The sequence below is a fragment of the Pseudomonas peradeniyensis genome (assembly GCF_014268935.2).
GTDB classification, from domain to species: Bacteria; Pseudomonadota; Gammaproteobacteria; order Pseudomonadales; family Pseudomonadaceae; genus Aquipseudomonas; species Aquipseudomonas peradeniyensis.
The window spans coordinates 1,137,918-1,186,972 of record NZ_JABWRJ020000003.1; the positions used below are offsets into that span (position 1 = coordinate 1,137,918).

Genomic DNA, 49,055 nt, shown 5'->3' on the forward strand with positions numbered 1-49,055 from the left:
GCCAGCCGCATGCCAAGGCCCACGCCTGCTCGTTGCTGGTCGATGAGCACGGCGAGATCGCCGCCCGCTACGACAAGCTGCACCTGTTCGATGTGGACGTGGCCGACAATCGTGGCCGCTACCGCGAGTCGGACGACTACGCCCACGGCAGCCAGGTGGTGGTGGCCGACACGCCCGTTGGCCGGCTGGGCCTGTCGGTGTGTTACGACCTGCGCTTCCCCGAGCTGTACAGCGCCTTGCGCGCCGCCGGGGCCGAACTGATCAGCGCACCGGCGGCGTTTACCGCGGTGACCGGCGCGGCGCATTGGGAAGTACTGATTCGCGCACGGGCCATCGAGACCCAGTGCTATGTATTGGCGGCCGCCCAGGGCGGCCTGCATCCGGGGCCGCGGGAAACCCACGGCCAGGCGGCGATCGTCGACCCCTGGGGGCGGATCGTCGTGCAACAGGCGCGGGGCGAAGCGGTATTGCTCGCCACGCGCGACAGTGAAGAACAGGCGTCCATCCGGGCGCGCATGCCGGTGGTCACGCACCGGCGCTTTTTCTCGCAGGACGCCTTGCGGCCTGCGCACACCTCGGAGTGACTATGAGCGAGATTTTATCCACCGTCAGCGAGCAGCTCCTGGCCCCGGGCGGCCTGACCCTCGACAGCCTGCAGACGGTGCTGGGCGAGCTGGCCGGCCCCGGCATCGATGCCGCCGACCTGTATTTCCAGGGCCAGATCTCGGAAACCTGGGCGCTGGAGGACGGCATCGTCAAAGAGGGCAGCTTCAACCTCGACCAGGGCGTGGGCGTGCGTGCCCAGTCCGGCGAGAAGACCGGCTTCGCCTACAGCAACGCGATCAACCTCGAAGCCCTGACCTCGGCGGCCCGCGCCGCCCGCTCGATCTCCCGGGCCGGGCAGGATGGCAAGGTGCAGGCGTTCCGCAGCCAGGATGTGACTGCGCTGTACGCGTCTGACAATCCACTGGATGTGCTGAGCCGCGCCGAGAAGGTCGACCTGCTCAAGCGCGTCGATGCCGCCACCCGCGCCCTCGACCCGCGCATCCAGCAGGTCAGTGTGAGCATGGCCGGGGTCTGGGAGCGGATCCTGGTCGCCGCCGCCGATGGCAGCCTGGCCGCCGATGTACGTCCGCTGGTGCGTTTCAACGTCAGCGTGATCGTCGAACAGAACGGCCGCCGCGAGCGCGGCGGGCAGGGTGGTGGCGGGCGTACCGACTACCGCTACTTCACCGAGGAGCGGGTGATGGGCTATGCCCGCGAGGCGCTGCGCCAGGCGCTGGTCAACCTCGAGGCCATTCCGGCGCCGGCCGGCACGCTGCCGGTGGTGCTTGGCCCGGGCTGGTCCGGCGTGCTGCTGCACGAGGCGGTCGGTCACGGCCTGGAAGGCGACTTCAACCGCAAGGGCAGTTCGGCGTTCAGTGGCCGTATCGGCGAGCAAGTGGCCTCTAAACTGTGCACCATCGTCGACGACGGCACCCTGGAGGGCCGTCGCGGCTCGCTCAGCATCGATGATGAAGGCACGCCAACCGAATGCACCACGCTGATCGAGAACGGCATCCTCAAGGGCTATATGCAGGACAAGCTCAACGCCCGCCTGATGGGCATGGCGGTGACCGGCAACGGCCGGCGTGAATCCTACGCCCACCTGCCGATGCCGCGCATGACCAACACCTACATGCGTGCCGGCGACAGCGACCCCGAGGAAATCATCCGCTCGGTGAAGAAGGGCATCTACTGCGCCAACCTCGGCGGTGGCCAGGTGGACATCACCAGCGGCAAGTTCGTGTTCTCCACCAGCGAGGCCTACCTGATCGAGGACGGCAAGATCACCGCGCCGGTGAAGGGCGCGACCTTGATCGGCAATGGTCCGGAGGCGATGCGGGGAGTGTCGATGGTCGGCAACGACCTGGCGCTGGACAGCGGCGTGGGTACGTGTGGCAAGGATGGGCAGTCGGTGCCGGTAGGGGTTGGCCAGCCGACCCTGAAGTTGGACGCGATCACTGTCGGTGGTACAGGGGCGTGAGGCCGGCAGGGACCGCTTTGCGGTCCTTTCACGGCGCAAGGCCGCTCCTACAGGTGTGCGCGTTCCCTGTGGGAGCGGCCTTGTGCCGCGATGGGCTGCGTAGCAGCCCCAGGATGTCGGGTTTAACGCAGGCCGCGCTGGACCTCGTCGAGGTCGCGGATGTACTTGAACACTTTACGCGCAGCCGCAGGCGGCTTGTTTCGCGCCTTCTCGTGCTGGGCATGACGGATCAGCGAGCGCAGGTGCTGGCGATCGGTGTCGGGGAACTCGTTGACGAAGCGTTCGAGGTCCTCGTCGTTGCCGTCGATCAGGCGGTCGCGCCAGCGCTCGAGGCCGTGGAAGCGCTCGTTGTACTGGCGGGTCGAGCTGTCGACCTGCTCGAGCACGGCATGGATGGCGTCCAGGTCCTGCACGCGCATCAGCTTGCCGACGAACGACATGTGGCGTTTGCGGGCGCCGTGGGCGGTGTGCTTGCTGGCCTCTTCCAGCGCCTTGCGCAGCTCGTCGGTCAACGGCAGGCGGGCCAGGGTATCGGCCTTGAGGGTGGTGAGGCGCTCACCGAGCTCGACCAGCGCATGCAGCTCGCGCTTGATCTGGGTTTTGCTTTTTTCGCCGTCGAAGGCGTCGTCGTAAGAATCAACCATGGGGGCAGTCCGCAGGAAATCGCCGCCATGATAACCAGTCGGGGGCCGCTTGTCCGGCCCGGTCGTAGAATGACCCAAGCCGTACGCAGAATTTTCAGTGGAGAGAACCATGAGTGCAGTCCAGAGCGTAGGCCCCAAGGACCTGCCGGCGTTGCAGGAACAGGTCGAGGCGATCGTTGCCGAGGCGCGCCGCCAGGGCGCCAGCGCCTGCGAAGTGGCGGTGTCGCTGGAGCAGGGCCTGTCCACCACGGTGCGCCAGCGCGAAGTCGAGACGGTCGAGTTCAACCGCGACCAGGGCTTCGGCATCACCCTCTACGTTGGCCAGCGCAAGGGTTCGGCCAGCACCTCGGCCAGCGGCCCTGAGGCGATCCGCGAGACCGTCGCGGCGGCCCTGGCAATCGCCAAGCACACCTCCGAGGACGAGTGTTCGGGGCTGGCCGATGCCGCCTTGATGGCCCGCGAGATCCCTGACCTGGACCTGTACCACGACTGGGACATCGAGCCGGAGAAGGCCATCGAGATGGCGCTGGCCTGCGAGGCGGCGGCGTTCGATGCCGACAAGCGCATCCTCAACGCCGACGGCACCACCCTCAATACCCACCAGGGCGTGCGGGTCTACGGCAACAGCCACGGCTTCATCGGCGGCTACGCGTCCACCCGGCACAGCCTGAGCTGCGTGATGATCGCCGAAGCCGAAGGACAGATGCAGCGCGACTACTGGTACGACGTCAATCGCCAGGGCAACCTGCTGGCCGACCCGCGCAGCATCGGCCAGCGCGCCGCACAACGCGCCGCCAGCCGCCTGGGCGCGCGTCCGGTGCCGACCTGCGAGGTGCCGGTGCTGTTCTCGGCGGAGCTTGCCGGCGGCCTGTTCGGCAGCTTCCTGTCGGCGATTTCCGGCGGCAACCTGTACCGCAAGTCGTCGTTCCTCGAAGGCACCATCGGCCAGCGCCTGTTCCCCACCTGGCTGACCCTCGACGAGCGGCCGCACATCCCGCGTGCGCTGGGCAGCGCGGCGTTCGACGGCGATGGCCTGGCCACCTACGCCAAGCCGTTCGTCGACAAGGGCGAGCTGGTGTCCTACATCCTCGGCACCTATTCCGGGCGCAAGCTGAGCCTGCCGAGCACCGCCAACGCCGGGGGCGTGCACAACCTGTTCGTCACCCACGGCGTGGAAGACCAGGCGGCACTGATTCGTCGCATGGGCCGCGGCCTGCTGGTGACCGAGCTGATGGGGCATGGCCTGAACATGGTGACCGGTGACTATTCCCGTGGCGCGGCGGGCTTCTGGGTCGAAAACGGCGAGATCCAGTTCCCGGTCCAGGAAGTGACCATCGCCGGCAATATGAAGGACATGTTCCAGCAGATCGTGGCGATCGGCAGCGATATCGAGACCCGCAGCAATATCCACAGTGGCTCGGTGCTGATCGAGCGGATGACGGTGGCGGGCAGCTGATCGGCGCTCTATTGGCTGGGGAGGGTGGGAGCGGGCTTGCCCCGCGATAATCTTACCTGCAATCGCGAGGCAAGCTCGCTCCCACGCTGCCCTGCTCATGTCTTGTAAAGGACCCGGCCATCGCGCCGGGTTTCTTTTGCCCATCGTCCAGCTTGAACTGATTCTATTTATCACATAATAATGAATATCATTATCCAGTAACCCGGCGATGATGTTCATGAAACCCGTCCTCCACGAACTGCCCTACCTGGAAAACTGGCGCTGGCTCAGCCGGCGCATCCGCTGCGCGCTCGAACCCGACGAGCCGCGCCTGATCGAGCATTACCTGGCCGAAGGCCGCTACCTGGTGTGCTGCACCGAAACCTCGCCCTGGACCGTGGCGCTGACCGCCTTCCGCCTGCTGCTGGATACCGCCAACGATCGCATGCTGCCGTGGCATTGGCGCTGCCTGTGCCTGGACCAGGCCTGGCGGCCCCTGCTCGACCTGCGCAACCTCGACCGCTGCGAACAGAACCAGCGCTGGCAGCCCTACGCGATGCAGCTCGCCAACAGCGTGCTGCTGCCGTCGATTTCTCCCGAAGAACTGATGCAAGGACTTGAAGATGAGTGATACCCGTATCGAGCGTGACAGCATGGGCGAACTGCAGGTGCCGGCCCAGGCCCTGTACGGTGCCCAGACCCAGCGCGCGGTCGACAACTTCCCGGTCAGCGGCAAGCCGATGCCGGCCCAGTTCATCCGTGCCCTGCTGCTGGCCAAGGCGGCGGCGGCCAAGGCCAACGTCGAGCTGTCCCAGCTGAGCGCGGGGCAGGGCGAGGCCATCGTCAAGGCGGTGGAGCAACTGCTGGCCGGGGATTTCATCCAGCACTTCCCGGTGGATGTGTTCCAGACCGGTTCCGGCACCAGCTCGAACATGAACGCCAACGAAGTCATCGCCACCCTGGCCAGCCGCGTGCTGGGCGAGCCGGTCAATGCCAACGACCACGTCAACTGTGGCCAGAGCAGCAACGACATTATCCCGACCACCATCCACGTCAGCGCCGCCCTGGCCCTGCACGAGCAGTTGCTGCCGGCCCTGCGTCACCTCACCCAGGTAATCGAGGCCAAGGCGCTCGAAGTGCACAAGCATGTGAAGACCGGCCGCACCCACCTGATGGATGCCATGCCGGTGCGCATGAGCCAGGTGCTCGGCGGCTGGGCAGCGCAGGTCAAGGGCGCCCAGGCGCATATCGAAGCCACCCTGCCGAGCCTGCAGGCCCTGGCCCAGGGCGGTACCGCCGTGGGTACCGGCATCAACGCCCACCCGCAGTTTGCCGCAGGCTTTGCCCGCCAGCTGAGTGGCCTGACCCAGGTCAAGTTCACCCCCGGCGAGAACCTGTTCGCCCTGATCGGCTCCCAAGACACCGCCGTGGCCCTGTCCGGCCAGCTCAAGACCGCCGCCGTGGCGCTGATGAAGATCGCCAACGACCTGCGCTGGATGAACTCCGGCCCGCTCGCCGGCCTCGGTGAAATCGAGCTGCAGGGCTTGCAGCCGGGCTCATCGATCATGCCGGGCAAGGTCAACCCGGTGATCCCGGAAGCCACCGCCATGGTCGCCGCCCAGGTGATAGGCAACGACGCCACCATCGCCGTGGCCGGGCAGTCGGGCAACTTCGAGCTCAACGTGATGCTGCCGGTGATCGCCCGCAACCTGCTGGAAAGCATCGAGCTGATGGCCAACGTCAGCCGCCTGCTGGCCGACAAGGCCATCGCCAGCTTCAAGGTCAACGAAACCAAGCTCAAGGAGGCGCTGTCGCGCAACCCGATCCTGGTCACCGCGTTGAACCCGATCATCGGCTACCTCAAGGCCGCCGAGATCGCCAAGACCGCCTACAAGCAGGGTCGCCCGATCATCGACGTGGCGCTGGAGCACACCGACCTGTCGCGTGACCAGCTCGAGGCGCTGCTGGATCCGGAAAAACTCACCGCCGGCGGCATCTGAGCCCGGGCCGCCCAGGAGACACGTCATGCAGCACTGGAAACGCACCACGCAAGACGCCAACCGCCTGTTCGAGCAGGGCGAGCTGGTCGATGCCCGGGAACACTACCTGCAAGCCCTGGCCCTGGCCCAGGTGCTGTTCGAGCGCTGGCATGACGTCGACGAGGCGGTGGCCGCACTGGTCATCGCCCATCACAACCTGGCCGACCTGCACCTGCGCCTGAACCAGCCGCAGGAAAGCGCCGACTACCTGTGCGCGGCGCACCAGCGGCTGCTCCAGGCCAGCCAGGATCAGCGCCTGCCCCAGGCCCTGCGCGACGCTGCGTTGCGCCACAGCGGGCGCACCTACACCGAGTTGCTGAGCTTCATCGCCGAATACGGCCAATACCCGCGTACCGAGCGCCTGCTCAACCGGCAGGCCCCGGTGGCCAGCGAGCTGGTCGCACATACGGATATCACTGATCGCACACCTGCCTACGGAATCCACTGACATGCCGCATACCTTGCCTGCGTTGCCCTATGCCTACGATGCGCTGGAACCGCACATCGACACCCAGACCATGGAGATTCACCACAGCAAGCATCACCAGACCTACATCAACAACCTCAACGCCGCCATCGAGGGCACCGAGTGGGCCGAGTGGCCGGTGGAGCAGCTGGTGGGCGCGGTCAAGCAACTGCCCGAGAAGCTGCAGGGCGCGGTGATCAACCAGGGCGGTGGGCATGCCAACCACACCCTGTTCTGGACCGTCATGTCGCCCAAGGGCGGCGGCCAGCCGGCAGGGCAGGTGGCCAAGGCCATCGATGCGCAGCTCGGCGGCTTCGAGGCGTTCAAGGAGGCCTTCACCAAGGCCGCGCTGACCCGTTTCGGCAGCGGCTGGGCCTGGTTGAGCGTGACCCCGCAGAACACGCTGGTAGTTGAGAGCAGCGGCAACCAGGACAGCCCGCTGATGCACGGCAACACGCCGATCCTCGGCCTGGACGTGTGGGAGCACGCCTACTACCTGAAGTACCAGAACCGTCGTCCGGAATACATTGGCGCCTTCTACAACGTGGTCGACTGGGCCGAAGTGGAACGTCGCTACCTTGAAGCCCTGAAGTGAGCCTGACCGGTATGCGTGCCGAGGTGATGTCTGTCAGCAGTGTGCGCCTGTTCCGCCTGGCGCTTGGGACCATGCTGTTGCTGGTTGGCACCGCGTTGCTGGTGGCACGCGGCATCGCCTGGCTGGACCTGGAGCCGCGCATGTTGCGTGCCCTTGAGGGCGGCGCGTTGTGCGCACTGGGGACGGCCTTGGGCGCGGTACCGGTGCTGGTGATTCGCAACATGCCGGTGGCCGTGGCCGACACCTTGCTCGGCTTCGGCGCCGGCGTGATGCTGGCGGCCACCGCGTTCTCGCTGATCATGCCCGGGCTGGATGCGGCCCAATCCATCGGTTTCAGCCCATGGGGCGCCGGCGGCCTGATCAGCAGCGGCCTGCTGTTCGGCGCGCTGTGCCTGTTCCTGGTCGATCTCAAGGTCTCCGGCGCCTCGCCGGAGGCCCTGGTCGGCAGTGATCATCAGCCAGTGATCGCGGCGCGGATCTGGTTGTTCGTCATCGCCATCATTGCCCACAACATCCCCGAAGGCATGGCCATCGGCGTGTCCGCCGGTGGCGGCATGCCCGATGCCGACAGCCTGGCCATGGGCATCGCGCTGCAGGATGTACCGGAGGGCCTGGTGATCGCGCTGGTGCTGGCCGGGGCCGGCATGCCGCGGTTCAAGGCGTTCCTGATCGGCGCGGCATCCGGACTGGTCGAGCCGCTGGCCGCGGTGATCTGCGCCTGGCTGGTGAACATCGCCGAACTGCTGTTGCCGCTGGGCCTGGCCTGTGCGGCGGGGGCGATGCTGCTGGTGGTGACCCAGGAGATCATTCCCGAATCGCGCAGCAACGGGCATCACCGCCTGGCGAGCCTGGGGCTGTGTGTCGGGTTCTGCCTGATGATGGTGATGGACACGGCGCTGTCGTGAGAGGAGTAGCGGATGGAGTCAGCTTCTCGTTGGGCGTTGCTCAGGCGAAGATGACTTCCACCCGCCCTTGAGGCCGTGAGCGCGGTGCGGCCTTGACCACGATCTGCACGTCTCGGCCAAGGCGTGCCAGGCAGTCGATCATCTTGCTTTCGCTGATGCCACGGAATTTTCCGCGAATCATTTCCGAGACTTTTGGCTGAGGCAGGCCAAGGATTTGCGCGGCTTGCATCTGGGTCAGATGACGGGCCTTGATGATGCTGCAGATCTTGCTCGCCAGGCGTGCCTTGACCAGCATCTCGTCTGCATCCGGGTAGTTGAGGTCTGCGTAGACATTGCCGCTGCCCTGTTCGATTTCGCTCATGTCTGGATTCCTTCTGAGTGGGCCTGTGCAAGCTTCAATCGCTTGCGCACCAGGGCGATGTCTGTTTCGGGCGTCCTGATGCCCGCTTTGGACTTCTTCTGGAAGCAATGCAAGACATACACCGCAGTGCCAAGGCGTACGGTATAGACCGCGCGATAGGTGTTGCCGTCATGGTCCTCCACGACCTCAAGCACGCCAGCGCCTGAAAACCCTCTGAGGACTTTAGCCTGTAGGTGCCTGCTTCCCGTCTGAGCCAGGTGCAGAGCAAAGCCGACGGTTTGCTGGACGTCCTCGGGGAGGCACAGCAGATCCTTTTTGCTGCTTGCGACCCAGTAAAGTGGCTTGGGTTGCCTGTCCGATTCCATGAAATCACCTGCTGAATTTATACCTATATAGGTATAAATTCAATCTGGTAAAGCTGCATCCGGACAATTGGAAGAGGATGTTGCAGGAGGAGAAAGCGTTACTCGCCTTCGTCGAAGAAGTTGTTGATCAGCTCGACCAGCGCATCCATGGCTTCAGCGTCCTGCTCGCCCTCGGTGTGCAGGTGCACTGGCGTGCCCTTGCCTGCGGCGAGCATCATCACCGCCATGATGCTCTTGCCGTCCACCAGCTTGTCCGGCGCGCGGCCGACCCGCACCTGGCAGGGGAAGCGACCGGCCACGCCGACGAACTTGGCGGCCGCCCGCGCATGCAGGCCCAGCTTGTTGATGATGGTGATTTCGCGGGCGGGCATCGTGGGGCGGATCCTGTGGGCTAGAGGTCGCGGTGGCGGACCTGGACGTTTTTCAGGGATTGCTGGAGCAGTTGGCCAAGCCGTTCGGTGATGTACACCGAGCGGTGGTGGCCGCCGGTACAGCCGATGGCGATGGTGACATAGGCGCGGTTGCTGGCGGCGAAGCGCGGCAGCCATTTGAGCAGGTAGCCGGAGATGTCCTGGAACATTTCCTCGACGTCCGGCTGGGCGGCCAGGTAGTCGATTACGGGCTGTTCGAGGCCAGAATGCTCGCGAAGTTCCGGCTTCCAGTAAGGATTGGGCAGGCAGCGCACGTCGAACACCACATCGGCGTCCACCGGCATGCCGCGCTTGAAGCCGAACGACTCGACCAGGAACGCGGTGCCTGGCTCGGGCTGGTTGAGCAGGCGCAGCTTGATCGAATCGCGTAGCTGGTAGAGGTTCAGGCTGGTGGTGTCGATCTTCAGGTCGGCGAGGTCGGCAATCGGCCCGAGCAGCTCGCTTTCCACGCGGATCGCCTCGGCCAGCGAGCGACTGTCGTTGGTCAGCGGGTGGCGGCGGCGGGTTTCCGAGAAGCGCTTGAGCAGGGTGTCTTCGTCGGCGTCCAGGTACAGCACGTCGCACTGGATATGCCGTGAGCGTGCTTCTTCCAGCAGTTCGGGGAAGCGCGACAGGTGGCTGGGCAGGTTGCGCGCATCGATGGACACCGCCACCTTCGGTTGCAGCAGCTCGGTGTTGATCAGCGCATTTTCAGCCAGCTGCGGCAACAACCCGGCGGGCAGGTTGTCGATGCAGTAGTAGCCGTTGTCTTCCAGCACGTCGAGGGCGGTACTCTTACCGGAGCCGGAGCGGCCGCTGACGATGATCAGGCGCATGTTCAGTGCTCGTTCTGTACGTCCAGGACGACCTGGTAAAGGGTCTCGCTGCTGTCGGCGGCACGCAGGCGATCGCGGACCTCCTTGCGATCGAGCATGCTGGCGATCTGGCGCAGCAGTTCAAGGTGGGCATCGGTGGCGGCTTCCGGGACCAGCAGGACGAACAGCAGGTCGACCGGGGCGCCATCGATGGCATCGTAATCGATGGGGGCATCCAGGTGCAGCAGGGCGCTCACTGGCGCGGTGCAGCCCACAAGCCGGCAGTGGGGAATGGCGATGCCATTGCCAAAACCGGTGGAGCCCAGTTTTTCCCGAGCGATGAGCTTGTCGAAGACGTCTTGCATCTCCAGCTCGGGTACTTGCTCGGCGATCAGGGTGGCGACCTTTTCCAGGGCGCGCTTCTTGCTGCCGCCCGGCACGTTCACGAGGGAACGGCCGGGGGTCAGAATGGTTTCAAGTCGGATCATGGATGAGGGGGATCAGCGGGCGGCTGCGCCTTGCAGCAGGCTTTGCTGTTTTTCCTTGTGTTTTTTCAGTTGGCGATCGAGTTTGTCGGCCAGGGCGTCGATCGCCGCGTACATGTCTTGATGTTCGGCGTTGGCGACGACTTCGCCACCGGGAATCTGGAGTGTGGCTTCCACCTTCTGCTGCAGCTTCTCGACCTTCATGATCACCGTCGCATTGGTGATCTTGTCGAAATGACCCTCCACGCGAGCGAGCTTCTCGAGCACGTAATCGCGCAGTGGTTGGGTGACTTCTACATGCTGTCCACTGATGTTGACTTGCATACAGCTTCTCCTTTGTTGCCCGTGCATAAAGAGGCAGGTATTGCACCTGCCACTGAAACGCTGTGGCACATCCCGGGGCTACATCAGTCGCTTGCGCTCGCTCGACGGGGCGATGCCCAACGATTCGCGGTACTTGGCGACGGTGCGACGGGCTACCTGGATGCCTTGTGCCTCCAGTAAACCAGCGATCTTGCTGTCACTCAATGGCTTTTTCTGATTTTCCGCCGCCACCAGTTTCTTGATGATCGCGCGGATCGCCGTGGACGAGCATTCGCCGCCTTCAGCGGTGCTCACGTGGCTGGAGAAAAAGTATTTCAGTTCGTAGATGCCGCGTGGGGTGTGCATGTATTTCTGCGTGGTCACCCGCGAGATGGTCGACTCGTGCATGCCCACCGCCTCGGCGATATCGTGCAGTACCAGCGGCTTCATGGCCTCGTCGCCATGGTCGAGGAAGCCGCGCTGGTGCTCGACGATCTGCGTCGCCACCTTCATCAGCGTTTCGTTGCGGCTCTGCAGGCTCTTGATGAACCAGCGCGCTTCCTGCAGCTGGTTGCGCATGAAGGTGTTGTCGGCGCTGGTGTCGGCGCGGCGGACGAAGCCGGCGTACTGCGGGTTGACCCGCAGGCGCGGTACCGCTTCCTGGTTGAGCTCGACCAGCCAGCGCTCGCTGTCCTTGCGCACGATGACGTCGGGCACGACGTACTCGGGCTCGCTGGACTCGATCTGCGAGCCGGGGCGCGGGTTGAGGGTCTGCACCAGTTCGATGACCTGGCGCAGCTCGTCTTCCTTGAGCTTCATGCGGCGCATCAGCTGGCTGTAGTCGCGGCTGCCGAGCAGATCGATGAAGTCGGTGACCAGGCGCTGGGCCTCGCTCATCCACGGCGTCGACGCCGGCAGCTGACGCAGTTGCAACAGCAGGCATTCACCGAGGGAGCGGGCGCCGATGCCGGCGGGTTCGAACTGTTGGATGCGGTGCAGCACCGCCTCGACCTCGTCCAGCTCGATGTCGAGCTCCGGATCGAAGCCTGCGCAGATCTCCTCGAGGGTGTCTTCCAGGTAGCCCTGGCCGTTGATGCTGTCGATCAGGGTGACGGCGATCAGGCGGTCGGTATCGGACATCGGCGCCAGGTTGAGCTGCCACAGCAGGTGGCTCTGCAGGCTCTCGCCGACCGAGGTGCGGGTGGTGAAGTCCCACTCGTCGTCATCGTTGCTCGGCAGGCTGCTGGCGCTGGTCTGGTAGATGTCTTCCCAGGCGGTGTCGACCGGCAGTTCGTTGGGGATGCGCTCGGCCCATTCGCCGTCTTCGAGGTTTTCCGCGGTGCTGCTGGTACTGGTTTCCTGGAAACTGTTGTCCTGGACTTCGGCGGCCGGCTTGTTCTCGGCGTTGTCCGCCATCGGGTCGCTGTTGTCGAAGTCCTCGCCGTCTTCCTGACGTTCGAGCATCGGATTGGACTCCAGCGCTTCCTGGATTTCCTGCTGGAGGTCCAGGGTGGAGAGCTGAAGCAGACGGATGGCCTGTTGCAACTGCGGGGTCATCGTCAGTTGCTGGCCCATTTTTAGGACGAGCGATGGTTTCATGGCTGGGGCTTGATACCTTGTTGCCGGCGCGCATGCGCCATCCACTACACGGAGGGCGCCTGGGCGCCGATTTTAAGCAAGTTGTATGCCTGAAATTGCAGCGTTTGCCTAGAGCACTGTAACAACTTAAGCCTCGAACAGGCGCTTGCGCCAGTGCTCCGGGCAGGCCGGGTCAGAGTCGGAACTCGTGCCCCAGGTACACTTCCTTGACCAGCTGGTTGGCCAGGATGGTCTCGGCGTCGCCTTCGGCGATCAGCTGGCCATCGTTGACGATGTAGGCGGTCTCGCAGATATCCAGGGTCTCGCGAACGTTGTGGTCGGTGATCAGTACGCCGATGCCCTTGTTCTTGAGGTGGTGGATGATCTGCTTGATGTCGCCGACGGAGATCGGGTCGACACCGGCAAAGGGTTCGTCCAGCAGGATGAACTTGGGCGCGGTGGCCAGGGCGCGGGCGATCTCGACGCGGCGGCGTTCGCCGCCGGAGAGGCTCATGCCGAGGTTGTCGCGGATGTGGCTGATGTGGAACTCCTGCAGCAGGCTTTCCAGTTCCTTGCGCCGGCCGTCGCGGTCGAGGTCCTTGCGGGTCTCGAGGATGGCCATGATGTTGTCGGCCACCGACAGCTTGCGGAAGATCGAGGCTTCCTGCGGCAGGTAGCCGATGCCGGCCTGGGCGCGCCCGTGCATGGGCTGGTGGCTGACGTCGAGGCTGTCGATCAGCACGCGACCCTGGTCGGCCTGGACCAGGCCGACGATCATGTAGAAGCAGGTGGTCTTGCCGGCGCCGTTGGGGCCGAGCAGGCCGACGATCTGGCCGCTGTCGATGGACAGGCTGACGTCGCGAACGACCTGCCTGCCCTTGTAGCTCTTGGCCAGGTGCTGGGCTTTGAGGGTTGCCATTTACTCGGCCTTTTTCTTCGGTTGAATGACCATGTCGATGCGCTGACGTGGTGCAGTCACGTTGCCACCGCGACCGGCGGTAGCCACCTGGGTCTTGGTGTTGTAGACGATCTTCTCGCCTTCGGTGGTGTTGCCTTCGTTCTCGACCTTGGCACGATCGGTGAGGATCACCATGTCTTTCTGCGCCTGGTACTGGATGGTCACGGCCCAGCCTTTCATCTTGTCGGGCTTGGCGGCGCTCTGCTGCTGCTCGAAGTAGGCCAGGTTGCCCACCGAGGTGACCACGTCGATGTCGCCGGAGGCGGCGCGGGTCATGGTCACGGTGTTGCCTTTGATCATCATCGAACCCTGGGTGATGATCACGTCGCCGGTATAGGTGGCAACGCCCTGCTTGTCGTCCAGGTGGGCGTTGTCCGCCTGGATGCGGATCGGCTGGTCACGGTCGTTCGGCAGGGCGAAGGCGCTCGCGCTTCCCAGTGCTACGCCCAGGCTGAGCAGAAGGGGGATGGTTTTAACGAGCCTCATACTGTCCTCTTACGTTAGAGAGCAGGTCCATCCTGCCTTCTTTCAAATACGCTTTCATTCCTTTGCCCGTAGTCGTGCCACCGGCGCCGTCGATTCTAACGGCTTGCTCGGTCTGCGCATATTGCTTCTGCGGGAACACGGTCATGCGTGTGCTGGTGATGATGGTTTCACGTTGCTTCTCGTCGGTGCGCGCCACGCGCACATCGTCGATCAGCTCGACCTCGGTGCCGTCCGGGTTGACCTCGGCGCGCTTGCTCTGCACGTGCCACGGATACTCGGTGCCGCGGTACATGTGCAGGTCGGGCGTGGTCACCAGGGTGACCTCGCTGGCCTTCAGGTGCTCGACCTTGGCGGCGGTCATCTCGTACTGCAGCTTGCCGTCGGGCAGGAACTGCACGCTGTGGGCGTTGATCGCGTAGTAGTCGATGGCGCTCTGGTCGACCTGGGCCTGCGGCTGGTCGAGGAAGCTCTCCGGGCTGATGTTCCAATAGCCTACCGCAACCAGCACGGCGGCGATCCCGCCTAGCAGCGCGACATTTCTGATCTTCTTGCTGAGCATGGGCAGCCTTACAGGTAATGGGCGTTGGCAGCGTCCAGGGTGCCCTGGGCCTGCATGATCAGTTCGCAGAACTCGCGGGCGGCGCCTTCGCCGCCGCGAGCCTGGGTGACGCCGTGGGCGTGCTGGCGAACGAATGCCGCGGCGTTGTGCACCGCCATGCCCAGGCCGACGCGGCGGATCACCGGCAGGTCGGGCAGGTCGTCGCCGAGGTAGGCGACTTGTTCATAGCTTAGATTGAGTTCGGCGAGCAGGCCGTCCAGCACCACCAGTTTGTCCTCGCGGCCCTGGAACAGGTGCGGGATGCCGAGGTTCTTCGCCCGGCGCTCGACCACCGGGGTCTTGCGCCCGCTGATGATCGCGGTGGTCACGCCCGCGGCCATGAGCATCTTGATGCCGTGGCCATCGAGGGTGTTGAAGGTCTTGAACTCGCTGCCGTCCTCGAGGAAGTACAGGCGGCCGTCGGTGAGCACGCCATCGACGTCAAACACCGCCAGCTTGATGGCCTTGGCGCGTTGCATCAGGTCCTGGTTCATTTACATCACTCCGGCGCGCAGCAGGTCGTGCATGTTCAGGGCGCCGGTCGGGCGGTCGTCCTGATCGACGACCACCAGCGCGCTGATCTTGTGGTCTTCCATGATCTTCAGTGCCTCGGCGGCGAGCATCTCGGCGCGGGCGGTCTTGCCGTGGACGGTCATGACCTCGTCGATGAGGGTCTTGTGCACGTCGATGTTGCGGTCCAGGCTGCGGCGCAGGTCACCGTCGGTGAACACGCCGGCGAGCTTGCCGTCGTCACCCAGGACCACGGTCATGCCCAGACCTTTGCGAGACATTTCAAGCAGCGCGTCCTTGAGCAGGGTGCCGCGTTTGACCTGGGGCAGTTCCTCGCCGGCATGCATGACGTTCTCGACCTTCAGCAGCAGGCGACGACCCAGCGCGCCACCGGGGTGGGAGAAGGCGAAATCCTCGGCGGTGAAGCCGCGGGCCTCGAGCAGGGCGATAGCCAGGGCATCGCCCAGCGCCAGCGCGGCAGTGGTGGAGGAGGTCGGCGCCAGGTTGAGCGGGCAGGCTTCCTGGGCGACGCTGGCGTCGAGGTTGACCTCGGCGGCCTGGGCCAGGGGCGAGCCCGGATTGCCGGTCAGGCTGATCATCTGGATGCCCAGGCGCTTGATCAGCGGCAGCAGGGTGACGATCTCGGCGGTGCTGCCGGAGTTGGACAGGGCAAGAATGACATCGTCCCGGGTGATCATGCCCATGTCGCCGTGGCTGGCCTCGGCCGGGTGCACGAAGAACGCCGGGGTGCCGGTGCTGGCCAAGGTGGCGGCGATCTTGTTGCCGATGTGTCCCGACTTGCCCATGCCCACCACCACGACCCGTCCCTTGCTGGCCAGGATCAGTTCGCAGGCCTTGACGAAGTCACCGTCGATGCGGGCCAGCAGGGCCTCCACGGCCTCGAGTTCGAGGCGCAGGGTGCGCTGGGCGGATTGGATCAGCTCGCTGGATTGGGTCATGTCGAAACGCAATGCCTGATGAAAAGGCGGCGATTATAGCCGCAATGTGTGAAAGGCTCATCCTTCGAATGTCATATGGATGCCGCGCCAGCCTGTCTGTGCCCTGAACGAGTGGGGGGACGCCCTTGGGGCGGGCCTATCAGCGGTGCTATAGTTCGCCGCTATTCGGCCCGCCAGGGACCTGTGTGCCTTCAAGATGAGGGCAGGCGTCCACATGACGAGGCTGCACTAGCAAGGAGTCTAGATGAGTGTGGATAGCGCCTACGCGGTCGAGTTGAAGGGCGTCACCTTCAAGCGCGGTTCGCGCAGCATTTTCAGCAATGTGGACATACGCATTCCCCGCGGCAAGGTCACCGGCATCATGGGGCCTTCGGGGTGCGGCAAGACCACCTTGCTGCGCCTGATGGGCGCGCAGTTGCGCCCGTCTGGTGGCGAGGTCTGGGTCAACGGGCAGAACCTGCCCGCGCTGTCGCGCAGCGACCTGTTCGATGCGCGCAAGCAGATGGGCGTGCTGTTCCAGAGCGGCGCGCTGTTCACCGACCTGGATGTGTTCGAGAACGTGGCCTTCCCGCTGCGGGTGCATACGCAGCTGTCGGACGAGATGATCCGTGACATCGTGCTGATGAAGCTGCAGGCCGTGGGCCTGCGCGGCGCCATCGACCTGATGCCCGACGAGCTGTCTGGCGGCATGAAGCGCCGCGTGGCATTGGCCCGGGCGATCGCCCTCGATCCGCAGATACTCATGTACGACGAACCGTTCGTCGGCCAGGACCCGATCGCCATGGGCGTGCTGGTGCGCCTGATCCGCCTGCTCAACGATGCCCTGGGCATCACCAGCATCGTGGTTTCCCACGATCTCGCGGAAACCGCGAGCATCGCCGACTACATCTATGTGGTCGGCGACGGCCAGGTGCTGGGGCAGGGCACGCCGGACGAACTGATGGGCTCGGATAATCCGCGCATCCGCCAGTTCATGAAAGGCGACCCGGACGGCCCGGTACCCTTCCACTTCCCTGCGCCTGACTACCGCGCCGATCTGCTGGGGACGCGTTGATGCGCAGAAAATCCTTACTCGAACGTATCCGTCTGTTCGGCCGTTCGGCCATCGATGTGCTGGCCGTGCTGGGACGCTCGTGCCTGTTCCTCGGCCATTCGCTGGGCGGGCGCAGCGGCATCGGTGGCTTCCAGCTGCTGATCCGGCAACTGTATTCGGTGGGCGTGCTGTCGCTGGCGATCATCGTCGTGTCCGGCGTGTTCATCGGCATGGTGCTGGCCCTGCAGGGCTACAGCATCCTCGCCAGGTACGGCTCGGAGCAGGCCGTGGGGCAGATGGTTGCCCTGACCCTGCTGCGCGAGCTGGGGCCGGTGGTCACCGGCTTGCTGTTCGCCGGCCGCGCGGGCTCCGCGCTGACCGCCGAGATCGGCAACATGAAGTCCACCGAGCAGTTGTCGAGCCTGGAGATGATCGGCGTCGACCCGCTCAAGTACATCGTCGCCCCTAGGCTGTGGGCCGGTTTCATCTCGCTGCCGCTGCTGGCGCTGATCTTCAGCGTGGTCGGCATCTGGGGCGGTTCGTGGGTCGCCGTGGACTGGCTGGGTGTCTATGAAGGTTCGTTCTGGGCCAACATGCAGAACAGCGTTTCGTTCAGCGACGACGTGATCAACGGGCTGATCAAGAGCCTGGTGTTCGCCTTCGTCGTCACCTGGATCGCCGTATTCCAGGGGTACGACTGTGAGCCCACTTCAGAAGGGATCAGCCGTGCCACCACCAAGACCGTGGTCTATGCCTCGTTGGCAGTCCTGGGTCTGGACTTTATTCTGACCGCCTTGATGTTTGGAGATTTCTGATGCAAAACCGCACCCTGGAAATCGGTGTCGGCCTGTTCCTCCTGGCCGGGATCCTGGCGCTGCTGCTGCTGGCCCTGCGTGTCAGCGGGCTGTCGGCCAGCCCGAGCAGCGACACGTACAAAGTTTATGCGTACTTCGACAATATCGCCGGTTTGACGGTCAGAGCTAAAGTGACCATGGCCGGTGTGACCATCGGCAAGGTCACGGCCATCGATCTGGACCGCGATTCCTACACCGGTCGGGTCACGCTGCAGCTGGACAAGCATGTCGACAACCTGCCGACCGACTCCACTGCCTCGATCCTGACCGCCGGCCTGCTGGGCGAGAAGTACATTGGTATCAGCGTGGGCGGCGAGGAAGCGGTACTCAAGGATGGCAGCACCATCCACGACACCCAGTCGGCGCTGGTGCTGGAAGACCTGATCGGCAAGTTCCTGCTCAACACGGTGGGCAAGGAACCGAAAGAAGCACAACCGGCTAATTAAGGAGTTTCCATGATTTCGATCCTGCGACGTGGCCTGCTGGTTCTGCTGGCGGCCTTCCCCTTGCTGGCCCTGGCGGCGCCGGGGCAATCCGCCCGTGATGTGATCCAGGGCACCACCACGCAGCTGCTCAGCGACCTGAAGGCCAACAAGGAGCAGTACAAGGCCAACCCCGAGGCGTTCTACAACGCGCTCAACAGCAACCTCGGCCCGGTGGTTGATGCCGACGGCATTTCCAAGAGCATCATGACCGTCAAGTACTCGCGCAAGGCGACGCCTGAGCAGATGCAGCGCTTCCAGGAGAACTTCAAGCGCAGCCTGATGCAGTTCTACGGCAACGCCCTGCTGGAGTACAACAACCAGGGCATCACCGTAGACCCGGCCAAGGCCGAAGATGGCGACCGCACCAGTGTCGGCATGAAGATCACCGGCACCAACGGCGCGGTCTATCCGGTGCAGTACACCATGCAGAAGCTCGATGGCGAGTGGAAGGTGCGCAACGTCATCGTCAACGGCATCAACATCGGCAAGCTGTTCCGCGACCAGTTCCAGGACGCCATGCAGCGCAACGGCAACAACCTGGACAAGACCATCGACGGCTGGGCCGGCGAAGTGGCCAAGGCCAAGGAAACGGCGGACAGCTCGCCGGATAAGGAAGTCAAATGAGCGACGCCGCCGTGAGCATGGCCGAGCCGGGCGTTCTCGCCCTGGCCGGCGTGCTGGACTACCGCAGCGGCCCGGCCCTGAGAACGCAGGGCAAGGCGCTGGTCGAGGCGTGCCGCGAACCGCGCCTGGTGCTCGATTGCTCCGCGGTGGTGAAGTCGAGCAGTGTCGGCCTGTCGTTGTTGCTGGGCTTCATGCGCGATGCCCAGGCGGCCGGCAAGACCTGGGAACTGCGCGGTATTCCCGAAGATATGCGGGAAATCGCCGGGGTCTATGACCTTGATGAAGTCCTGGCAGGCTGATGCCCTGCCGTTCGGGAAAGGCCCCTCGGTCAGCGCGCCCTCTCATGGGCTTCGCAGGCGAGGGGCTTTTTTGTATGATGGCCGACCCGCGCGCGTTGGGCGCCGATCGAGGTTGAGCATGCAGGCCGTAGAAGTCAAAAGCTTTCTGGAAGAGAAATTGCCGGGAACCCGGGTCGAAGTTGAAGGCGAAGGCTGCAACTTCCAGTTGAACGTGATCAGCGACGAGCTGGCCGGCCAGAGCCCGGTCAAGCGTCAGCAGGCGATCTATGCTCACCTCAATCCGTGGATCGCCAACGGCAGCATTCACGCGGTAACCATGAAATTCTTCAGCAGCGCAGCCTGGGCTGAGCGCACCTGAGCCAACTTGGCGGCGAGATACGTATGGACAAACTGATTATTACTGGCGGCGCGCGCCTCGACGGCGAGATCCGCATTTCCGGCGCGAAGAACTCGGCGCTGCCGATTCTCTCGGCCACCCTGCTGTGCGATGGTCCGGTCACGGTCGGCAACCTGCCGCACCTGCACGACATCACCACCATGATCGAGCTGTTCGGCCGCATGGGCATCGAGCCTGTGATCGACGAGAAGCTCTCGGTGGAAATCGATCCGCGCACCATCAAGACCCTGGTCGCTCCCTACGAGCTGGTCAAGACCATGCGCGCCTCGATCCTGGTGCTTGGCCCGATGGTGGCCCGCTTCGGTGAGGCCGAAGTCGCCCTGCCGGGCGGTTGCGCCATCGGTTCGCGTCCGGTCGACCTGCACATCCGCGGCCTGGAGGCCATGGGTGCGAAAATCGACGTCGAAGGCGGCTACATCAAGGCCAAGGCGCCCGAGGGCGGCCTGCGCGGCGCGCACTTCTTCTTCGACACCGTCAGCGTGACCGGCACCGAGAACATCATGATGGCCGCCGCCCTGGCCAAGGGCCGCAGCGTGCTGCAGAACGCCGCCCGTGAGCCGGAGGTGGTCGACCTGGCCAACTTCCTGATCGCCATGGGCGCGAAGATCCAGGGCGCCGGCACCGACACCATCACCATCGATGGCGTCGAGCGTCTGCAGCCGACCACCTATCGCGTCATGCCTGACCGCATCGAGACCGGCACCTACCTGGTCGCCGCTGCCGTGACCGGTGGCCGCGTCAAGGTCAAGGACACCGATCCGACCATCCTCGAAGCCGTCCTCGAGAAACTCAAGGAAGCCGGCGCCGACATCACCACCGGTGACGACTGGATCGAGCTGGACATGCACGGCAAGCGTCCGAAGGCCGTGAACCTGCGTACCGCCCCGTACCCGGCGTTCCCGACCGACATGCAGGCGCAGTTCATCTCGCTCAACGCCATTGCCGAAGGCACTGGCGCGGTGATCGAGACCATCTTCGAAAACCGCTTCATGCACGTCTACGAGATGCACCGCATGGGCGCGCAGATCCAGGTCGAGGGCAACACCGCCATCGTCACTGGCGTCAAGGCGCTCAAAGGTGCTCCGGTAATGGCCACCGACCTGCGCGCTTCCGCCAGCCTGGTGCTGTCGGCGCTGGTCGCCGAAGGCGACACCCTGATCGACCGCATCTACCACATCGACCGTGGCTACGAGTGCATCGAGGAAAAACTGCAGATGCTGGGCGCGAAGATCCGTCGCGTACCGGGCTAGCAGTCATCACGGCGCAGGGACGCGCCAGCCGAATCGTATGCGGTCGGGCTCACGGGCCCGGCCGGCAGTAGACGCTTAAGGACCGACGTTCCAATGTTGACCATCGCGCTATCCAAAGGCCGTATTCTCGACGATACCCTGCCACTGCTGGCCGAAGCCGGTATCGTGCCGACCGAGAATCCGGACAAGAGCCGCAAGCTGATCATCCCGACCACCCAGGATGATGTCCGCCTGCTCATCGTGCGTGCCACCGACGTGCCGACCTATGTCGAGCATGGCGCCGCCGACCTTGGTGTGGCCGGCAAGGACGTGCTGATGGAATACGGCGGCCAGGGCCTGTACGAGCCCCTGGACCTGCAGATCGCCCAATGCAAGCTGATGACCGCTGGCGTAACCGGCGCGGCCGAGCCCAAGGGTCGCCTGCGCGTGGCCACCAAGTTCGTCAACGTAGCCAAGCGCTACTACGCCGAGCAGGGCCGCCAGGTCGACATCATCAAGCTGTATGGCTCCATGGAGCTGGCGCCGCTGATCAATCTCGCCGACAAGATCATCGACGTGGTCGACACCGGCAACACCCTGCGCGCCAACGGTCTTGAACCCCAGGAACTGATCGCCACGATCAGCTCGCGCCTGGTGGTCAACAAGGCCTCCATGAAAATGCAGCACGCCCGTATCCAGAGCCTGATCGACACCCTGCGCAACGCCGTCGAATCGCGACACCGCGGCTGACCTCTGCGCGCGGCCTCCGCTGTCGCGCCCGTCTATCCGCGTCATAGCCAATTTTCTCAGGTGCCCGCGCGGATGGAGTGGTAGCTTTAGGGCGCCTGAACATCCGCTAATAACGAGGCCCTCGCCATGACCGTGTCCACTGCAATTGCCCGTCTCAACGCCGCTGACCAGGATTTCGCCCGACATCTGGATCATCTGCTGAGCTGGGAAAGCGTGTCCGATGACGCGGTCAACCAGCGCGTGCTCGACATCATCAAGGCCGTGCGCGAGCGTGGCGATGCGGCGCTGGTGGAATTCACCCAACGCTTCGACGGTGTCGATGCCAAGGGCATCAGCGATCTGATCCTTGACCGCGCGCGCCTGGAGCTGGCCCTGACCCGCATCACCCCGGTGCAGCGCGAAGCCCTGGAAAAAGCCGCCAACCGTGTGCGCATCTACCACGAACGGCAGAGGCAGGACTCCTGGCAGTACACCGAGGCCGACGGCACCGTGCTCGGCCAGAAGGTCACCCCGCTTGACCGCGCCGGCCTGTACGTGCCGGGTGGCAAGGCGTCGTACCCGTCGTCGGTGTTGATGAACGCGATTCCGGCCAAGGTGGCCGGTGTGGCCGAGGTGGTGATGGTGGTGCCGACCCCGCGCGGCGAGGTCAACGAGCTGGTGCTGGCCGCCGCCTGCATCGCCGGTGTCGACCGGGTGTTCACCATCGGTGGCGCCCAGGCAGTCGCGGCCCTGGCCTACGGCACCGAAAGCGTGCCGCAGGTGGACAAGATCGTCGGCCCGGGCAACATCTACGTGGCCACTGCCAAGCGCCATGTGTTCGGCCAGGTCGGCATCGACATGATTGCCGGCCCTTCGGAGATCCTGGTGGTGTGCGACGGCCAGACCGATCCGGACTGGATCGCCATGGACCTGTTCTCCCAGGCCGAGCACGACGAAGACGCCCAGGCCATCCTGGTCAGCCCGGACGCCGAGTTCCTCGATCGCGTGGCCGCCAGCATCGACAAGCTGCTGCCGACCATGGAGCGTGCCGAGATCATCGAGAAGTCGATCAATGGCCGTGGCGCGCTGATCCAGGTGCGTGACATGCAGCAGGCCATCGAGGTGGCCAACCGCATCGCTCCCGAGCACCTTGAACTGTCGGTGGCCGACCCGCAGGCCTGGTTGCCGCAGATCCGCCACGCCGGCGCGATCTTCATGGGCCGCCACACCAGCGAGGCGCTGGGCGACTACTGCGCCGGCCCCAACCACGTGCTGCCGACTTCCGGCACCGCGCGCTTCTCTTCGCCCTTGGGCGTGTATGACTTCCAAAAGCGTTCGTCGATCATCTTCTGCTCCGAGCAGGGCGCGTCCGAGCTGGGTCACACCGCTTCCGTGCTGGCCCGGGGCGAATCGCTGACCGCCCACGCGCGCAGCGCCGAATACCGCATCCTCAACGAGAAGGGGAACTGAGCATGAGTCGATTCTGGAGTCCCTTCGTCAAGGACCTGGTGCCTTACGTGCCGGGCGAGCAGCCGAAGCTGGCGCGACTGGTCAAGCTGAACACCAACGAGAATCCCTATGGCCCGTCGCCAAAGGCGCTGGAGGCCATGCGTGGCGAGCTCAACGACAACCTGCGCCTGTATCCGGACCCGAACGGTGACCGGCTCAAGCAGGCGGTGGCCGAGTATTACGGCGTGACGCCGGCGCAGGTGTTCGTCGGCAACGGCTCGGACGAGGTGCTGGCGCACATCTTCCACGGCCTGTTCCAGCATGACCGTGGGCCGCTGCTGTTCCCGGACGTGAGCTACAGCTTCTACCCGGTGTATTGCGGCCTGTACGGTATCGCGTTCGAGCAGGTGGCGCTGGATGAGCAGTTCCAGATCCGGGTTTCGGACTACAGCAAGCCCAATGCCGGGGTTATCTTCCCCAACCCCAATGCGCCGACCGGTTGCCTGTTGCCGCTCGAAGCGGTCGAGCAACTGCTGCAGGCCAACCGGGATTCGGTGGTGGTGGTTGACGAGGCCTACATCGATTTCGGTGGCGAGACGGCTATCAGCCTGGTCGATCGCTACGACAACCTGCTGGTGACCCAGACCTTGTCCAAGTCGCGTTCGCTGGCTGGGCTCAGGGTTGGCCTGGCGGTGGGGCATCCTGATCTGATCGAGGCGTTGGAGCGGATTAAGAACAGCTTCAACTCCTACCCATTGGATCGCATGGCGATTGTCGGGGCGGCGGCGGCGTTTGACGACCGTGAGTATTTCGATGATACCTGTCGCAAGGTTATCGATAGCCGAGAGGTGCTGGTTGCCGAGTTGGTGGCGCGGGGGTTCGAGGTGTTGCCTTCGGCGGCGAACTTCATCTTTGCCCGGCATCCCGGGGAGGATGCTGCGGGGATTGCGGCGCGGCTTCGGGAGCAGGGGGTGATTGTTCGGCACTTCAAGCAGGAGCGGATTGCGCAGTTTCTGCGGATTACCATTGGGACGCCGGAGATGAACCAGGCTTTGCTTGATGCTTTGAATTGATATCAGTGTTTTGACAGGGGGTGGATTGGAGTTGGCTGTTCTGACTTCTGATTCACCCCTTTTTGTTGTTGTTTGGTGGTTTTGGAAGTTGTATGCGCATTCATTTGTGATGTCGACGCTTATTCACCTTTCCGCCCTTACGGCGGGTCACTTTTTGTCAAACGCGACAAAAAGTAACCAAAAAACGCTGCGCTCCATTCATCCGGCCCTCCGCTTCGCTCCGGGTTCCCTCACTCCGGCCTTGCTCCCGGGAGGACCGCGCTGCAGGGCCCATCCTGGGCCCCAGCGCTTGACGGGCATCCATGCCCGTCACCTCCCTCCGCAAGACCTCCGTTCGGCCTCCTGAAGTCGCGAAGGTACGGGCGGCGCCTGGACTGGCGCAGCTGTCGCTAGTTGAAAGTCTAGTTGATCTCTCGATCGTATCGCGGGGCAAGCCCGCTCCCACGCAGATGATTCAGCTTGGTGCGAGAATAACGTGGGAGCGGGCTTGCCCCGCGAAAGGGCCGGAACGGCCAATATATAACTAACTGTCAAACAGCTAACTTCGAATTTCTTGCTCTTGCTCTTGCTTCTAAGCGCGCGATAGTCCAGGCGCCGCCAATTGCGACTTCAGGAGGCCGAGCGGAGTTCTTGCGGAGGGAGGTGACGGCCATGGATGGCCGTCAAGCGCTGCGCCCCAGGATGGGGCGTTCAGCGCGGTCCTCCCGGGAGCAAGAACGGAGCGAGGGAACCCCGAAGCGAAGCGTAGGGGCCGGATGAATGGAGCGAGGATTTTTTGGTTCCTTTTTGATCCTTCAAAAAGGGACCCGCCGTAAGGGCGGAAAGGTGACTATGCGTCACCATCGCCAATGAATGCGCATAAAAAAACCAAAACAATCATCCCCGACCCCGACCCCCTTGCCCAATCCCCCCCCCAACCGCTATCGTCCAACCCCAAGAAAATTCATCCGATGACTGGACGTACCCACCCCGTGACCCCGCTCATCAAACGCTCCCTGGTAGAACAAGCCGTAGACCAGCTCCGCGACCGCATCGCCAAGGGCACATGGTCGATAGGCCAGCGCCTGCCCACAGAACCAGAGCTGGCCAGCGACCTGGGCATCAGCCGCAACACCGTCCGCGAGGCCATGCGCGTCCTGGCCTTCAGCGGCCTGGTGGAAATCCGCCAGGGCGACGGCAGCTACCTGCGTACCGCCGTGGACCCCTTGCAGGCCGTGCAGGTCATGTCCCGCTGCGCAGTCGAGCACGCCCGCGAAACCCGCCATATCCTCGAAGCAGAAGCCATCGGCCTGGCCGCCATGCGCCGCACCGACGCCGACCTGCAGGCCCTGCGCGAGGCCCTGCAGCACAGCGCGGAGCACTTCCATGGCGATGTCGACGCCTACGTCGAATGCGACCTGGTGTTCCACCAGCGCCTGGTGGACGCCGCCCACAACCCCGCCCTGAGCGAGCTGTACCGCTATTTCTCCAGCGTGGTCCGCGCCGCCCTGCAGCACAACATGACCACCGTCCCCCGTTGCCAGGCCGTGTTCGACCTGCACGGGCAGATCCTCGACGCCCTCGAACAACGCGATCCGGAACGGGCCAAGCACCTGAGCCGGACCCTCATCGAATCCTGACAACGAGAAGGCCATGGCCGAACAACTGACCCGCAACACCGCTCCCCGCGAGGCGGAGCTCGACGAACTGCTGATCGACGCCGAAGCCGACGACGAGCAGGTCCAGCAACAGCCCGTGGTGCTGCGCAGGCCCTGGCTGTTGCTGTTGGGCCTGGTGCTGGTGGCGCTGAACCTGCGTCCGGCGCTGTCGAGCATGTCGCCGGTGCTCGGCCAGGTCTCCGAAGGGCTGGGGCTCAGCGCATCGCAAGCCGGGCTGCTGACCACCTTGCCGGTACTGTGCCTGGGGCTGTTCGCGCCGCTGGCGCCGATCCTGGCGCGACGTTTCGGCAGCGAGCGGGTGATCTTCGGCATTCTGCTGACCCTGGCGCTGGGCATCCTGGTGCGCAGTACCCTGGGTGCCACCGGGGTGTTCCTCGGCAGCCTGATGGCGGGGGCGAGCATCGGCATCATCGGCGTGCTGCTGCCAGGTATCGTCAAGCGCGACTTCCCCCAGCACGCCGGTACCCTGACCGGCGTCTACACCATGGCGCTGTGCCTGGGCGCCGCGATGGCCGCCGGGGCCACGGTGCCCTTGACCCGCCACTTCGATGACAGCTGGGCACTGGGGCTGGGCTTCTGGCTGCTGCCTGCCTTGCTGGCGATGCTGGTCTGGCTGCCCCAGTCCCGACAGGGCCATGGCGTGCACAAGGTGGCCTACCGCGTGCGCGGGCTCTGGCGCGACCCGTTGGCCTGGCAGGTGACGCTGTACATGGGCCTGCAGTCGTCGCTGGCCTACATCGTGTTCGGCTGGCTGCCTTCGATCCTGATCGGTCGCGGGCTGAGCCCGACCGAGGCGGGGCTGGTGCTGTCCGGTTCGGTCATCGTGCAACTGATCAGCTCCCTGAGCGCGCCCTGGCTGGCCACGCGTGGCAAGGACCAGCGCCTGGCCATCGTGGTGGTGATGCTGGTGACCTTGGGCGGACTGTTCGGTTGCCTGTATGCGCCGATCGAGGGGCTGTGGGGCTGGGCGATCCTGCTTGGGCTGGGGCAGGGCGGTACCTTCGCCCTGGCACTGACCCTGATCGTGCTGCGCTCCAAGGACGCCCATGTGGCGGCGAACCTGTCGAGCATGGCCCAGGGCGTGGGCTACACGCTGGCATCCATGGGGCCGTTCGCGGTGGGCCTGGTGCATGATCTGACCGGTGGCTGGAGCGCGGTGGGCTGGATCTTCGCGGTGCTGGGCGTCGGGGCGATCCTGTTCGGTCTCGGCGCCGGGCGCGCGCTGCATGTGCAGGTCAGCAGCGAGCACGTTTGAGGCACTGGCTTGATCCGTGATCGTCATTCACGACGCGAATGGGCATGGTGTTGCTGGCATCCAGGCAGTATCTTGCGGGTTTCGCACCTTGCGCAGGAACAGTCCATGAGCGATGCCAACAGCGCCCTGATCACCCGTTTCTACCAGGCCTTCCAGCGCCTGAATGCCGAGGCCATGGTGGCCTGCTACAGCGAAGACATCGTCTTCAGCGACCCGGTCTTCGGCACCCTGCGCGGGCGTGACGCGGGTGATATGTGGCGGATGCTCACCGCCCGCGCCAAGGACTTCACCCTGACTTTCGACGACGTGCGCAGCGATGGCGCGCACTGGGTGGCGACCTACCTGTTCAGCCAGACCGGGCGGGTGGTGGTCAACGATATCCAGGCGCGCTTCGTGATCCGCGACGGGCTGATCTGCCAGCATGACGATACCTTCGACCTGTGGCGCTGGGCACGTCAGGCACTGGGCATGCCGGGCGTTCTGCTGGGCTGGACGCCGATGTTGCAGAACAAGGTGCGCCAGCAGGCGTTCAAGGGGCTTCGCGCATTCCAGCAGGCTCGCTGAGGCGTTAAGCTGGCGGCCTTCTTCCGTTGCACCGAACCGAGCCGTGAGCGAAACAGCGCCTTCCCCCGACTGCAAACCCTGGTACGTCTATCTGGTGCGTGCCGCCAATGGCTCGTTGTACTGCGGTATCAGCGACGATCCGCAGCGGCGCTTCATCAAGCACCAGAAAGGGCAGGGCGCGCGCTATTTCAAGACCAGCCCGGCGCAGGCGCTGGTGTATGTGGAGCAGTGGCCGGACAAAGGCGAGGCCTTGCGCCAGGAGCGCTTGGTGAAGAAGCTGCGCAAGGCGGCGAAGGAGGCGTTGGTGGCGTCCTATGCGGTCAGCAAGGCTTGAACCGCGCGGGAGCGGGCTTGCCCTCAGGGCGCGGTTCGTCTGAGCGGGCGCCGTCGCTGGGCAAGCCCGCTCTCACGTATGCTTGAACTCAGTCCTTGCGCCGCTTCAACTGATCGATCAGCTGCGTCGGCAAGCCCTTGATCACCAGCGTCCCGGCTTCCTCGTCATACTCCACCTTCGACCCGAGCAAATGCGCCTCGAAGCTGATCGACAACCCCTCGGCGCGCCCGGTAAAGCGGCGGAACTGGTTGAGAGTACGCTTGTCGGCCGGAATCTCCGGCGACAGTCCGTAGTCGCTGTTGCGGATATGGTCGTAGAACGCCTCGGGGCGGTCCTCGTCGATCAGGCTGGAGAGCTCCTCCAGCGTCACCGGCTCGCCCAGCTTGGTCTGGGTGGTGGCGTAGTCGACCAGGGTCTGGGTCTTCTCCCGGGCGGACTCTTCCGGCAGGTCTTCTTTCTCCACGAAGTCGCTGAAGGCCTTGAGCAGGGTGCGGGTTTCGCCCGGGCCGTCGACGCCTTCCTGGCAGCCGATGAAGTCGCGGAAATAATCCGAGACCTTCTTGCCGTTCTTGCCCTTGATGAACGAGATGTACTGCTTGGAGTTCTGGTTGTTCTTCCACTCGGACAGGTTGACCCGCGCCGCCAGGTGCAGCTGGCCCAGGTCCAGGTGGCGCGACGGGGTGACGTCGAGTTCGGCGTTCACCGCCACGCCTTCGCTGTGGTGCAGCAGGGCGATGGCCAGGTACTCGGTCATACCTTGCTGGTAATGGGCGAACAGCACGTGGCCGCCGGTGGACAGGTTGGACTCTTCCATCAGCTTCTGCAGGTGCTCGACGGCGACACGGCTGAAGGCGGCGAAGTCCTTTTCCTCATCCAGGTACTGCTTGAGCCAGCCACTGAACGGGTAGGCGCCGGACTCGCCGTGGAAAAAGCCCCAGGCTTTGCCTTGCTTGGCGTTGTAGCTGTCGTTGAGGTCGGCCAGCAGGTTCTCGATGGCGTCGGAGGCTGCCAGTTCGCTGTCGCGCGCATGGAGCACGGCGGGGCTGCCATCGGGCTTCTTGTCGATCAGGTGAACGATGCAATGACGGATTGGCATGGAATTCTCGGTGGTCTGAGCGGTGAAAAGCCGCGCTGCAAAAGTCGCTCAGTTTACCTCAGGGTGGGGGTGATGCAGTGGCCAGATATTGGCACAAATGCCGGTTGTTCGTTTTTTGCACATTTTTTTGCGATTTTTCCGAAAACCCCCGAAAAACCTGCACAAAATCAATGTCGACAGCGGATATTTCTCGATTCCTGTGGTAGCTTTGCGCGGTCTTGCGCCCCTTGGGTGGCGCATTGCTGGCAGATCGCTTGCGCGGTGTCGAACCAAACGCCGATTTGCGTATCTACATACGCGATCGACGCGGCCTCTGGATTGTCCCGGGCTGGCCCGACCACCGACCAAGCATGCTGCACAACCTCTGATTTGATAGGGAAGGAACACCACCATGGCACTGACCAAAGACCAACTGATTGCCGACATCGCTGAATCCATCGACGCGCCGAAAACCACCGCGCGCGCTGCTCTGGAGCAACTGGGCCAGATCGTTGCCGACCAACTGGAAAACGGCGCCGAAATCACCCTGCCAGGCATCGGCAAGCTGAAAGTCTCCGAGCGTCCTGCCCGTACCGGCCGCAACCCTTCGACTGGCGCCGCCATCGAAATCGCTGCCAAGAAAGTCGTCAAGTTCGTTCCAGCCAAAGTGCTGACCGACTCGATCAACAAGTAATTGTTGATGCGTTGACGAAACCGCGCCCGGCTTGCCCGGGCGCGGTTTTTTCATGCCTGTGATTTGCGCGCGGCATGCCATTGCTGGCGTGCGCTGTCGTCGTGGAAGCTCCAGGCGACCATGCGGCTCTGCTTCTGCCCCTGGCCCATCTCGACGATGCGCAGGGCCTTCACCCCGGCCTTCTTCAAGGCCGCCTCGATGCCCGGCAGGTTGCTGGCCTTGGATGCCAGGCTGGTGAACCACAGCACCTGGGCCGCGTACTGCACGCTTTCAGCGACCAGTTGGCTGACAAAGCGGATCTCGCCACCTTCGCACCACAGTTCATTGTTCTGCCCGCCAAAGTTCAGTACTGGCAGCTTGCGCTTGGGGTCCTGCTTGCCGAGGTTCTTCCACTTGCGCTGGCTGCCACGGGTGGCTTCATCACGGGAGGCGTGGAACGGCGGGTTGCACAGGGTGACGTCGAAGCGTTCGTCGGCCTGCAGCAGGCCACTGAGAATATGCCTGGGCTGCGCTTGCTGGCGCAGGCTGATGGCCTTGTCGAGCTTGTTGGCCTGGACGATGGCCTTGGCCGAGGCCAGGGCCACGCCGTCGATGTCGGAGCCGGTGAAGCGCCAGCGGTAGTCGCTGTGGCCGAGCAGGGGGTAGATGCAGTTGGCGCCGACGCCGATATCCAGGGCGCGCACCGGGGCGCCACGGGGGATCTCGCCGCCGTTGTCCTCGGCCAGCAGGTCGGCCAGCACGTGGATGTAGTCGGCCCGGCCAGGGATTGGCGGGCACAGGTAGTCGGCCGGGATGTCCCAGTGCTGGATGCCGTACTGGGCCTTGAGCAGGGCGCGGTTGAACACACGCACGGCCTCGGGGTTGGCAAAGTCGATGCTGGGCTTGCCATAGGGATTTGTAATGGTGAAGCGGGCCAGGTCAGGGTGTGCCTTGATCAGCGCGGGAAAGTCGTAGCGGCCCTGGTGGCGGTTGCGTGGGTGCAGGGTAGGTTTCTGAGTCATGGTTTGGTCCCGGAAAGCACCGCGGGGCAAGCCCGCTCCCACGTTCTCTCCCCTGTAGTGAGGGATAGCGTGGGAGCGGGCTTGCCCCGCGATGGCTTCACTGAATATTACAGCGCAGCAATCCGCGCATGCTGCTCGGTGAAGTTGGCCAGGGCCTGCTCCGACTCGGCCAGCTTGGCGCGTTCCTTCTCGATCACCGCAGGCGGTGCCTTGTCGACGAAGGCGGCGTTGGACAGCTTGCCACCGACGCGCTGGACCTCGCCCTGCAGGCGCTGGATCTCCTTGCTCAGGCGCGCAAGCTCCGCGTCCTTGTCGATCAGGCCGGCCATCGGTACCAGCACCTGCAGGTCACCCACCAGCGCGGTGGCCGACAGCGGCGCTTCGTCCTGCTCGCCGAGCACGGTGAACGACTCGACCTTGGCCAGTTTCTTCAGCAGGGCTTCGTTTTCCTGCAGGCGGCGCTGGTCGTCGGCGTTGGCGTTCTTCAGGAACAGCGGCAGCGGCTTGCCCGGGCCGATGTTCATCTCGGCGCGGATGTTGCGCAGGCCCACCATCAGCTCCTTGAGCCACTCGATGTCGCCTTCGGCGGCGGCGTCGATGCGGCTTTCGTTCGCTTCAGGCCACGGCTGCAGCATGATGGTCTTGCCTTCGATGCCGGCCAGCGGCGCGATGCGCTGCCAGATCTCTTCGGTGATGAACGGCATGAACGGGTGCGCCAGGCGCAGGGCGACTTCCAGCACGCGCACCAGGGTGCGACGGGTGCCGCGGGCGCGCTCGACCGGGGCGTTCTCGTCCCACAGCACCGGCTTGGACAGCTCCAGGTACCAGTCGCAGTACTGGTTCCAGATGAACTCGTACAGCGCCTGGCTGGCCAGGTCGAAGCGGAACTGCTCGAGCTGGCGGGTAACCTCGGCTTCGGTGCGCTGCAGCTGCGAGATGATCCAGCGGTCGGCCAGCGACAGCTCGTAGGCCTCGCCGTTCTGGCCGCAGTCCTCGCCCTTGTCCAGCACGTAGCGGGCGGCGTTCCAGATCTTGTTGCAGAAGTTGCGGTAGCCTTCGACGCGGCCCATGTCGAACTTGATGTCACGACCGGTGGAGGCCAGCGAGCAGAAGGTGAAGCGCAGGGCGTCGGTGCCGTAGCTGGCGATGCCTTCAGGGAACTCGGCCTTGGTCTGCTTGGCGATCTTCTCGGCAAGTTTCGGCTGCATCATGCCGCTGGTGCGTTTTTCCAGCAGGGCGTCGAGGGTGATGCCGTCGACGATGTCCAGCGGGTCGAGGACGTTGCCCTTGGACTTGGACATCTTCTGGCCCTGGCCGTCGCGGACCAGACCGTGCACGTAGACGGTCTTGAACGGTACCTGCGGGGTGCCGTCCTCGTTCTTGATCAGGTGCATCGTCAGCATGATCATCCGGGCGACCCAGAAGAAGATGATGTCGAAGCCTGTGACCAGTACGTCGGTGGAGTGGAATTTCTTCAGGAACTCGGTCTGCTCCGGCCAGCCCAGGGTGGAGAAGGTCCACAGGCCCGAGCTGAACCAGGTGTCGAGCACGTCGTCGTCCTGGCGCAGTTTCACCTCGCTGCCCAGGTTGTGCTTGGCGCGCACTTCGGCCTCGTCGCGGCCAACGTAGACCTGGCCGGCCTCGTCATACCAGGCCGGGATGCGGTGGCCCCACCACAGCTGGCGGCTGATGCACCAGTCCTGGATGTCGCGCATCCAGGAGAAGTACATGTTCTCGTACTGCTTGGGCACGAACTGGATGCGGCCGTCTTCCACGGCGGCGATGGCAGGCTCGGCCAGCGGCTTGGTGGAGACATACCACTGGTCGGTCAGCCACGGCTCGATGACGGTGCCCGAACGGTCGCCCTTCGGTACCTTCAGGGCGTGGTCGTCGATGCTGACCAGCAGGCCCTGGGCGTCCAGGTCGGCGACCATCTGCTTGCGCGCGACGAAGCGGTCGAGGCCGGCGTACTGGGCCGGCAGCGAGGTGTCGATACCTTCGTTGACGCTGCCGTCGAGGTTGAACGCCTGCACGGCGGCCAGCACGGTGGCGTTCTTGTCGAAGATATTGAGCAGCGGCAGGTTGTGGCGCTTGCCGACTTCATAGTCGTTGAAGTCGTGGGCCGGGGTGATCTTCACGCAGCCGGTGCCGAACTCGGGGTCGCAGTAGTCGTCGGCGACGATCGGGATGCGACGGCCGACCAGCGGCAGTTCGACGAACTTGCCGATCAGCGCCTGGTAGCGCTCGTCGGTCGGGTTGACGGCGACAGCGACGTCACCGAGCAGGGTTTCCGGACGGGTGGTGGCGACCACCAGATGGTCCTTGCCTTCGGCGGTCTTGGCGCCGTCGGCCAGCGGGTAGCGCAGGTTCCACAGGTGGCCCTTCTCGTCGTGGTTCTCCACTTCGAGGTCGGAAATCGCCGTGTGCAGCTTGGTGTCCCAGTTGACCAGGCGCTTGCCGCGGTAGATCAGGCCGTCTTCGTGCAGGCGCACGAAGGCTTCCTTGACCGCTTCGGACAGGCCGTCGTCCATGGTGAAGCGCTCGCGGCTCCAGTCCACCGACGAGCCCAGGCGGCGGATCTGGCGGCTGATGTTGCCGCCCGATTGATCCTTCCACTCCCAGACCTTCTCCAGGAACTTCTCACGACCCAGGTCGTGACGGTTCTGGCCCTTGGCCTCGAGCTGGCGCTCCACCAGCATCTGGGTGGCGATACCGGCGTGGTCGGTGCCCGGCTGCCACAGGGTGTCGCGACCCTGCATGCGGCGGAAGCGGATCAGCGCGTCCATGATCGCGTTGTTGAAACCGTGGCCCATGTGCAGGCTGCCGGTCACGTTCGGCGGCGGGATCATGATGGTGTAGGACTCGCCTGCACCTTGTGGAGCGAAATAGTTCTCGGACTCCCAGGTGTTGTACCAGGAAGTTTCGATGGCGTGCGGCTGGTAGGTCTTATCCATGCGCGGCGGGACCCTTAGGCATTAATTCGGGAAAGCCGGGAAGTATAACCAAGCTGCGCGCTTCAAGACAGGTGTAGCGCCCATCGCGGGGCAAGCCCGCTCCCACGTGTTGCCGTGGGAGCGGGCTTGCCCCGCGATCCGGACGAATGGTTACTCGGAACGCTTGAGCAACCGCTCCAGCCGCGCATCGAGGCGACGCTTGATCTCGGTCTCGATATGCGGGGTGAAATCGTTGATCACGTCCTGCATGATCAGTTGCGCAGCGGCGCGCAGTTCGGCGTCCAGGTGCAGCAGGGTGTCCTGGCGGCGGGTCTGGGCATCCTCTTCAGGTGCCGGGGCCGCTACCGGCGCTGCCTCGGCGACGGGCGGCGCGGGGGCCGGCTCGTCGAGCAGCAGGGGAATCTGCTCCACCGTCTCGGTCAGCAGCGGCGGTTGCAGGTCGGCGTCGCCCAGCAGCTCGCGGATCGACTCGAGGTCGTCGAGCAGGTGGGCGGAATGGGTCAGGGAGTTCAGCTGCTTGTCCATCGTCGTCAGAGTCGCTGTAAGCGGTGATCTTGCAGAGCATAGCCCTGTTCGCGGTAGAAACGGAATCGCTCGCGGGCGGCCAGGCGGATGGCCGGTTCCTCGACAACGATCTCGGCGACCCGTTCGAACTGGCCGACGAAGGCGGGGACATCGCCGCCCAGGTTGATCAGCAGGTCACAGTGTTCGCCGGCATCAGTGCCGACACCCAGCGCGACAATGGCGTCCGGGTGCTGTTCGGCGAGGTCGTGGGGCACGAAGGCCTCGCCCTTGAACTGCCAAAGGCGCAGGTCGAGCTCGCCGCGTTGCGCCTCGTCCTGGCAATGCAGGTAGACCCGGTGGCCGAGGCGCCAGGCCTTTTCGCACAGCTTGCAGGCAAAATCCAGCCGCACAGACAGCGAGTCGCTGGGCAGGATGTAGAAATCGACTTTGCTCATGATCGTTCAGTGCCGGCCGGTGGCGCGTGGGCGCCACCGGCCATGCGCCATCAGGCGCCGGCGCGGTCCAGCAGGTACTGGGTGAGCAGCGGTACCGGGCGGCCAGAGGCGCCCTTGTCCTTGCCGCCGCTGATCCAGGCGGTGCCGGCGATGTCCAGGTGCGCCCAGTGGTAGGCCTTGGCGAAGCGCGACAGGAAGCAGCCGGCGGTGATGGTGCCGGCCTTCGGGCCACCGATGTTGGCGATGTCGGCGAACGGGCTGTCCAGTTGCTCCTGGTACTCGTCGAACAGCGGCAGCTGCCAGGCGCGGTCGTCGGCACGCTTGCCGGCGTCCAGCAGTTGGCCGACCAGCGCGTCATCGTTGCCCATCAGGCCGGAGGTGTGGCTGCCCAGGGCGACGATGCAGGCGCCGGTCAGGGTGGCGATGTCGATCACCGCCTGCGGCTTGAAGCGCTCGGCGTAGGTGAGGGTGTCGCACAGCACCAGGCGGCCTTCGGCGTCGGTGTTGAGGATCTCGACGGTCTGCCCGCTCATGGTGGTGACGATGTCGCCCGGGCGGGTGGCGCCGCCGCTCGGCATGTTCTCGGCGCAGGCCAGCAGGCACACCAGGTTGATCGGCAGCTGCAGCTCGAGCACGGCGCGCAGGGTGCCGAACACGCTGGCGGCGCCGCACATGTCGTATTTCATCTCATCCATGCCGGCGCCAGGCTTGAGGCTGATGCCGCCGGTGTCGAAGGTAATGCCCTTGCCGACCAGCACGAACGGTTTCTCGCTCTTCTTGCCGCCCTGGTAGTTGAGCACGATCAGCCGCGGTGGCTGGTCGCTGCCCTGGCCCACGGCGTAGAACGCGCCCATGCCCAGGTCCTTGATCTTCTTCTCGTCCAGCACCTCGACCTTGAGGGCCTTGTGCGCCTTGCCCAGGTCCTTGGCCTGCTCGGCGAGGAAGCTTGGGTGGCAGACGTTCGGCGGCAGGTTGCCCAGGTCGCGGGTGAAGGCCATGCCGGTGGCGATGGCGCTGGCGTGCTTCACGGCGCGCTCGGCCTCGGCCTGGCCGGCCTTGGCGGTGAGCAGGGTGACTTTCTTGATGGCGCGGGGCTCGGCCTTCTGGCTCTTGTAGCGGTCGAACACGTAGTTGCCGTCGAGCAGGGTCTCGGCCAGCAGGCGGTACTTTCCGTAGTGGCCGTCGCGGCCGGTGACGGCGATGTCGTCCAGGGCCAGCACGGCATCACTGCCGCCCAGGCCCTTGAGCACGCCGGCGACGCTGGCGACCAGCTTGCGCCAGGCGCGATCGCCGAGGGCTTCGTCCTTGCCGCTGCCGACCAGCAGCACGCGCTCGGCCTTCAGGCCTGGCAGGTTGTGCAGCAGCAGGGTCTGGCCCGGCTTGCCGGCCAGGTCGCCACGCTTGAGCAGCGCGCTGATCGCGCCTTCGCTGGCCTGGTCGACGGCCTTGGCGGTGGCGCCGAGCTTGCGCCCTTCACCGACGGGTACGACCAAGGTCGCGGTCTTGACGGATACAGCGGCTACGCTCTTTACAACCAATTCCATGTCTGGGGTCCCCGAATGATCTGTCTGTCAGTGGGCGCTGTCTTTCGCAAGCGCTCGGAACACGCGGCTGGCGGGCGATGCCTGCCAGCGGAAAAGCTGCCAGTTTGAGCCTGCCGCGACCACGATGACAACCCCGATATGCGCCATGCTGCGTGGCCAAGTGACAGGCGCCGTCAATCACAGGATAATGCGCGCACTTTTACATGGAGGTTCGCCTTGGCGAACCGGCATTGGTCTTGGCTGTCCGAATCGTTCGTTTGGCTTTCCGCCCCTGACAACCCAGGAGTGTCTGGTTTGATCGTCTTTCGTTATCTGTCCCGCGAGGTCCTGGTGACCTTGAGCGCCGTCAGCGCCGTGCTGCTGGTGATCATCATGAGCGGGCGCTTCATCAAGTACTTGGCCCAGGCGGCCCAGGGCGCGCTCGATCCTAGCGTGCTGTTCATGATCATGGGGTTCCGCCTGCCGGGCTTCCTGCAACTGATCCTGCCGCTGGGGCTGTTCCTCGGCATCCTGCTCGCCTATGGCCGGCTGTATCTCGAAAGCGAGATGACCGTGCTGTCGGCCACCGGCATGAGCCAGCAGCGCCTGCTGACCGTGACCATGGTGCCGGCGGCGCTGGTGGCCCTGCTGGTCGCCTGGCTGAGCCTGAGCCTGGCTCCCCTGGGCGTTGCCCAGGTGCAGAAGATCATCGCCCAGCAGGATGCCCTGACCGAGTTCGACACCCTGGTGCCGGGCCGTTTCCAGACCCTGCGCGACGGTTCCCGGGTGACCTACACCGAGCAGCTGTCCGATGACCGCATCAAGCTTGGCGGGGTGTTCATCTCCGAGAAGCGCTTCAACCAGGACAAGACCAAGGACCGCGCGCCTTCGGTGCTGGTTGCCGAGAAGGGCCACCAGGAAGTGCAGGCCGACGGCAACCGTTACCTGGTGCTGGAGAACGGCTACCGCTACGACGGCAATCCGGGTCAGGCCGACTACCGGGCGATCAAGTACGACACCTATGGCGTGCTGCTGCCCAAGCCGGAAGTCGCCGAGGAAGTCACCGACCGTGAAGCGATCCCGACCTCGCAACTGTTCGGCAACAATGGCGTGCGTGAGCGCGCCGAGCTGCAATGGCGCCTGTCGCTGCCGCTGCTGGTGTTCGTCGTGACGCTGCTGGCGGTGCCGCTGTCGCGCGTCAACCCACGCCAGGGCCGCTTCCTCAAGCTGCTGCCGGCGATCCTTTTGTACATGGCCTATCTGACGATGCTGATTTCCGTGCGTAGCGCCCTGGAGAAGGGCAAGCTGCCCATCTCGCTGGGCATGTGGTGGGTCCATGGCCTGTTCCTGCTGATCGGCCTGGCGCTGATGTACTGGGAGCCGCTGCGTCTCAAGCGCGCCGCCCGTCGTGCGGAGGTGGCCCGTGGTTAAACTGGACCGCTACATCGGCAAGAGCGTGCTGCTGGCGATCGCCGCCGTGCTGGGTATCATCCTTGGCCTGGCCTCGCTGTTCGCCCTGATCGACGAACTGAACGACCTGAGCGCGACCTACACCTTCATGGACGCTGGCAGCTTCGTCCTGCTGACCGCGCCGCGCCGGCTTTACGACATGCTGCCGATGGCGGCCCTGATCGGCTGCCTGATCGGCCTGGGCAGCCTGGCCAGCAGCAGCGAATTGACCATCATGCGTGCCGCTGGCGTGTCCATCGGCCGCATCGTCTGGGCGGTGATGAAGCCGATGCTGGTGCTGATGCTGGTCGGCCTGCTGATCGGCGAGTACGTGGCCCCGGTGACCGAGAACAAGGCCCAGGCCGACCGTTCGCTGGCCCAGGGCGGTGGCGAGGCGCAGAGCTCCAAGCGCGGCATGTGGCACCGCCAGGGCGAGGAGTTCGTGCATATAAACTCGGTGCAGCCCAATGGCCTGCTGCTGGGCGTGACCCGCTACCGCTTCGACGCCGAGCGCAAGATCCAGACCTCCAGCTTCGCCCGCCGGGCGCAGTACGTCGAAGGCAAGTGGATGCTCAACGATGTCTCCACCACCTACTTCCGCGGCGACCACACCGAAGTGGTCAAGAGCCCCGAGGAAGTGTGGGACGTCTCGGTGACGCCGGAGCTGCTCAACACCGTGGTGCTGGCGCCGGAGTCGCTGTCGATCACCGGGCTGTGGGACTACATCCACTACCTGGCCGACCAGGGGCTGAACAACTCGCGTTACTGGCTGGCGTTCTGGACCAAGGTCCTGCAGCCGTTGGTTACCGCGGCGCTGGTACTGATGGCGATCTCGTTCATCTTCGGCCCGCTGCGTTCCGTGACCCTGGGTCAGCGCGTGTTCACCGGCGTGCTGGTGGGCTTCGTGTTCCGCATCGCCGGGGACCTGTTGGGCCCATCGAGCCAGGTGTTCGGCTTCCCGCCGTTGCTGGCGGTGGTGATCCCGGCGGGGATCTGTGCGCTGGCGGGTTTGTGGTTGATGCGTCGGGCAGGTTGATGGCCTGAGCTGCAAAAAGAAGCCGACCCTTGGGTCGGCTTTTTTGTGAGCAGGACTCTTATAGGAGCGGGTTACTTCTTGCGCTTGGGCAGACGCACCAGCTGTGTCTCGGAGTAAATGTCGTGCCAGCTGCGCTGGCGCTTGTCGATCAGCGACCAGAAGAACCCCAGCCCCAGGCACAGCCAGGAGGCGATGGACACCAGGAAGCGCAGCAGTGCCTGCCACAGGCTGATGGCGCTGCCGTCGGCGTTCTGCACGCGCACTCCCCACACCTGCATGCCCAGGGTCTGGCCGCCATGGGTCCAGAACTTGGCGAAGAAGCCGAACAGGGCGAACAGCAGGATCGTCGACAGCAGCGGGTCGCCATCCAGCGCACCAGCCTCGGTCAGTTCGCGCATGCGCGCCTCGCCGATGATCGCCATCTGGATCATCTTGTAGGCGCCGGCGGTGACGATCAGCAGGGCGGTGCACAGCAGGAAGTCATAGAACATCGCCGCCAGCCGGCGACCCAGGCCGACGGGAGGGAAATCACCCTGGGGTGAGAGCAGGGGCTTGGACATGCAGGACGGCTCCGAATGGCGAAGCCGCTATTCTACGGGCAAAAAAAAGCCCCTGCACTTGGCAGGGGCTTTTTGAATTCGGGTAATCGCTTAGGCGACAACCTGAACTTTGTCAGCCTGCAGACCTTTCTGGCCTTGCACGGCTTCGAAGGTGACTTTCTGGCCTTCTTTCAGGCTCTTGAAGCCGTTGCCTTCGATGGCACGGAAGTGAACAAACAGATCAGCACCGCTCTCAGGGGTGATGAAGCCGTAACCTTTCTCGTCATTGAACCACTTGACGGTACCGTTCTGACGCTCAGCCATTGTCTTATTTCCTATGAAACTTGAATTTTGATGACAGTTTCTTTCACGCATTTGTAAGTGAAAGACTACTGGGCTGGGTTGCAGGAAAGTAAGAGACGTCGAACGGGTTGTAGCAGATTGCGGCTACTGGCCCAGGTCACGAACTGTTGCGACCCATGCAAACACAGTGCGATGACTCTACGCCAACTGCCGAGCGAAAAACAAGCCCTTGCGGGGGGTGAAAATCAGGGTTTTCCCGATAACCGAACGATTTGTCGGAAACGGCGTGGCGCCTGGGCTGGCGCTATGTTCAGAAGTTATTGGACAGGTTCGAAAACGAATATGTCGAACCCGTCCAATCCACTCATTCAGCCACGGTAGTAACGCTGTGCCACGAAAGGCATTTTGCTGACCTTCAGGGCAACTTGCTTGCCACGGACGACGGCAAACAACGCCGTGTCGAGGGCTGCATGTTCGCTATCGACATAGCCCATGGCCACGGGCGCGCCGAGCGTCGGGCCGAAGCCGCCGCTGCACACTTCGCCGACCACCTTGCCAGCCTGGTCGACGATCTGCGCGCCCTCACGCACAGGCGTGCGCTCCTGGGGCAGCAGGCCGACCCGCTTGCGCGCCACGCCAGCCTGTTGCTGGGCGAACACGGTGTCTGCACCTGGGAAGCCGCCAGCGCGCGTGCCATCGGCGCGGCGCACCTTGGAGATGGCCCACAGCAGGCTGGCCTCGATCGGGGTGGTGGTGGTGTCCATGTCGTGGCCGTACAGGCACAGGCCGGCTTCCAGGCGCAGCGAGTCGCGCGCGCCCAGGCCGATCGGCTGGACCTCGGGTTCGGCCAGCAGGCGGCGGGCCAGGGCTTCGGCGGCGGTGGCCGGCACCGAGATCTCGTAGCCGTCCTCGCCGGTGTAGCCCGAGCGGCTGACGAAGCAGTCGTTGCCGAGCAGGCTGACCGGGCGGAACTGCATGAAGGTCATGCCGGCCACTTCCGGGGCCAGGCGCTCCAGCACCTTGACCGCCGCCGGGCCCTGCAGGGCGAGCAGGGCGCGTTCCTCGAACAGCGGCTGGATCTCGCAGTGATCAGCGATATGCTTGCGCAGGTGCGCCAGGTCCTGGTCCTTGCAGGCGGCGTTGACCACCAGGAACAGGGTGTCGTCACCGAGGTTGGCGACCATCAGGTCGTCGAGGATGCCGCCCTCGGCGTTGGTGAACATGGCGTAGCGCTGCATGCCCACCGGCAGGTCGACGATGTCCACCGGCACCAGGGTTTCCAGGGCACGGGCGGCGTCGCTGCCGCGCAGGATGATCTGGCCCATGTGCGAGACATCGAACAGGCCGGCCTGCTCGCGGGTGTGCAGGTGCTCCTTGAGCACGCCCAGCGGGTACTGTACCGGCATGTCGTAGCCGGCGAAGGGCACCATGCGCGCGCCCAGTTCCAGGTGCAGGGCGTGCAGCGGGGTCTTGTGCAGTGTTTCGGACATCGGTGACTCCTCGTTTTTTGTTCGGGTCAACATTCGATGATGTTGACGGCCAGACCGCCGCGGGCGGTCTCCTTGTATTTGCTTTTCATGTCGGCGCCGGTCTGGCGCATGGTGCGGATGACCTTGTCGAGGGAGACGTAGTGCTGCCCGTCGCCGCGCAGGGCCATGCGCACCGCGTTGATCGCTTTCACCGAGCCCATGGCGTTGCGCTCGATGCAGGGCACCTGAACCAGCCCGCCGATGGGGTCGCAGGTCAGGCCCAGGTTGTGTTCCATGCCGATCTCGGCAGCGTTTTCCACTTGCTGCGGGCTGCCGCCCATCACTTCGCACAGGGCGCCGGCGGCCATCGAGCAGGCCACGCCGACCTCGCCCTGGCAGCCGACCTCGGCGCCGGAGATCGAGGCGTTTTCCTTGTAGAGGATGCCGATCGCCGCCGCGGTGAGCAGGAAGCGCACCACGCCGTCCTCATTGGCGCCGGGGACGAAGCGCATGTAGTAGTGCAACACCGCCGGGACGATGCCGGCGGCGCCGTTGGTCGGTGCGGTGACCACCCGCCCGCCGTAGGCATTCTCCTCGTTCACCGCCAGGGCATAGAGGTTGACCCAGTCGAGCACCGACAGCGCATCGCGCAAACTCGCCTCCGGATGGCGGCTGAGCTGGCGGTACAGCGCTGGCGCCCGGCGCTTGACCTTGAGCCCGCCGGGCAGGATGCCCTCGTGGCGGCAACCGGCCTCGACGCAGTCCTGCATCACCTGCCAGATGCGCAGCAGGCCGGCGCGGGTCTCGGCCTCCGGGCGCCAGGCGGCCTCGTTGGCCAGCATCACCTGGCTGAACGAAAGCTGCTGCGTGGTGCAATGGGCCAGCAGTTCCTTGCCGGTCTTGAACGGGTAGGCCAGCACGGTGCTGTCCTCGACGATGCGGTCGTGGCCCGCGGCCTCCTCGTCGACCACGAAGCCGCCGCCCACCGAGTAGTACTCGCGGCTGCGGATCTGCAGGCCGGCGGCGTCGAAGGCGCGGAAGATCATGCCGTTGGGGTGGTAATCCAGCGGCTTGCGGATCATTGCCAGGTGCTGCTTCTCGACAAAGGCAATTTCGTGTTCGCCGAGCAGGCGCAGGTGGCCGCTGTCGCGGATCGCCTGCAGGCGCGCGGGGATGGTTTCGGTGTCGACGGTGTCGGGATGTTCACCTTCCAGGCCCAGCAGCACGGCCTTGTCGCTGCCGTGACCCTTGCCAGTGGCGCCGAGCGAGCCGTACAGCTCGGCCTTGACGCTGACCGTGCCGGCCAGCAGGCCGTCACGGCGCAGGCCTTCGGCGAAGCGCGCGGCGGCGCGCATCGGGCCGACCGTGTGCGAGCTGGAGGGGCCGATGCCGATCTTGAACAGGTCGAAGACGCTCAGGGACATGGTGTTTCCTCCTGATGACAGCCGGTAAACCCATTGGGGCTGCTACGCAGCCCATCGCCGGCAAGCCGGCTCCCACAGGTTAGCGCTGACCCTGTGGGAGCCGGCTTGCCGGCGATGGGGCGCGCAGCGGCCCCACCCGATCAGACGTCCTGATAGCTCTCGATCGACGGGCAGGCGCAGACCAGATTGCGGTCGCCGAACACGTTGTCGACTCGGCCCACCGGTGGCCAGTACTTGCCTTCCACCAGGCTCGGCAGCGGGTACACCGCCTGCTCACGGCTGTAGCCGTGGGTCCATTCTCCGGCCAGCTCCGCCGCGGTGTGCGGGGCGTTCTTCAGCGGGTTGTCGTCCTTGTCCAGGCTGCCGTTCTCGACGGCGCGAATTTCCTCGCGGATCTGGATCATCGCGTTGCAGAAGCGGTCCAGTTCCTCTTTGGACTCGCTTTCGGTCGGTTCGATCATCAGCGTGCCGGCCACCGGGAAGGACATGGTCGGGGCGTGGAAGCCGAAGTCGATCAGGCGCTTGGCCACGTCGTCGACGCTGATGCCGCTGGTGTCCTTGAGCGGACGCAGGTCGAGGATGCACTCATGCGCCACCAGGCCGTTGCCGCCGGTGTACAGCACAGGATAGTGCTCTTCCAGGCGACGGGCGATGTAGTTGGCGTTGAGGATCGCCATCTGCGAGGCGCGTTTCAAACCAGCGCCACCCATCATGCGAATGTACATCCAGGTGATCGGCAGGATGCTGGCGCTGCCGAACGGTGCGGCGCACACGGCACCGGCAGTGTTCTCCAGCGTCGCGTGGCCGGGCAGGAACGGCGCCAGGTGCGACTTGACGCCGATCGGGCCGACGCCCGGGCCGCCACCGCCGTGGGGGATGCAGAAGGTCTTGTGCAGGTTCAGGTGCGAGACGTCGCCGCCGAACTTGCCCGGGGCGCACAGACCGACCATGGCGTTCATGTTGGCGCCGTCGATGTACACCTGGCCACCGTTGTCGTGGATGATCGCGCAGATCTCGCCGATGGCTTCCTCGAACACGCCGTGGGTCGACGGGTAGGTGATCATGATCGCCGCCAGGCGCTCGCGGTGCTCGATGGCCTTGGCGCGCAGGTCGTCGATGTCGACGTTGCCGCGGGCGTCGCAGGCGGTGACCACCACGCGCATGCCGGCCATGTGCGCGGTGGCGGGGTTGGTGCCGTGGGCCGAGGACGGGATCAGGCAGATGTCGCGGTGGCTGTCGCCGCGGCTGCGGTGGTAGGCGCGAATCGCCAGCAGGCCTGCGTACTCGCCCTGGGAGCCGGCGTTGGGCTGCAGCGACACGGCGTCATAGCCGGTGGCGGCGCAGAGCATGGCTTCCAGCTCGGTGGTCATCTGCAGGTAGCCCTGGCTCTGCTCGGCCGGGGCGAACGGGTGCAGGGTGCCGAACTCGGCCCAGGTCACCGGGATCATCTCGCTGGCGGCGTTGAGCTTCATGGTGCACGAGCCCAGCGGGATCATGCTGCGGTCCAGCGCCAGGTCCTTGTCGGCCAGGCGGCGCAGGTAGCGCATCAGCTCGGTTTCGCTGTGATAGCGGTTGAACACCGGGTGCTCGAGAATGGCCGACTGGCGCAGCAGGCCGGCTGGCAGGCGCACGGCGACAGTGTTGGCCAGGGCGGTGAAGTCAGGGGTGGCCTGGTCGTCGGCGAACAGTTGCCACAGGGCCTCGACATCGGCCTGGCTGCTGGTTTCGTCCAGCGACAGGCCCAGGTGGGCGGTGTCGACCTGGCGCAGGTTGATGCCGAGGGCGCGGGCCTTTTCGTGCAGGGCGGCGGTGGCGCTGCCGGTGGCCAGGGTCAGGGTGTCGAAGAACTCGTCGGTGACGACTTTCACGCCCAGCTTGGTCAGGCCGGTGGCCAGGATCGCGGTCAGCGCGTGGGTGCGCTCGGCGATGCGCTTGAGGCCGGCCGGGCCGTGGTACACGGCATACATGCTGGCGATGTTGGCCAGCAGCACCTGGGCGGTGCAGATGTTGCTGGTGGCCTTCTCGCGGCGGATGTGCTGCTCGCGGGTCTGCATGGCCAGGCGCAGGGCGCTCTTGCCGAAGCGGTCGATCGACACGCCGACCAGGCGGCCCGGCATGTCGCGCTTGAACGCGTCGCGGGTGGCGAAGTAGGCCGCGTGCGGGCCACCGAAGCCCAGCGGCACACCGAAGCGCTGGGCGCTGCCAATGGCCACGTCGGCGTCGAACTCGCCCGGCGGGGTGAGCAGGGTCAGGGCCAGCAGGTCGGCGGCCACGGCCACCAGGGCGCCGGCGGCGTGCAAGCGCTGCACCACTTCGCGGTAGTCGAACACATCGCCGTTGCTGGCCGGGTACTGCAGCAGGGCGCCGAAGAAGGCGCTGACGTCGCCCAGTTCACCCTCGTCGCCTACCACCACTTCGATGCCCAGCGGCTCGGCACGGGTGCGCAGCACGTCGAGGGTCTGCGGGTGGCAGTGCACGGAGGCGAAGAAGGCGTGGCTGGCCTTGTTCTTCGACAGGCGCTTGCAGAAGGTCATGGCTTCGGCGGCGGCGGTGGCCTCGTCGAGCAGGGAGGCGTTGGCGATCGGCAGGCCGGTGAGGTCGCTGATCAGGGTCTGGAAGTTCAGCAGCGCTTCCAGGCGGCCTTGGGAGATCTCTGGCTGGTACGGGGTGTAGGCGGTGTACCAGGCCGGGTTTTCCAGGAGGTTGCGCAGGATCGGCGCCGGGGTGTGGGTGTTGTAGTAGCCCTGGCCGATGTAGCTCTTGAACAGCTGGTTCTTGCCGGCAATGGCTTTCAGCGCGGCGAGGGCGTCGGCCTCGCTCTGGCCGTCTTCGCTGCCGAGCACGCTGGTGCCCTTGATGCTGTCGGGGATGACCGCGGCGGTCATCGCTTCCAGCGAGTCGAAGCCCAGGGTGGCGAGCATGGCCTGCTCGTCAGCGGCGCGCGGGCCGATATGACGGGCGATGAATTCGTTGGCGGTGCCGAGGTTGATGGTCATGGTGCGGTACCTCAGGCGTCGTCGTTGGCTTTGAGCAGGCGGTCGTAGGCGTCCTGGTCGAGCAGGGCGTTCACTTCGCTCATGTCGGCGGGGATGAAGCGGAAGAACCAGCCTTCGCCCAGCGGGTCTTCGTTGACCAGCTCGGGGCTGTCGTTCAGGCCTTCGTTGACCGCGACCACTTCACCGGTCAGCGGCATGTACACGCCGCTGGCGGCTTTGACCGACTCCACGGTGGAGGCTTCGGCGCCCTTGTCGTACTGCTGCAGTTCCGGCAGTTGCACATAGACCACGTCGCCGAGGGCGTTCTGGGCGTAGGCGGTGATGCCCACGGTGACGCTGCCGTCAGTTTCGACGCGCAGCCATTCGTGATCTTCGGTGAAACGCAACTCGCTCATGGGAATTCCTCGGGAAGCAGGGGGCGTTGGGCGCGGTAGGCTCCGCGCTCTTAAGGTTGGAATTCCCTTAGCAATAATGCGGCCAGATAACAAAAATCCTTATTAATCAATAAGTTAATTATATTCTGTAAGTTTTATATCATTCGCCTGGAACGAAATCGATACAGATGGGCAGGGATTCAAAAGCGTTGCAGGATCAAACCCTTGCAAAGGCGCATGCAAATGGATGTGTATCGATACCGTTACGTCGTAATGAAATCGATACGATAGGTGTGGCCTGAGTCAACCTCGGGTTGGAATTCCGTACTTGCGCAAGCGCTGGGCAATGGCCGTATGCGAAGTCTGCAAGCGTCCAGCCAACTGCCGGGTCGAGGGGTAGCTGGCATACAGCCGCTGCAACAGTTCGCGCTCGAAATCCCCCACCGCCTGTTCCAGGCTGGCCACCTCGCCATCCTGACCGCGTGCCACCGAGGTGCCGGCGATGTCCAGGTCGCCGATATCCACGACGTTGCTTTCGCAAATAGCCGCTGCACGGAAAATCACGTTCTGCAATTGGCGCACGTTGCCCGGCCAGGGGTTGGCCAGCAGCGCGGGGTGCGTGGCCGGGGCCAGTCGGCAGGCTGGGCGCTGGATCTGGGTGCAGGCCTGCTGCATGAAGAACTGCGCCAGCGACAGGATGTCCTGGCCGCGATCGCGCAGGGGCGGGACTTGCAGGTTGAGCACGTTGAGGCGGTAGAACAGGTCTTCGCGGAAAGTACCTTCGCCGACCATGCGCTCCAGGTCGCGATGGGTGGCGCTGATGATGCGCACGTCCACTTTGACCTCGCGGTCGCCGCCGACCCGGCGGAAGCTGCCATCGCTGAGAAAACGCAGGAGCTTGGCCTGCAGGTACGGCGACATTTCGCCGATTTCGTCGAGAAACACCGTGCCCTGGTTGGCCAGCTCCATCAGCCCGGGCTTGCCGCCACGTTGCGCGCCGGTGAAGGCGCCGGGGGCATAGCCGAACAGTTCGCTCTCGGCCAGGCTCTCGGGCAGCGCCGCGCAGTTGAGCGCCAGGAACGGCGCGCCATGGCGACTGCTGATGGCGTGGCAGGCACGGGCCACCAGCTCCTTGCCGGTACCGGTCTCGCCGTGCACCAGCAGCGGCGCGTCGAGGGCGGCCACGCGCAGGGCGCGGGCCTTGAGGGTGCGGATGGCCGGGGAGTCGCCGAGCATCGCGTCGAAACCTTCGGCATGGTCGTGGTGCAGGGCCGACAGGCGCTCGCCCATGCGGTTCGGCGGGTACAGGGTCAGCAGGCCGCCGGCGTGGGTGATCGGCGTGGCGTCGAGCAGCAGGCTCTGGCCGTTGAGCTGCATCTCGCGCATCGGTAGGTGGAAGTTGTTGTCCAGCAGGGCCTGGAGCAGGTCGGGATCGCCGAACAGCTCGCCCACCGAGCGCCCGGCCGACTCGCGGCCGCACAGGGCGATCAGCGCCGGGTTGGCCAGCAGCACCAGGCCTGCGCTGTCCACGGCCAGTACCGGGTCGCTCATGGCGGCGAGCAGGGCGTCGAGTTGCAGGTGGCGGCGCTGGCCGGGGAGGATGTCGACCACTTCCACCGACTGCACGCCACGTACCTCGAACAGGGCGTCGTGCAGCTCTTCGAGCACGGCGGGGCTCAGGGTCGGGGCGTCGATGTAGACGTTCGGCGGGACCATCTCCACGGCATCGAGGTTCAGGTTGCGGGCGCCGAGCAGGGCCAGGACTTCCTGGGTGATGCCGACGCGATCGATGAAGCTGACGTGGATGCGCATGATGAGCGAGGCTTTGGCCGGAATGGGCGTCAGTATGCCTCGGCAACGGTGGAAACCCAATCGCGGGGCAAGCCCGCTCCCACGCCTGATGGAATGTCGTGGGAGCGGGCTTGCCCCGCGATGGATTCTACTCCAGGTGCTCAGGCTTGATCGGATCGCCCGATTTGACATCCAGCTTGGTGCGAATGTCCTCGAACATCGCGTCGTAAAGCTTGTGCGGGGAGCCAAGGGTCTCGAATTTCTTCGGTGGGGCCAGGTAAGCCTGGGCCTTGCGCGTGGTGACGCTGAGGAAGCTGGGCAGCACCTGGTCTTTGGCCAGGAAGAACTTCTCGTCGACAGTCTTGCCTTCGATGCTGCCATGCAGACGGAACTCGATACCTCTCCCTTCCTTGGGATCCTGGGCCACTTCGTAGTTGATGTTCAGGTCGTAGCTGTGGTCATTGGTGTTCAGCGCGGTGCGTTCGATATGCACGTGACCGGGTTGGAACTGGGCCATGGCGGAATCCTCCGGAAGGTTGAAAACGGCGGGCGCCAGGCACCCGCCAACTGCATTCAACGGTAGCTGATACCGGGCTTCTGCGTGGAAACCCTGGTACCGGCGGTGCCCTTGACGATGTCCTCGATGTTCTCCAGCGAGCTGATCACCGCCACCTTGCCGGTGTGGCGGGCGAAATCGCAGGCGGCCTGGACCTTCGGCCCCATGGAGCCTGCAGCGAAGCCCAGCCGTTCAAGCTCGTCGGGGTGCGCCTGGGCAATGGCTTTCTGCGTCGGCTTGCCCCAGTCGATGTACGCCGCGTCGACGTCGGTGGCGATGATCAGCAGGTCGGCTTCCAGCTGTTCGGCCAGCAGCGCCGAGCACAGGTCCTTGTCGATCACCGCCTCGATACCCTTGAGCTTGCGGTTCTCGTCGTACATGGTGGGGATGCCGCCGCCGCCGGCGCAGATCACGATGCTGCTCTTCTCCAGCAGCCACTTGATCGGGCGAATCTCGAAGATGCGCTTGGGTTTCGGACTGGCCACCACGCGGCGGTACTTGTCGCCGTCGGGCTTGACCACCCAGCCTTTTTCCTTGGCCAGGCGTTCGGCCTCGTCCTTGGCGTAGACCGGGCCGATGAATTTGGTCGGGTCCTTGAACGCCGGGTCGTTGGCGTCCACTTCCACCTGGGTGAGCAGGGTGGCGAACGGCACCTCGAAGGCCAGCAGGTTGCCCAGTTCCTGTTCGATCATATAGCCGATCATGCCTTCGGTCTCGGCACCGAGCACGTCCAGCGGATAGGCTTCATCCGGCTTGTACGAAAGCCCCTGCAGCGACAGCAGGCCGACTTGCGGGCCATTGCCGTGGGCGATGACCAGTTCGTTGCCGGGGTGGATCTTGGCGATCTGCTCGGTGGCGGTGCGGATATTGGCGCGCTGGTTGTCGGCGGTCATCGGCTCGCCGCGGCGCAGCAGGGCGTTGCCGCCCAATGCAACAACGATACGCATGGGGAATGTCCTTTGGCGCAAATGTAATAGTCTGGTCGGGACCT

53 protein-coding genes (1 of these 53 only partly in view) are annotated in these 49,055 nt (G+C 64.7%); 25 read left to right on the forward strand and 28 right to left on the reverse strand.

Going from position 1 to position 49,055, the window contains the following annotated elements:
* Both HU751_RS20100 and tldD read left to right on the forward strand, forming a co-directional pair.
* Positions 1 to 584: the 3' portion of a carbon-nitrogen hydrolase family protein gene (locus HU751_RS20100; RefSeq protein ID WP_186735141.1), read on the forward strand. The gene continues 268 nt to the left of window position 1, outside the view; the window shows 584 of its 852 coding nt (coding positions 269-852); its start codon lies beyond the left edge, outside the window; the stop codon is at positions 582 to 584.
* Positions 585 to 586: 2 nt separating this feature from the next.
* Positions 587 to 2,026: a metalloprotease TldD gene (tldD, locus tag HU751_RS20105; protein WP_069015848.1), complete on the forward strand. Its 1,440-nt coding sequence runs from the start codon at positions 587 to 589 to the stop codon at positions 2,024 to 2,026.
* Positions 2,027 to 2,148: 122 nt separating this feature from the next.
* Here tldD and yjgA read toward each other — a convergent pair whose 3' ends face one another.
* The gene (gene yjgA, locus HU751_RS20110; RefSeq protein ID WP_028689647.1) at positions 2,149 to 2,670 is read right to left on the reverse strand and encodes a ribosome biogenesis factor YjgA; all 522 of its coding nucleotides are present in this window, start codon (positions 2,668 to 2,670) and stop codon (positions 2,149 to 2,151) included.
* A 109-nt stretch (positions 2,671 to 2,779) separates the two neighbouring features.
* Between yjgA and pmbA the strand changes: the two genes are divergently transcribed.
* From pmbA to HU751_RS20140, 6 genes are all read left to right on the forward strand, one after another.
* Positions 2,780 to 4,126 carry a metalloprotease PmbA gene (gene pmbA / locus HU751_RS20115; protein WP_186735139.1) on the forward strand — a complete coding sequence of 449 codons (1,347 nt, stop codon included), beginning with the start codon at positions 2,780 to 2,782 and terminating at the stop codon, positions 4,124 to 4,126.
* Positions 4,127 to 4,334: 208 nt separating this feature from the next.
* Positions 4,335 to 4,736, forward strand: a complete 402-nt coding sequence (locus HU751_RS20120) for a FagA protein (RefSeq protein WP_186735137.1) — start codon at positions 4,335 to 4,337, stop codon at positions 4,734 to 4,736.
* On the forward strand, positions 4,729 to 6,105 hold the full coding sequence (locus tag HU751_RS20125) for a class II fumarate hydratase (RefSeq protein ID WP_186735135.1): 1,377 nt from the start codon (positions 4,729 to 4,731) through the stop codon (positions 6,103 to 6,105). Before HU751_RS20120 ends, HU751_RS20125 begins: the two co-directional genes overlap by 8 nt.
* Positions 6,106 to 6,130: 25 nt before the next feature.
* The gene (locus HU751_RS20130; protein ID WP_186735132.1) at positions 6,131 to 6,592 is read left to right on the forward strand and encodes a DUF2753 family protein; all 462 of its coding nucleotides are present in this window, start codon (positions 6,131 to 6,133) and stop codon (positions 6,590 to 6,592) included.
* 1 nt (position 6,593) lies between these two features.
* A complete protein-coding gene (locus tag HU751_RS20135; protein ID WP_186735130.1) occupies positions 6,594 to 7,205 on the forward strand; it encodes a superoxide dismutase in 612 nt (203 codons plus the stop codon).
* An 11-nt stretch (positions 7,206 to 7,216) separates the two neighbouring features.
* Complete coding sequence (locus tag HU751_RS20140; RefSeq protein WP_186735149.1) at positions 7,217 to 8,110, forward strand: ZIP family metal transporter; 894 nt, start codon at positions 7,217 to 7,219, stop codon at positions 8,108 to 8,110.
* A 40-nt stretch (positions 8,111 to 8,150) separates the two neighbouring features.
* Here the strand turns inward: HU751_RS20140 and HU751_RS20145 are convergent, their stop codons facing one another.
* The 12 genes from HU751_RS20145 to HU751_RS20200 form a co-directional block, all read right to left on the reverse strand.
* On the reverse strand, positions 8,151 to 8,471 hold the full coding sequence (locus HU751_RS20145; protein ID WP_050704093.1) for a helix-turn-helix domain-containing protein: 321 nt from the start codon (positions 8,469 to 8,471) through the stop codon (positions 8,151 to 8,153).
* On the reverse strand, positions 8,468 to 8,836 hold the full coding sequence (locus HU751_RS20150) for a type II toxin-antitoxin system RelE/ParE family toxin (protein ID WP_186735129.1): 369 nt from the start codon (positions 8,834 to 8,836) through the stop codon (positions 8,468 to 8,470). The genes HU751_RS20145 and HU751_RS20150 overlap by 4 nt, the downstream gene beginning before the upstream one ends.
* A gap of 98 nt (positions 8,837 to 8,934) precedes the next feature.
* Positions 8,935 to 9,207, reverse strand: coding sequence for an HPr family phosphocarrier protein (locus HU751_RS20155; RefSeq protein ID WP_050704095.1), 273 nt, complete (start codon positions 9,205 to 9,207; stop codon positions 8,935 to 8,937).
* A 20-nt stretch (positions 9,208 to 9,227) separates the two neighbouring features.
* Positions 9,228 to 10,082, reverse strand: a complete 855-nt coding sequence (gene rapZ / locus HU751_RS20160; protein ID WP_050704096.1) for an RNase adapter RapZ — start codon at positions 10,080 to 10,082, stop codon at positions 9,228 to 9,230.
* 2 nt (positions 10,083 to 10,084) lie between these two features.
* A complete protein-coding gene (ptsN, locus tag HU751_RS20165) occupies positions 10,085 to 10,549 on the reverse strand; it encodes a PTS IIA-like nitrogen regulatory protein PtsN (RefSeq protein WP_050704097.1) in 465 nt (154 codons plus the stop codon).
* 12 nt (positions 10,550 to 10,561) lie between these two features.
* Positions 10,562 to 10,870, reverse strand: a complete 309-nt coding sequence (hpf, locus tag HU751_RS20170) for a ribosome hibernation-promoting factor, HPF/YfiA family (RefSeq protein WP_011532415.1) — start codon at positions 10,868 to 10,870, stop codon at positions 10,562 to 10,564.
* Between the two features lie 78 nt (positions 10,871 to 10,948).
* A complete protein-coding gene (locus HU751_RS20175; RefSeq protein WP_050704098.1) occupies positions 10,949 to 12,448 on the reverse strand; it encodes an RNA polymerase factor sigma-54 in 1,500 nt (499 codons plus the stop codon).
* A 172-nt stretch (positions 12,449 to 12,620) separates the two neighbouring features.
* On the reverse strand, positions 12,621 to 13,346 hold the full coding sequence (gene lptB, locus HU751_RS20180; protein WP_011532417.1) for an LPS export ABC transporter ATP-binding protein: 726 nt from the start codon (positions 13,344 to 13,346) through the stop codon (positions 12,621 to 12,623).
* Complete coding sequence (gene lptA / locus HU751_RS20185) at positions 13,347 to 13,871, reverse strand: lipopolysaccharide transport periplasmic protein LptA (protein ID WP_011532418.1); 525 nt, start codon at positions 13,869 to 13,871, stop codon at positions 13,347 to 13,349.
* The gene (lptC, locus tag HU751_RS20190; RefSeq protein WP_186735127.1) at positions 13,858 to 14,430 is read right to left on the reverse strand and encodes an LPS export ABC transporter periplasmic protein LptC; all 573 of its coding nucleotides are present in this window, start codon (positions 14,428 to 14,430) and stop codon (positions 13,858 to 13,860) included. Before lptC ends, lptA begins: the two co-directional genes overlap by 14 nt.
* An 8-nt stretch (positions 14,431 to 14,438) precedes the next feature.
* Positions 14,439 to 14,963, reverse strand: a complete 525-nt coding sequence (locus HU751_RS20195; RefSeq protein WP_028689659.1) for a KdsC family phosphatase — start codon at positions 14,961 to 14,963, stop codon at positions 14,439 to 14,441.
* A complete protein-coding gene (locus HU751_RS20200; protein ID WP_050704099.1) occupies positions 14,964 to 15,938 on the reverse strand; it encodes a KpsF/GutQ family sugar-phosphate isomerase in 975 nt (324 codons plus the stop codon). It lies immediately after the preceding gene.
* A gap of 244 nt (positions 15,939 to 16,182) precedes the next feature.
* Between HU751_RS20200 and HU751_RS20205 the strand changes: the two genes are divergently transcribed.
* The 14 genes from HU751_RS20205 to HU751_RS20270 all read left to right on the forward strand — a co-directional run bounded on the left by HU751_RS20205 (position 16,183) and on the right by HU751_RS20270 (position 27,921).
* Positions 16,183 to 16,992 carry an ATP-binding cassette domain-containing protein gene (locus HU751_RS20205; RefSeq protein WP_028689661.1) on the forward strand — a complete coding sequence of 270 codons (810 nt, stop codon included), beginning with the start codon at positions 16,183 to 16,185 and terminating at the stop codon, positions 16,990 to 16,992.
* Positions 16,992 to 17,786 carry a lipid asymmetry maintenance ABC transporter permease subunit MlaE gene (mlaE, locus tag HU751_RS20210; RefSeq protein WP_186735126.1) on the forward strand — a complete coding sequence of 265 codons (795 nt, stop codon included), beginning with the start codon at positions 16,992 to 16,994 and terminating at the stop codon, positions 17,784 to 17,786. Before HU751_RS20205 ends, mlaE begins: the two co-directional genes overlap by 1 nt.
* Positions 17,786 to 18,271, forward strand: a complete 486-nt coding sequence (mlaD, locus tag HU751_RS20215; protein ID WP_186735124.1) for an outer membrane lipid asymmetry maintenance protein MlaD — start codon at positions 17,786 to 17,788, stop codon at positions 18,269 to 18,271. The genes mlaE and mlaD overlap by 1 nt, the downstream gene beginning before the upstream one ends.
* Positions 18,272 to 18,280: 9 nt before the next feature.
* Positions 18,281 to 18,934, forward strand: coding sequence for an MlaC/ttg2D family ABC transporter substrate-binding protein (locus HU751_RS20220; RefSeq protein WP_186735122.1), 654 nt, complete (start codon positions 18,281 to 18,283; stop codon positions 18,932 to 18,934).
* Positions 18,931 to 19,233 (forward strand): STAS domain-containing protein, encoded by a 303-nt coding sequence (locus HU751_RS20225; protein ID WP_186735120.1) that lies wholly within the window; start codon positions 18,931 to 18,933, stop codon positions 19,231 to 19,233. The genes HU751_RS20220 and HU751_RS20225 overlap by 4 nt, the downstream gene beginning before the upstream one ends.
* A 118-nt stretch (positions 19,234 to 19,351) precedes the next feature.
* Positions 19,352 to 19,591 (forward strand): BolA family protein, encoded by a 240-nt coding sequence (locus tag HU751_RS20230; protein ID WP_028689666.1) that lies wholly within the window; start codon positions 19,352 to 19,354, stop codon positions 19,589 to 19,591.
* Positions 19,592 to 19,614: 23 nt separating this feature from the next.
* Positions 19,615 to 20,880, forward strand: coding sequence for a UDP-N-acetylglucosamine 1-carboxyvinyltransferase (gene murA / locus HU751_RS20235; RefSeq protein ID WP_186735118.1), 1,266 nt, complete (start codon positions 19,615 to 19,617; stop codon positions 20,878 to 20,880).
* Between the two features lie 93 nt (positions 20,881 to 20,973).
* Positions 20,974 to 21,609, forward strand: coding sequence for an ATP phosphoribosyltransferase (hisG, locus tag HU751_RS20240; protein WP_186735116.1), 636 nt, complete (start codon positions 20,974 to 20,976; stop codon positions 21,607 to 21,609).
* 126 nt (positions 21,610 to 21,735) lie between these two features.
* Positions 21,736 to 23,058: a histidinol dehydrogenase gene (gene hisD, locus HU751_RS20245; protein ID WP_186735114.1), complete on the forward strand. Its 1,323-nt coding sequence runs from the start codon at positions 21,736 to 21,738 to the stop codon at positions 23,056 to 23,058.
* 2 nt (positions 23,059 to 23,060) lie between these two features.
* The gene (hisC, locus tag HU751_RS20250) at positions 23,061 to 24,110 is read left to right on the forward strand and encodes a histidinol-phosphate transaminase (RefSeq protein WP_186735112.1); all 1,050 of its coding nucleotides are present in this window, start codon (positions 23,061 to 23,063) and stop codon (positions 24,108 to 24,110) included.
* A gap of 950 nt (positions 24,111 to 25,060) precedes the next feature.
* The gene (locus HU751_RS20255; protein WP_050704108.1) at positions 25,061 to 25,729 is read left to right on the forward strand and encodes a FadR/GntR family transcriptional regulator; all 669 of its coding nucleotides are present in this window, start codon (positions 25,061 to 25,063) and stop codon (positions 25,727 to 25,729) included.
* Positions 25,730 to 25,742: 13 nt separating this feature from the next.
* On the forward strand, positions 25,743 to 27,023 hold the full coding sequence (locus tag HU751_RS20260; RefSeq protein WP_028692004.1) for a CynX/NimT family MFS transporter: 1,281 nt from the start codon (positions 25,743 to 25,745) through the stop codon (positions 27,021 to 27,023).
* Positions 27,024 to 27,128: 105 nt separating this feature from the next.
* Positions 27,129 to 27,587 carry a nuclear transport factor 2 family protein gene (locus HU751_RS20265; protein ID WP_186734118.1) on the forward strand — a complete coding sequence of 153 codons (459 nt, stop codon included), beginning with the start codon at positions 27,129 to 27,131 and terminating at the stop codon, positions 27,585 to 27,587.
* A 43-nt stretch (positions 27,588 to 27,630) separates the two neighbouring features.
* Entirely contained in the window at positions 27,631 to 27,921 is a 291-nt protein-coding gene (locus HU751_RS20270; RefSeq protein WP_186713859.1) for a GIY-YIG nuclease family protein, read from the forward strand.
* A gap of 88 nt (positions 27,922 to 28,009) precedes the next feature.
* Here HU751_RS20270 and yejK read toward each other — a convergent pair whose 3' ends face one another.
* Positions 28,010 to 29,017: a nucleoid-associated protein YejK gene (yejK, locus tag HU751_RS20275; RefSeq protein ID WP_062360406.1), complete on the reverse strand. Its 1,008-nt coding sequence runs from the start codon at positions 29,015 to 29,017 to the stop codon at positions 28,010 to 28,012.
* Positions 29,018 to 29,408: 391 nt separating this feature from the next.
* On the opposite strand from yejK, the gene HU751_RS20280 reads away from it, so the two are divergent.
* Positions 29,409 to 29,690 carry an HU family DNA-binding protein gene (locus HU751_RS20280; protein ID WP_011535502.1) on the forward strand — a complete coding sequence of 94 codons (282 nt, stop codon included), beginning with the start codon at positions 29,409 to 29,411 and terminating at the stop codon, positions 29,688 to 29,690.
* A 50-nt stretch (positions 29,691 to 29,740) separates the two neighbouring features.
* Here the strand turns inward: HU751_RS20280 and rlmF are convergent, their stop codons facing one another.
* The 5 genes from rlmF to HU751_RS20305 form a co-directional block, all read right to left on the reverse strand.
* Positions 29,741 to 30,691, reverse strand: coding sequence for a 23S rRNA (adenine(1618)-N(6))-methyltransferase RlmF (rlmF, locus tag HU751_RS20285; protein WP_186734117.1), 951 nt, complete (start codon positions 30,689 to 30,691; stop codon positions 29,741 to 29,743).
* A 107-nt stretch (positions 30,692 to 30,798) separates the two neighbouring features.
* On the reverse strand, positions 30,799 to 33,645 hold the full coding sequence (locus tag HU751_RS20290; RefSeq protein ID WP_062360408.1) for a valine--tRNA ligase: 2,847 nt from the start codon (positions 33,643 to 33,645) through the stop codon (positions 30,799 to 30,801).
* Between the two features lie 150 nt (positions 33,646 to 33,795).
* Positions 33,796 to 34,170 (reverse strand): hypothetical protein, encoded by a 375-nt coding sequence (locus HU751_RS20295; protein WP_050704116.1) that lies wholly within the window; start codon positions 34,168 to 34,170, stop codon positions 33,796 to 33,798.
* Between the two features lie 5 nt (positions 34,171 to 34,175).
* Entirely contained in the window at positions 34,176 to 34,604 is a 429-nt protein-coding gene (locus tag HU751_RS20300; RefSeq protein WP_186734116.1) for a DNA polymerase III subunit chi, read from the reverse strand.
* Positions 34,605 to 34,654: 50 nt separating this feature from the next.
* A complete protein-coding gene (locus HU751_RS20305) occupies positions 34,655 to 36,148 on the reverse strand; it encodes a leucyl aminopeptidase (RefSeq protein WP_186734115.1) in 1,494 nt (497 codons plus the stop codon).
* A 294-nt stretch (positions 36,149 to 36,442) separates the two neighbouring features.
* On the opposite strand from HU751_RS20305, the gene lptF reads away from it, so the two are divergent.
* Both lptF and lptG read left to right on the forward strand, forming a co-directional pair.
* Positions 36,443 to 37,558, forward strand: coding sequence for an LPS export ABC transporter permease LptF (lptF, locus tag HU751_RS20310; protein WP_186734114.1), 1,116 nt, complete (start codon positions 36,443 to 36,445; stop codon positions 37,556 to 37,558).
* Positions 37,551 to 38,612 (forward strand): LPS export ABC transporter permease LptG, encoded by a 1,062-nt coding sequence (lptG, locus tag HU751_RS20315; RefSeq protein ID WP_050704120.1) that lies wholly within the window; start codon positions 37,551 to 37,553, stop codon positions 38,610 to 38,612. Before lptF ends, lptG begins: the two co-directional genes overlap by 8 nt.
* A gap of 71 nt (positions 38,613 to 38,683) precedes the next feature.
* Here lptG and HU751_RS20320 read toward each other — a convergent pair whose 3' ends face one another.
* From HU751_RS20320 to arcC, 9 genes are all read right to left on the reverse strand, one after another.
* Positions 38,684 to 39,172, reverse strand: coding sequence for an RDD family protein (locus HU751_RS20320; RefSeq protein WP_028691993.1), 489 nt, complete (start codon positions 39,170 to 39,172; stop codon positions 38,684 to 38,686).
* A gap of 90 nt (positions 39,173 to 39,262) precedes the next feature.
* The gene (locus tag HU751_RS20325) at positions 39,263 to 39,475 is read right to left on the reverse strand and encodes a cold-shock protein (RefSeq protein ID WP_050704121.1); all 213 of its coding nucleotides are present in this window, start codon (positions 39,473 to 39,475) and stop codon (positions 39,263 to 39,265) included.
* Positions 39,476 to 39,822: 347 nt separating this feature from the next.
* Positions 39,823 to 40,944 carry a glycine cleavage system aminomethyltransferase GcvT gene (gene gcvT / locus HU751_RS20330; RefSeq protein ID WP_186734113.1) on the reverse strand — a complete coding sequence of 374 codons (1,122 nt, stop codon included), beginning with the start codon at positions 40,942 to 40,944 and terminating at the stop codon, positions 39,823 to 39,825.
* A gap of 26 nt (positions 40,945 to 40,970) precedes the next feature.
* Entirely contained in the window at positions 40,971 to 42,347 is a 1,377-nt protein-coding gene (locus tag HU751_RS20335; RefSeq protein ID WP_186734112.1) for an L-serine ammonia-lyase, read from the reverse strand.
* Between the two features lie 140 nt (positions 42,348 to 42,487).
* Positions 42,488 to 45,343, reverse strand: coding sequence for an aminomethyl-transferring glycine dehydrogenase (gene gcvP / locus HU751_RS20340; RefSeq protein WP_186734111.1), 2,856 nt, complete (start codon positions 45,341 to 45,343; stop codon positions 42,488 to 42,490).
* A gap of 11 nt (positions 45,344 to 45,354) precedes the next feature.
* A complete protein-coding gene (gene gcvH / locus HU751_RS20345; protein WP_028691988.1) occupies positions 45,355 to 45,738 on the reverse strand; it encodes a glycine cleavage system protein GcvH in 384 nt (127 codons plus the stop codon).
* A gap of 282 nt (positions 45,739 to 46,020) precedes the next feature.
* Entirely contained in the window at positions 46,021 to 47,529 is a 1,509-nt protein-coding gene (gene gcsR, locus HU751_RS20350; protein WP_186734110.1) for a transcriptional regulator GcsR, read from the reverse strand.
* 127 nt (positions 47,530 to 47,656) lie between these two features.
* Positions 47,657 to 48,025, reverse strand: coding sequence for a DUF5064 family protein (locus tag HU751_RS20355; protein ID WP_186734109.1), 369 nt, complete (start codon positions 48,023 to 48,025; stop codon positions 47,657 to 47,659).
* A 56-nt stretch (positions 48,026 to 48,081) separates the two neighbouring features.
* Positions 48,082 to 49,011: a carbamate kinase gene (arcC, locus tag HU751_RS20360; protein ID WP_186734108.1), complete on the reverse strand. Its 930-nt coding sequence runs from the start codon at positions 49,009 to 49,011 to the stop codon at positions 48,082 to 48,084.
* Between the last annotated feature and the right edge of the window lie 44 nt (positions 49,012 to 49,055).

Excerpts from the sequence above, each read along its gene's own strand:
- tldD (WP_069015848.1), top strand. The coding sequence starts at position 587 with ATGAGCGAGATTTTATCCACCGTCAGCGAGCAGCTCCTGGCCCCGGGC.
- yjgA (WP_028689647.1), bottom strand. The coding sequence starts at position 2,670 with ATGGTTGATTCTTACGACGACGCCTTCGACGGCGAAAAAAGCAAAACC.
- pmbA (WP_186735139.1), top strand. The coding sequence starts at position 2,780 with ATGAGTGCAGTCCAGAGCGTAGGCCCCAAGGACCTGCCGGCGTTGCAG.
- HU751_RS20120 (WP_186735137.1), top strand. The coding sequence starts at position 4,335 with ATGATGTTCATGAAACCCGTCCTCCACGAACTGCCCTACCTGGAAAAC.
- HU751_RS20125 (WP_186735135.1), top strand. The coding sequence starts at position 4,729 with ATGAGTGATACCCGTATCGAGCGTGACAGCATGGGCGAACTGCAGGTG.
- HU751_RS20130 (WP_186735132.1), top strand. The coding sequence starts at position 6,131 with ATGCAGCACTGGAAACGCACCACGCAAGACGCCAACCGCCTGTTCGAG.
- HU751_RS20135 (WP_186735130.1), top strand. The coding sequence starts at position 6,594 with ATGCCGCATACCTTGCCTGCGTTGCCCTATGCCTACGATGCGCTGGAA.
- HU751_RS20140 (WP_186735149.1), top strand. The coding sequence starts at position 7,217 with ATGCGTGCCGAGGTGATGTCTGTCAGCAGTGTGCGCCTGTTCCGCCTG.
- HU751_RS20145 (WP_050704093.1), bottom strand. The coding sequence starts at position 8,471 with ATGAGCGAAATCGAACAGGGCAGCGGCAATGTCTACGCAGACCTCAAC.
- HU751_RS20150 (WP_186735129.1), bottom strand. The coding sequence starts at position 8,836 with ATGGAATCGGACAGGCAACCCAAGCCACTTTACTGGGTCGCAAGCAGC.
- HU751_RS20155 (WP_050704095.1), bottom strand. The coding sequence starts at position 9,207 with ATGCCCGCCCGCGAAATCACCATCATCAACAAGCTGGGCCTGCATGCG.
- rapZ (WP_050704096.1), bottom strand. The coding sequence starts at position 10,082 with ATGCGCCTGATCATCGTCAGCGGCCGCTCCGGCTCCGGTAAGAGTACC.
- ptsN (WP_050704097.1), bottom strand. The coding sequence starts at position 10,549 with ATGATCCGACTTGAAACCATTCTGACCCCCGGCCGTTCCCTCGTGAAC.
- hpf (WP_011532415.1), bottom strand. The coding sequence starts at position 10,870 with ATGCAAGTCAACATCAGTGGACAGCATGTAGAAGTCACCCAACCACTG.
- HU751_RS20175 (WP_050704098.1), bottom strand. The coding sequence starts at position 12,448 with ATGAAACCATCGCTCGTCCTAAAAATGGGCCAGCAACTGACGATGACC.
- lptB (WP_011532417.1), bottom strand. The coding sequence starts at position 13,346 with ATGGCAACCCTCAAAGCCCAGCACCTGGCCAAGAGCTACAAGGGCAGG.
- lptA (WP_011532418.1), bottom strand. The coding sequence starts at position 13,871 with ATGAGGCTCGTTAAAACCATCCCCCTTCTGCTCAGCCTGGGCGTAGCA.
- lptC (WP_186735127.1), bottom strand. The coding sequence starts at position 14,430 with ATGCTCAGCAAGAAGATCAGAAATGTCGCGCTGCTAGGCGGGATCGCC.
- HU751_RS20195 (WP_028689659.1), bottom strand. The coding sequence starts at position 14,963 with ATGAACCAGGACCTGATGCAACGCGCCAAGGCCATCAAGCTGGCGGTG.
- HU751_RS20200 (WP_050704099.1), bottom strand. The coding sequence starts at position 15,938 with ATGACCCAATCCAGCGAGCTGATCCAATCCGCCCAGCGCACCCTGCGC.
- HU751_RS20205 (WP_028689661.1), top strand. The coding sequence starts at position 16,183 with ATGAGTGTGGATAGCGCCTACGCGGTCGAGTTGAAGGGCGTCACCTTC.
- mlaE (WP_186735126.1), top strand. The coding sequence starts at position 16,992 with ATGCGCAGAAAATCCTTACTCGAACGTATCCGTCTGTTCGGCCGTTCG.
- mlaD (WP_186735124.1), top strand. The coding sequence starts at position 17,786 with ATGCAAAACCGCACCCTGGAAATCGGTGTCGGCCTGTTCCTCCTGGCC.
- HU751_RS20220 (WP_186735122.1), top strand. The coding sequence starts at position 18,281 with ATGATTTCGATCCTGCGACGTGGCCTGCTGGTTCTGCTGGCGGCCTTC.
- HU751_RS20225 (WP_186735120.1), top strand. The coding sequence starts at position 18,931 with ATGAGCGACGCCGCCGTGAGCATGGCCGAGCCGGGCGTTCTCGCCCTG.
- HU751_RS20230 (WP_028689666.1), top strand. The coding sequence starts at position 19,352 with ATGCAGGCCGTAGAAGTCAAAAGCTTTCTGGAAGAGAAATTGCCGGGA.
- murA (WP_186735118.1), top strand. The coding sequence starts at position 19,615 with ATGGACAAACTGATTATTACTGGCGGCGCGCGCCTCGACGGCGAGATC.
- hisG (WP_186735116.1), top strand. The coding sequence starts at position 20,974 with ATGTTGACCATCGCGCTATCCAAAGGCCGTATTCTCGACGATACCCTG.
- hisD (WP_186735114.1), top strand. The coding sequence starts at position 21,736 with ATGACCGTGTCCACTGCAATTGCCCGTCTCAACGCCGCTGACCAGGAT.
- hisC (WP_186735112.1), top strand. The coding sequence starts at position 23,061 with ATGAGTCGATTCTGGAGTCCCTTCGTCAAGGACCTGGTGCCTTACGTG.
- HU751_RS20255 (WP_050704108.1), top strand. The coding sequence starts at position 25,061 with ATGACTGGACGTACCCACCCCGTGACCCCGCTCATCAAACGCTCCCTG.
- HU751_RS20260 (WP_028692004.1), top strand. The coding sequence starts at position 25,743 with ATGGCCGAACAACTGACCCGCAACACCGCTCCCCGCGAGGCGGAGCTC.
- HU751_RS20265 (WP_186734118.1), top strand. The coding sequence starts at position 27,129 with ATGAGCGATGCCAACAGCGCCCTGATCACCCGTTTCTACCAGGCCTTC.
- yejK (WP_062360406.1), bottom strand. The coding sequence starts at position 29,017 with ATGCCAATCCGTCATTGCATCGTTCACCTGATCGACAAGAAGCCCGAT.
- HU751_RS20280 (WP_011535502.1), top strand. The coding sequence starts at position 29,409 with ATGGCACTGACCAAAGACCAACTGATTGCCGACATCGCTGAATCCATC.
- rlmF (WP_186734117.1), bottom strand. The coding sequence starts at position 30,691 with ATGACTCAGAAACCTACCCTGCACCCACGCAACCGCCACCAGGGCCGC.
- HU751_RS20290 (WP_062360408.1), bottom strand. The coding sequence starts at position 33,645 with ATGGATAAGACCTACCAGCCGCACGCCATCGAAACTTCCTGGTACAAC.
- HU751_RS20295 (WP_050704116.1), bottom strand. The coding sequence starts at position 34,170 with ATGGACAAGCAGCTGAACTCCCTGACCCATTCCGCCCACCTGCTCGAC.
- HU751_RS20300 (WP_186734116.1), bottom strand. The coding sequence starts at position 34,604 with ATGAGCAAAGTCGATTTCTACATCCTGCCCAGCGACTCGCTGTCTGTG.
- HU751_RS20305 (WP_186734115.1), bottom strand. The coding sequence starts at position 36,148 with ATGGAATTGGTTGTAAAGAGCGTAGCCGCTGTATCCGTCAAGACCGCG.
- HU751_RS20320 (WP_028691993.1), bottom strand. The coding sequence starts at position 39,172 with ATGTCCAAGCCCCTGCTCTCACCCCAGGGTGATTTCCCTCCCGTCGGC.
- HU751_RS20325 (WP_050704121.1), bottom strand. The coding sequence starts at position 39,475 with ATGGCTGAGCGTCAGAACGGTACCGTCAAGTGGTTCAATGACGAGAAA.
- gcvT (WP_186734113.1), bottom strand. The coding sequence starts at position 40,944 with ATGTCCGAAACACTGCACAAGACCCCGCTGCACGCCCTGCACCTGGAA.
- HU751_RS20335 (WP_186734112.1), bottom strand. The coding sequence starts at position 42,347 with ATGTCCCTGAGCGTCTTCGACCTGTTCAAGATCGGCATCGGCCCCTCC.
- gcvP (WP_186734111.1), bottom strand. The coding sequence starts at position 45,343 with ATGACCATCAACCTCGGCACCGCCAACGAATTCATCGCCCGTCATATC.
- gcvH (WP_028691988.1), bottom strand. The coding sequence starts at position 45,738 with ATGAGCGAGTTGCGTTTCACCGAAGATCACGAATGGCTGCGCGTCGAA.
- gcsR (WP_186734110.1), bottom strand. The coding sequence starts at position 47,529 with ATGCGCATCCACGTCAGCTTCATCGATCGCGTCGGCATCACCCAGGAA.
- HU751_RS20355 (WP_186734109.1), bottom strand. The coding sequence starts at position 48,025 with ATGGCCCAGTTCCAACCCGGTCACGTGCATATCGAACGCACCGCGCTG.
- arcC (WP_186734108.1), bottom strand. The coding sequence starts at position 49,011 with ATGCGTATCGTTGTTGCATTGGGCGGCAACGCCCTGCTGCGCCGCGGC.